This is a genomic window from Streptomyces sp. NPDC043726, from assembly GCF_056436565.1.
Genome location: NZ_JBWKCI010000005.1, coordinates 404,686 through 461,706 on the forward strand (window position 1 = coordinate 404,686; position 57,021 = coordinate 461,706).

A 57,021-nucleotide genomic window follows, 5' to 3' on the forward strand; every position below is an offset into this window, starting at 1 on the left:
CCGGGTGGTCGTGCGCTCCGCGACGGGCGAGTGTGTTCTGACGGTGCGGGCGACCATCGAAGAGGGACCACCAGGCCCGGTCATCACCCTGCGCCAACCCGAACCGGCCGTCCCGGGCCCGGCTGGCCGCCGCGGCCTCCTCGCCGCCCATGCCGTGGTGACCGCCCTGAGTGTGGGGGGCGTGCTGACCCTCGCCATCCGAACGGCCATCGTCCCGGGTGAAAGCTTCACGACCGCCGACTTTCTGATCGCCGCCGGCACCGTGCTGTATCTCGTGGCAACCGTCCTGATCTCCCTGTCCGGTACGCCGCTGGTCCGGATCTCCCGCAGGGGCCGCCTGCTGCACGGCACGGCCGCCCTGTCGACCGTGGGCGCGGTCGTCGCGGCGTCACTGTTCGGGCGGCCCGCGGACGGTGCCGTGGGTCGTTGGGACCGGCCCCGCGGAGACATCCTGGTCGCCGGCGAGCCCGTCACCGGGTCCAAGGACGCCGGCGGCAAGCAGCGCTACCTGCGCACCTACTCGGAAGGCCCGCTCTACGCGGCGGTCACGGGCCACGCCTCGCACACCCACAACACCTCTCTCCTCGAACAGACCGAGGACGACGTCCTGACTGCTACCCGCTCCAGTCAGGAGAAGGGCGGCGCCGTCGCCACCACCATCGATCCGGCCGCGCAGAAAGCGGCCTTCGTCGCGCTGGGCAACCGACGGGGAGCCGTGGTCGCCCTCGATCCGCGTACGGGAGCCGTCTTGGCGCTGGTCTCGACACCGTCGTACGACCCCTCGACCATTGCCGGCACCGCGCAGGACCACGTTGATGCCTGGAAGAAGCTGGAGGCGGACGAGAATGCCCCCATGCTCAACCGGGCGCTGCGGGAGACCTATCCGCCGGGCTCCACGTTCAAGGTGGTCGCCGCGGCGGCGGCGCTGGAGAACGACCTGTACACGTCCATCGACGACCCGACCGACACCCCGTCACCGTGGACCCTGCCGGAGACCACCACCCGGTTGAGTGACGGGGCAGACGCCCCGTGCGAGAACGCGGCCCTGAAGGCGGCACTCCAGTACTCCTGCAACACGGTGTTCGCCAAGATCGGCTCCGACCTCGGCAGCGACAAGATGCTCGCGCAGGCGACGGAGTTCGGCTTCAACACCGAACAGCTGATACCGGTCCGCGCGAACGCGTCCCTCTATCCCGAGCAGACGAACCCCTCGCAGAACGCCTTGAGTGCGATCGGGCAGTACAACACGAGAGCCACACCGCTCCAGATGGCGATGGTGGCGGCCGCCGTCGCGAACGAAGGCACGTTGATGCGGCCTTACCTGGTGCGGGCGGCCCCCGCAGGAAGCGAGGCGACCAAGCCCGAGGCGCTGGGGCATCCGATCTCTGAGGCGACCGCGCGCAAGCTGCAGCAGATGATGCGGGCGGTGGTCGACAACGGCACGGGCACCGACGCGGCGATCAACGGTGTCGAGGTCGGCGGAAAGCCCGGCACTGCTCAGACTGGCACCGACAACAGCGAAAGCCCGTACTCCTGGTTCATCTCCTATGCCAAGGCGGACGCCGACACGGACGCCTCCGTCGCGGTCGCCGCGGTCGTGCAGGACGCCGAGCCCGAGCACGCGGCGGCGCCCATCGCGCGGAAGGTGATGGAAGCGGTCCTCGACGAGTAGAGCGTGGTGAGCTACCCAACTGCGCCCGGAACCACTCCTCGGCCATGGTGTCGTTGCCCGCGGCCAGCGCGGTCGCCGTCGACTCCTGGATGCGGCGCACCTCCAGCAGCTCCTCCAGACCCGGGCCCCGGGACAGGTCGGCGACCACGCCGAAGGTTTCCAGGAGGTCGCCGGCCTCTAGTTGGGTGACGTAGATGCCCGAGCCGTGATGGGCCTCCAGTACGCCCATCACCGTGAGCGCGCGGCAACAGGATCGCCGTACGGCTGCGGCCGTTCGAGCTGATGACGCTGCGGTTCAGGAGGGCATGAGGGCACAATCGCCGGTGTGACGATCACCGCGCGGGAACTCAACCGGGCCACCCTCGCCCGCCAACTGCTGCTGCGCCGGGAACCGCTGGGAGCCGCCGAGGCCGTACGGCGGATCCTGGCGCTCCAGGCGCAGCAGCCGGCGTCGCCGTACCTCGCGCTGTGGAACCGGCTCGACGGCTTCGCGCCGGCGGATGTGGACGCCGCCTTCGCCGACGGCACGCTCCTGAAGGCGACCCTGCTGCGGATCACCCTGCACGCCGTGCACGCCGAGGACTACCCGACGGTCCGGGAGGCGATGCGCCCGACGCTGTACGCCTCCCGGCTCGGGTACCGCTTCGCCGCCGCCGGACTGACCCCGGCGGACGCCGCCGAACTGGAGCCGGGGCTGCTGGAGTTCGCGGGGGAGCCGCGTTCCAACGGCGCCATGACGGAGTGGCTCGCGGAGCGGGTCGGCGAGGAGCGGAAGGACGGGGCCTGGTGGGGGCTGCGCGCCTGCACCCCGCTGGTGCACTCGGTGACCGGCGGATCGTGGTCGTTCGGCACCTCGCCCGCGTACGTCGCCGGACCCGAGGACCGGTTCCTGGGCGGGCCGGACGAGGCGTTGCGGGCGCTCGTCCTGCGCTACCTGGCGGCGTTCGGGCCCGCCTCGGTGGCCGACGTGGCCCAGTTCGCCACCGTGCAGCGGGGCCGGGTCCGTACCGCGGTGCGCTCGCTCGCCGACTCCCTGGAGGAACTGAAGGGACCCGAGGGCACGGTCCTGTACGACGTCCCGGGCGCCCCGCGCCCGCCCGGGGACACCCCGGCTCCGCCCCGGCTGATGGCGATGTGGGACAGCGTGCTGCTCGCGTACGCCGACCGCGCCCGGCTGATCCCGCCGGACTACCGGCCGCTCGTGACCCGCGTCAACGGCGATGTGCTGCCGACCCTCCTGGTCGACGGCCAGGTCGCGGGCGTGTGGCGGCCGGCCGAGAGCGGCGGCATCGAGGCGACGGCCTTCCACGAGCTCACGGACGCGGTGTGGGAGGGGCTCGCCGAGGAGGCGGCCGCGTTGGTGGAGCTGCTGGCGGACCGCGAACCGCGGGTGTACGGCCGGTACGGCCACTGGTGGAAGAAGCTGCCCGGCGCTCAGGTGCGGGTCTTGGCGGGCTGAGAGTGAACAGGTGCGGGTCTCGGCGGGCTGCGAGTCCTGGCGGGCTGAGAGCGAACAGGTGCGGGTCTTGGCGAGCTGAGAGCGCACGGGTGCGGTTCCTGGCCGGCTCATGGGGGTTCAGCCCGAAAGTCGCGCCCGCAACCACTCCTCCACTTCCCCCACATGCGCCGCCGCGGCGGCCCGTGCCGCCTCCGGGTCGCGGGCGGCCAGGGCCCGGTGGATCGCGGCGTGTTCGCGGCGGGTGCGGGTGAAGGCGCCCTCCTCCTGGTAGCCGCGCCAGACCCGGGCGCGGAAGGTGCGGGAGGACAGGCCCTCCAGGATCGCGGCCATGGTGTCGTTGCCCGCGGCCATCGCGATCTCGCGGTGGAAGGCCAGGTCGTGGGCGAGGATCTCCTCCGGGTCGTCGGTGGCGTTCATCGCCTTCAAGTGCCGTTCCACTTCCGCCAGTCGCTCGGGGGTGATGCGCGCCGCGGCCAGCGCGGTCGCCGTCGACTCCAGGACGCGGCGCACCTCCAGCAGCTCCACCAGACCCGGGCCCCGGGACAGGTCGGCGACCACGCCGAAGGTCTCCAGGAGGTCGCCGGCCTCCAGTTGGGTGACGTAGATGCCCGAGCCGTGCCGGGCCTCCAGTACGCCCATCACCGTGAGCGCGCGGATGGCCTCGCGCATCGAACTGCGGGAGATGCCGAGTTGAGCCGCGAGGTCCCGTTCGGTCGGCAGCCGCTGGCCCGGCTCCAGGCGCCCCTCGGCGATCAGCGCCTTGATCCGCTCGATGGCGCGCTGGGTCACCGTGCCCTTCTGCGGGGCCGTCTCCTCGTCCACGCGCTACCTCCACTCCCCGGATGTCCAGCGAAGTGTAGCCAGCGGAGTGGTCCGACCAAAGTCGCGTCGGGCCCAGCATGAACCCAGGTAAATCGCTGCCGAAGGGTGTTCCTCCGTGAGAGTGGTCTGATAAGTATGCCGACATCTGCTCGTTCGGTGAAAGGCATTCCGTGTCCCGAATCACGGCGGTGGACACCTACGACATCCGCTTCCCCACCTCGCGCGAGCTCGACGGCTCCGACGCGATGAATCCGGACCCCGACTACTCCGCCGCCTATGTCGTACTGCGCACCGACGCTCCCGACGGCCACGAGGGCCACGGATTCACCTTCACCATCGGGCGGGGCAACGAGGTCCAGGTCGCCGCGATCGAGGCGCTGCGCGGACATGTGGTCGGACGGTCGGTCGAGGAACTGTGCGCGGATCCGGGGACGTTGAACCGCGACCTGATCGGCGACAGCCAACTGCGGTGGCTGGGACCGGAGAAGGGCGTGATGCACATGGCGATCGGGGCCGTCGTCAACGCCGTATGGGATCTGACCGCCAAACGCGCCGACAAGCCGCTGTGGCTGCTCCTGGCCGAGGCGGACCCGGAGTGGGTCGTACGCCAGATCGACTTCCGGTACCTCACGGACGCGCTCACACCCGAGGAGGCGCTGGAGATGCTCCGGCGGGGGCGGGAGGGCGCGCGGGAGCGGGCCGCGCGGCTCCGGCAGTGCGGCTACCCCGCCTACACCACCTCCGCCGGCTGGCTCGGCTACGACGACGACAAGCTCATCCGCCTCGCAGCCCAGGCGGTCGCCGACGGCTTCCGCCAGATCAAACTGAAGGTCGGCGCGGATCTCGACGACGACATACGGCGCTGCCGCGTCGCCCGTCAGGTCGTCGGCCCGGGCATCCGCCTCGCGATCGACGCCAACCAGCGCTGGGACGTCGCCGAGGCGATCCGCTGGACCCGGGCGCTGGCCGAGTTCGACCCGTACTGGATCGAGGAGCCCACCAGCCCCGACGACATCCTCGGACACGCGGCGATCCGCGCGGCGGTGGCCCCCGTGCGGGTCGCCACCGGCGAGCACGTGCACAACCGGGTCGTCTTCAAGCAGTTGCTCCAGGCGGGCGCCCTCGACATCGTCCAGATCGACGCGGCCCGCGTCGGCGGCGTCAACGAGAACCTCGCCATCCTCCTGCTCGCCGCCAAGTTCGGGGTGCCGGTCTGCCCGCACGCCGGCGGGGTCGGCCTGTGCGAACTCGTCCAGCACCTGTCCATGTTCGACTACGTGGCCGTCACCGGCACCACCGAGAACCGGGTCATCGAGTACGTCGACCATCTGCACGACCACTTCCTCGACCCCGTGGCCGTCCACCAGGGTCACTACACGGCACCCACCGCGCCGGGCTTCTCGGCGGCCATGCGGCCCGAGTCGATCGCCCGGTACACGTTCCCGGACGGCGCCTTCTGGGCCGCCGACCTCGAAGAGAAGAAGGGGCACGCGGCATGAGCGACTTCGCGGGACTCAAGGCGCTGGTGACGGGGGGCGCCTCCGGCATCGGCCGGGCCACGGCCGAACTCCTCGCCGCACGCGGCGCCCAGGTCGCCGTCCTCGACCTCGACCCCTCCTCCGTGGACAAGCCCCTGCTCGCGTACCGCGCCGACGTCACTGACGACACCTCGGTGCGCGCGGCCGTGACCGCCGCCGTCGCGGAGCTGGGCGGACTCGACGTCCTGGTGAACAACGCGGGCATCGGTGCCCAGGGCACCGTCGAGGACAACGACGACGCCGAGTGGCACCACGTGCTGGACGTGAACGTCGTCGGCATGGTCCGCGTCGCCCGCGCCGCCCTCCCGCATCTGCGCCGCTCGGCACACGCGGCCATCGTCAACACCTGCTCCATCGCCGCCACCGCGGGCCTGCCGCAACGGGCGCTGTACAGCGCGACCAAGGGTGCCGTGTACTCGCTCACCCTCGCCATGGCCGCCGACCACGTCCGCGAGGGCATCCGCGTGAACTGCGTCAACCCCGGTACGGCGGACACCCCGTGGATCGGCCGGCTGCTCGCGAAGGCCGCGGACCCGGCGGCCGAACGCGCCGCCCTGGAAGCCCGCCAGCCCGCCGGACGGCTGGTCTCCGCCGCCGAAGTCGCGGGCGCGGTCGCCTACTTGGCCAGCCCGCTGTCCGGCGCCACCACCGGCACCGCCCTCGCCGTCGACGGCGGCATGCAGGGCCTGCGCCTGCGACCGGTGACCCCGTGACCCGGCTCGGCCCGCGGCCTGCGACCGGTGACCCCCTGACCCGGCTCGGCCTCGGCGCCGCCGCCCTCGGCAACCTCTACACCGAGGTAACCGACGAGCAGGCGTACGAGGCGGTCACCGCCGCCTGGGAGCACGGCATCCGCTGCTTCGACACCGCGCCGCACTACGGCCTCGGCCTCTCCGAGCGGCGCCTGGGCGCGGCCCTGCGTGAGCGGCCGCGTGAGGAGTACACCGTCTCGACGAAGGTGGGCCGGCGACTGGAGCCGTCGGAGGAAGGCGGCGACGACCTGGCCCACGGCTTCGCCGTCCCCGCCACCCATCGCCGCGTGTGGGACTTCACCGCCGACGGCATACGACGGACTCTGGACGCGAGCCTGGAGCGGCTCGGTCTGGACCGGGTGGACGTCGTGTACCTCCACGACCCCGACGACCACGCCGAAGCGGCCTTCCGCGAAGGCTATCCGGCCCTGGAGAAGCTCCGTTCCGAGGGCGTGGTGGGCGCGATCGGCGCCGGGATGAACCAGGCGGAGATGCTGACCCGCTTCGTCCGGGACACCGACGTCGACGTGGTCCTCTGCGCCGGCCGCCACACCCTGCTCGACCAGAGCGCGCTCGCCGAACTCCTGCCCGCCGCCGAGGAGCGGGGCGTGTCGGTGGTGATCGGCGGGCCGTTCAACTCCGGCCTGCTGGCGGACCCGAGTCCGGAGTCGACGTACAACTATGCTCGGGCTCCACGGGAATTGGTGAACCGGGCCCTGCGCATGAAGGAGATCGCCGAGCGTCACGGCATCACCCTGCGCGCCGCCGCCCTCGCCTTCTGCGCGGCCCCTCCGGCGGTCACGACGGTCCTCACGGGCGCCCGCTCGGCGGCCGAGGTCCACGACTGCGCCGAGCAGTTCGCGACCCCGGTTCCCGAGGCCTTCTGGCGGGAGCTGCGGGACGCGGGCCTGCTGACGGAGCCGTCATGAGGGTCGCCCTGCACACCAGGGTCCGCGCGGACCGCATCGCGGCCTACGAGGCCGCCCACCGTCTCCTCGCGGAGCTGGAGCTGCCATGAGCCGTCCCGTTCCCGCCGTGGACGCGCATGTGCACGTGTGGGACCTGTCCGTGCGGGACCAGGACTGGATCGGCCCGGACAGCCCGCTCCGGCGGGACTTCACGATCGCCGACCTCGCGCCCGAGGCCGAAGCGGCGGGAATCGGCCGCGCGGTCCTCGTCCAGACCGTCACCGTGGCCGAGGAGACCCCGGAGTTCCTGGCCCTGGCCGACCGGCACGAGCTGATCGGCGCGGTGGTGGGCTGGACCGACCTGACCGCACCCGGCGTCGCGGACGAACTCGCCCGCCTGCGCGAACTCCCGGGCGGACACCGCTTGAAGGGGATCCGCCACCAGGTCCAGGGCGAACCGGATCCACGGTGGCTGCTACGGGCCGACGTACGCCGGGGCCTGGACGCCGTGGCGCGGGCCGGGCTGGTGTACGACCTCGTGGTCCTGCCCCACCAGCTCCCCGCCTGCGTCGAGGCGGCCGCCACCCTGCCCGAACTCACCTTCGTGCTGGACCATTTGGGCAAGCCTTCGATCGCCTCCGGCGCCCTGGAACCCTGGGCGACGGACCTGCGCGCCCTCGCCGCGCTGCCCAACACCGTCTGCAAGCTCTCCGGCCTGGTCACCGAGGCGGACCGCGCCTCCTGGACGGTCGCGGACCTGCGCCCGTACGCCGACACCGCACTCGACGCCTTCGGCCCGGACCGCCTGATGTTCGGCTCGGACTGGCCGGTGTGCACGGAGACCGCCTCCTACCCTCAAGTCGTCGACACGGCGGCGGAGTTGTCGGAAGGCGAACAGGCGGCCGTCTTCTCCGGCACCGCGACACGGGTGTACGACCTCTAGGCCTTGACCTCAGGGCAACTTGAGGTTCTACGTTGATCGCGTCCTGTTGATCGCACGAAGGAGGCGGAACGCGTGTGCGATCCGGGCCCAGCCGGCGGTCGGCGTCGTGTTCGACGGTCTCGTCGCCCGTGGCTGGCTCACGGAGGACGCGGGGGCCATGACGCTGACCGAGGCCGGGGAGGCCGGACGGCTGCGGGCCAGGGAGCGCAATCTGCGTGTGCACCAGCAGGTCCACGCAGGCCGACGCGTCGTTGCGCGCGAAGCAGTACTCCTCGCGTATCTCGTCCCAGGCGCGGGCGAGTTCGGCGAGCGGCACGTCGTCGGTGATCTCGCATGTGAGCGTAGGGCATTGTCCCGGCGGTCCTCAGGACGGGACCTGACGCCCGGGGCGCGCCGCCAGGCGCGTCGGTGGCAGGTACTCCCGCACATACGTCCGCTCCCAGCACGCGCCCGTCTCCCGCAGCTCCCGCCAGGTCGTGAAGCGGTAGCGGAACAGACGCGCGCGGATGTAGCGGGGCGGCGCGTCCGGCGGGAAGGGGGAGCGGCGCAGGAGCTTCAGCGTGGCCCGGTCGTTCTCCAGCAGGCGCTCCACGAACGTGCCGAACCAGGAACCGGCGTACGCGGGTGAGAGCGCGGCGAACCACATCAGCCAGTCGAGCCGGAGGTGGTACGGCGCGAACTGCCGGGGCCAGTGCCGGGGATCGCCGGGCTTGCCCTTGAACTCGTACTCCCGCCAGTCCGAGTCCTCACGCGGTACGGCCTCGTCGGTGCCCTCGACCACCACCTCGTAGCGGACGCGGCTGACGCTGCCGAACGCGCCGTAGGTGTTGACCAGATGCAGCGGGTCGAAGGAGCGGTTCATCACCTGGCGGCGGGAGATCATGTTGCGGACCGGGCGGTAGCTGAGGGCGAGGAGAAGGGCCGAGACCGCCAGGACGACGGCCATGTACCACGCGGGCGCGTCCGGCACCGTGGGTGAGGTGTCCGTGAGCCGGAGCGCCGACAGGGCCAGCACGATGGTGATCCAGTTCAGCCAGGAGAAGTTGCCGGAGAGCACCAGCCACAGCTGGGTGAGGATCATCAGGGCGGCGGCGGCCGTGGCGATCGGCTGCGGGGTGAACAGCAGGAACGGCACGACGAGTTGGGTGACGTGGTTGGCGGCCGCCTCGACCCGGTGCAGCGGCCGGGGGAGATGGTGGAAGAACCAGCTCAGCGGGCCCGGCATCGGCTGGGTCTCGTGGTGGTGGTAGAGGCAGGTCAGCTTTCGCCAGCACTCGTCGCCCCGCATCTTGATCAGCCCCGCGCCGAACTCGACGCGGAACAGGATCCAGCGCAGCAGGAAGAGCACCACGATGGGCGGGGCCACCTCGTCGTTGCCGAGGAGTACGGCGAGGAAGCCCACCTCCAGCAGCAGGGACTCCCAGCCGAACGAGTACCAGGTCTGGCCGACGTTGACGATCGACAGGTACAGCGCCCAGGGCACCAGCCACAGCAGCATGGCACCCCACAGCGGCAGCAGCCCGTCGAGCCCTGCGAGCAGCGCCGCCGACACCGCGCAGCCCGACCAGGCGCACACCGCGAAGAAGCGGTCCGAGTAGTGCAGCTGGAACAGGCTCGGCGCCGCCTTGAACGGCAGCCGTGCCACATGGCGCGGCACGGGCAGCATGCCCCGCTCGCCGATCAGCGCCCGGAACTGGAGTGCGGCCGTGAGGAAGGCGACCAGGTACACCCCGGCCAGAGCCCGCTGGAAGACGAGCCGGCTCAGCCAGTACTCGGGTGCGGTGAACCACTCCACGACCTGTGCTCCTTCGTCCATTGTCCCGCCGGCGGGATCCGTGCCCAGCCGACAGCTTCCGCCCTCCGTTCACTCCGCGTGCTCGGCCCCTCCGGTTGCGTAACCCATGTGGGTGAAGCAGACAATAAGGGCGAATTGCCCCCTGAGGAGGCGGGAGAACGTGGTGCGAACCCCCACCCGGACACCCACCGGGATCCTGGTCACGGCCTGCGCGCTCGCTACGGCGCTCCTCGTCGCCGGCTGCGGTGACGTCGGCGGCGACAAGAGCGCGGCGGCGAGCGGCGAGGTGTTCCTCCAGCCGGTCGCCGCCCAGGGGCCCGATCCCTTCACGGACTCCACGGCCACCTCCACGGCTACCCCGCCGCCCGTCACCCGAACGCCGCAGTCCGCGTCCACCGGGGGCGGCGGCGCGGCGCGCTCCTACTCCGGCTCCACGCCCGGCCTCTACGCCGGCACCGAACGCGTCGGCAGCTGCGACGTGGACCGGCAGATCGGCCATCTGACCGCCGACCAGAACCGGGCCCGCGCCTTCGCCGGGGCCGCGGGCATCTCCAGCGCCGGGATCCCGGACTATCTGAGGGGCCTCGCCCCGGTCGAGCTGCGCGCCGACACCCGGGTCACCAACCACGGCTACCGGGACGGACGGGTGACCACCTACCAGTCCGTCCTCCAGGCCGGCACCGCCGTCCTCGTCGACAACCGGGGCGTGCCGCGCGTGCGCTGCGCCTGCGGCAACCCGCTGACCCCGCCCGTGGCGACCGAGGGCAGCCCGGCCATCAGTGGCCGCGCCTGGTCCGGCTACCGGCCGACCCAAGTGGTCGTGGTGGCTCCGGCGCCCCAGGTGATCACCAACATCACGATCATCAACGTCGTCAGCAACACCTGGATCGAACGGCGGATCGGACACGACTGCCGCCACGACCGGCCCGTACCCCGGCCGGAACCCCTGCGGCCCACGGCTCCGCACACGCGGGTCCCGGACGCCAGTCTGTCCCCGGCCGACGAGAGCACCGAGCCCTCCGGCCGGACCACCGAGCCGTTCGGCGAGCTCACGGACTCCACCACGCCCGAGGGCACGCCGGCCGACTGCGTGACCCCCACGGTCACCGTCACCCCCGGCGCCACCGAGGACGCAGCGACCCGGGTGCCGACCGGACCGACCGACTGCCCCGCGGCCACCGTCACGGCCACCCCGCCGACGACCGAGCCGCAGAGCCCGCGCGTGCCCACGGACGAGGACACCGTCACCGACGAGGACGCCGGCACCGAGCCCTCGCTGCCCGATTTCGGCGGCACCGTGCCCGACGAGGTCGGTCCCGAGTCCGTGCCGGAGACCCCCGACCTGCCCGACGGGGGCGGGCTGATCCCCGACGACCCCGAGGGCCGGTCCACCTCGGGCAGCATCTTCGGCAGCCCGACGGACGTCTTCACCGATTGACCGCGCGTCGCCCCGGCTCGGCCGGAGAGCCCCGGCGGGTCTCCCGCGGTCTCCCCGGTCAAGCCTCCCCAGTCGAAGAATCGGACAAATGCTGGCAAGGTGGGCCCATGGTTGATCGGGGAGCGAGCGCCCTGTCACTCCCGGACGACTGGCCCGCCCACCCGGATCCGATTCTGGCGCTCAACCGCATGGGCAGCTTCGACTGGGACCTGGACAGCGGCCTGTTCCACATGGACGCCCAGGCCCACGAGGTCTTCGACCTGCGCCCCGACGAGTACGACGGCCGCCCCGAGAGCCTCGCGGTGCGCGTCCCGCGAGCCGAGGGCTACCGGCTGGACGCCATGGTCGCCCAGGCGATGAAGGACGGCAGCGAGAACTACGGCGCCTACTTCCGCATCCGCCGCCGCGACGGCTCCCTGCGCTGGACCCACACCCAGGGCTACATCCGGCGCGACGAGACGGGCCGTCCGCGCCGCATCATCGGCATCGTCCGGGACGCCACCCAGGAGCTGAGCGAGAGCGCGGCGCGCCGCGACCAGGCCGCCGCCGACGAACTGCGCCGCCGGCAGACGAACGTCGTCGAGCTGACCACCGCCGCGCTCGCGCACGCCCGTACCGTCCAGGACGTCATCGACGTACTGAAGGACACCCACGGCGTCACCCATCTGGGCGCCACCAGCCTGGTCATGGGACTGGTCGAGGCCGGCCGGATCCGGCTGATCGCCGAGGGCCCCGCCGGCAGCTTCGTCCCCGGCACCCGGGTCACCGGCATCGAGGAGCCGTACCCGATGAGCGAGGTGGTGCGCACGCTCACCCCGCGCTTCATCGAGTCGCCGGAGGAGTTCGCCAACGGCTATCCCGTCCTGTGGCCGCACATCACCGACCTGGACATCACCTCGGCCGCCTACCTGCCGCTGATCGCCCAGGCCCGCCCGATCGGCGCCATGGGCCTGCTCTACAGCGACCGGCGCGGCTTCTCGCCCGAGGATCGCAACGTGCTCGTCGCCCTCGGCAGCAGCATCGCGCAGAGCCTGCAGCGGGCCATGTTCTACGAGCAGGAGAAGGATCTCGCCACCGGTCTGCAACAGGCCATGCTGCCGCGCACCATCCCGAGCGTCCCCGGCGCCGACGTCGCCGTCCGCTACCGGGCCGGAACCGCCGCGGGCACCCTCGGCCGGGACATCGGGGGCGACTGGTACGACCTGATCCCGCTGCCCGGCGGCCGGGTCGGCGCGGTCATCGGCGACGTCCAGGGCCACGACACGCACGCCGCCGCCGTCATGGGCCAGCTCCGGATCGTCCTGCGCGCCTACGCGGCCGAGGGGCACACCCCGGCCACCGTGATGGCGCGTGCCTCCGTCTTCCTCCACGAACTGGACACCGACCGCTTCGCGACCTGCCTGTACGCCGAGGCCGACCTGTCCACCGGAGTGGTGCAGATGGTGCGCGCCGGCCATATCGATCCGCTGGTGCGCACGCCCGACGGCAGCTGCCGGCGCGTCGCCGTGGAGGGCGGTCTGCCGCTCGGTCTGTCCGCGGAGTTCGGGCGTCTGGAGTACCCGGTGCGCACGCTGGAGCTCGACCCCGGCCACACCCTGCTGCTGTGCACCGACGGACTGGTGGAGCAGCCCGGCTTCGACCTCGACGAAGGCACCAGCACCCTGACGGCCCTGGTCGCCGACGGTCCGGACGACGTGCGCAAACTCGCCGACCGGCTGATAGACGTGGCCGAGGAGCGCGGCGGTGACGACGACGTGGCCCTGCTCCTGCTGCGGCGCCGGGGCGTGGACTCCCCGCAGACCGCCGGCCGGCTCCGGCAGCACGTGGCCCCGGGCGACCCGGAGGCCCTCACCCATGCCCGGCACATGATCCGGGCCGCCGTGCGCACCTGGAGCTCCGGCGACCGCGCCGACGAGATCGAACTGGTCGCCGACGAGCTGATCACCAACGCCCTGATGCACACGGAGGGTTCGGCGATCGTGACCCTGCGGGTCCTCACCGGTGCCGAGCGGCGGCTGCGGGTGGAGGTGGAGGACTCCTCCAGCGCGCTGCCCCGCCGCCGGGAGGCGGGCGACGACGGGGTCTCCGGGCGGGGGCTGCTCCTGGTCGAGCTGCTCGCCGACGTGTGGGGGGTGGAGGCCCGCGGCGGCGGCAAGGTGGTGTGGTGCGAGTTCACCGCTCCGGGACGGAACTGACCGGCCCCGGGTGGCACTCTGGACGTATGCCGGAACTCCCCGAGGTCGAAGCGCTCAAGGACTTCCTCACCGACCATCTCGTCGGCAAGGAGATCGTCCGCGTGCTGCCGGTGGCGATCAGCGTCCTGAAGACGTACGACCCTCCCCTCACCGCCGTCGAGGGCCACGAGGTCACGGCGGTGCGCCGGCACGGCAAGTTCCTGGATCTGGAGACGGCGGACGGACCCCGCCTGATCACCCACCTGGCCCGCGCGGGCTGGCTGCACTGGAAGGACCGCCTCCCCGACGGCCCGCCCAAACCCGGCAAGGGCCCGCTGGCGCTGCGGGTCGCCCTGGAGACCGGCGAGGGCTTCGACCTGACCGAGGCCGGCACGCAGAAGCGCCTCGCGGTGTACGTCGTCCAGGACCCCCAGCAGGTCCCCGGCATCGCCCGCCTGGGCCCCGACCCGCTGGCCGACGACTTCGACGAGGCCCGCCTCGCCGCCCTCCTGAAGGACGAACGCCGCCAGATCAAGGGGGCGTTGCGCGACCAGAGCCTGATCGCCGGGGTCGGCAACGCCTACAGCGACGAGATCCTGCACGCGGCGAAGATGTCCCCCTTCAAGCTCGCGGCCAAGCTCACCCCGGACGAGACCGCCACCCTCTACCAGGCCCTGCGCACCACGCTCACCGAAGCGGTGGACCGGTCCCGGGGTCTGGCGGCCGGCCGTCTGAAGGCGGAGAAGAAGAGCGGCCTGCGCGTCCACGGCCGCACCGGCGAACCCTGCCCGGTCTGCGGCGACACCATCCGCGAGGTCTCCTTCAGCGACTCCTCGCTGCAGTACTGCCCCACCTGCCAGACCGGCGGCAAGCCGCTGGCCGACCGCAGGCTGTCCCGGCTGCTGAAGTGAGCCCGGCTCAGCCGGACGGCGGCCACCACTCGATCATCAGGATCGTCGCGTCGTCACGGAGCCGGCCCGGCTGGGCGTCGAGGATGCGGTGGATGAGCCGGCGCAGGGTCTCGGGGGCCAGTTCGCCCGCGGCGGTCGCGCGGATGACCTCGTCCGCGAACCGCTCCAGACCGAACTCCTCGCCGTCCCGGGTACGTGCCTCGGTCACCCCGTCCGTGTACAGCAGCACCCGGTCGCCGGGTTGCAGATCCGTCTCGTGGATCAGCCGCTCCCGGCCGGACAGCAGCGAGGGCAGCCCCATCGGCGGATCCGCCTCCCGCTCCAGCGCGTCGACCTGCAGCCGCTGGTCGCGGATGAGCAGCGGCGCCGGATGCCCGCAGTTGCTCCAGCGCAGGGCTCCGCTGCGCAGGTCCAGCTGGGTGAGCACACCGGTGCAGAACTGGTCCGGCAGCCAGTGCGACAGCGCCTCGTCGACCGACCGCACCAGCTCCGGCAGCTCGGCCCCGGTCCGGCGGGCGTTGCGGCACGCGGCCAGCGAGACGGCGGTGGTCAGCCCGGAGGCGAGGTTGTGGCCCATCGCGTCCAGGACGGAGGCGTGCAGCGTGGTCTCGGTGAGCGAGTGGTCGAACGCGTCACCGCCGATCTCGTACGCCGGTTCCAGCACCGCCGTCGACACCACGTGCGCGGTGCCGATGGTGCGCGGCGGCAGGAAGGCGCGCAGCATCTCCGCCGGCAGCCGCATCGGCTCGGTCCTGGTCCGTCGTACGAAGGTGTCCTTGTAGGCCCTTTTGGAGGTGACCATGACCGCCAGCAGGGTGGCGAGGGTGCGGCTGCGGCGCAGGGAGAGCGGGGTGAGGGCGGGCTGGTGCACCGCCAGCACCCCCAGTCGCTCGGCGCCGTCCACGAGCGGCAGCCACGCCGTCATGCCGCCGGTCTCGGACTCCTCCACCCGCAGTGACTGGGTGCGGTAGGTCCAGCCGGCCAGCGAGTCGTCGATGGGCAGCGCGGAGGCGACATCGGTGAGGGGCACGAGCCGGCGCTGCTGGAGGTCGGCGAGGTAGACCACCGAGTGCTGCAGGCCGAGCGCCCTGGAGCAGCGGGCCACCGCGGTGGACAGGTCCAGCGACGGGGTCGCCGGGTCGGCGAGGAACTCCTCCAGCAGACCGTCACCGTTCTCCGACGGCGCCACCGTCTCTCCCCTCGTCAAGACCGCGGGCACGGTCGGGGCGTGTTCCTCAGCAGTCTCACACCGGGCGCCTCGGCCCGCCCGGTGGCCGTGGCGACGGGACGGACGACACGGCCGTACGGGTGAGAGGTCCCGGACAGGGAGGGATGGAAGTCCTGAATCCGGAGTGGGATCAGGGCGCCGCGAGCACGACCAGGCGCTCCCCGGCCGTCGTGCGCACCTCGTAGTGCGCGATCTCGTCGGGGTGGAAGGCGGCGGCGCCCATCATGGTGCTCTCGCGGGCGTCATGGCGGGCCACCGTCCAACTGGTGACCATCTGCTCCGAGCCGTCGCGGCCCACGGCGATCAGCCGGCAGGCGCGGGGGCCGGCACCGTCCTTCACCTTCAGCTCGACCTGGGTGCCCCACTCCTCGTTCTCGGCCGTGACCTGGGCCCACACGCCCGAGTGCTGGTCGGTGGCCTCGACCCGGCGCGCCGGAGTGTCGCCGTCCGCCGCCACCAGCGCGATCCCCGGCGCGCCGAGCGCCACGACCGCCGAGGCGGCCAGGCCGTACAGCAGGCTCCGGCGGCGCAACCGGTTGCGTCCGGCCACCTCGCCCAGCAGCCGGTCCAGCAGCCGCGGTCCCGGCTTGCTCATCGGGTGCACCGAGCGCGGAGTGGCCCGACGGTACAGCATCAACTGCCGGGTGGCGGGGCCGAATTCCGTCACGTGTGCCGCACAGCTGGGGCACTCCATGAGGTGATCCTCGAAGCGGAAGGCGTCCGCCTCGTCCAGCACGCCGAGCGCGTACGCGGCGACGTCGCGATGCCTCTCCAGGGACCTCATGCGGAATCCTCGTGCCGTTGGGTGCGGGGTGGGTTACTCCTTGCTCCCACCCGTACGCACCGGACCGCCGAATCACTCAAGGCACACACAGAATCGCAACCAAGGGATTCGGAGCGGCCGTTGCGGCGGATTGGTCCCGTGCCGGAGATTTTTCCGGCCGGGCGCGGAACGGGCGGGACCTAGAAGAGGTGGATCGCCAGATGCCCGAGCGGCAGCCCCAGCTGCCAGGCGGGCGTCCACACCTTCGGACCCTCGTCCTCGGTGCCGAGCGCGCCGCCGCCCGGCACCGCGTTCAGGTCCGGGGCGAGCAGCTCGGTCTCCTCCAGCCAGCGCCAGGCCGCCTCGGCCAGGTCCAGATCGGGCGTGGGCCCCCCGGACTCCATCGCCTCGGCGGCGAGCTTGGCCATGCGCTCGCGCACCCAGTCCTGCCAGGGCTGGTCGTACGCGGTGAGTGACAGCCAGGTGTCGAGCTGGGAGACGACCCGGATGCCGGGGAGCTCACCGCCGGTGTCGGACAGGAAGATCGTGAGCGCCAGCGCGTCGCGCCCGGCGCGGAACTCGAAGGACGTCGGCGGCATCAGATCACCGGTCCGCAGCAGCTCGTCGGCGATGTACTCGGCGTACAACCACGCCATGGGGACGGTGAGTTCACCGCCGCCGGTGCCCTCCGTGCTCTCGTGGCCTCTGTGCAGCATCCCTTCCTGCCTTCCTCCGGTGCATGCGCGTCGCCCGATCCCGGGCTCCCAGTGCGGAACACGGATGAAGACAGCCGATTACTCAACCATGGTCCTCAGCAAGGCGCTTTACGGAGGTTTGACTCAGCCATTGGTTTCACCGCAGGTCGGCCGCGTAACCCGGAAGCACCCTGCGCAGGGCGCGCAGCGCGTAGTACGCGCGGGACTTCACGGTACCGGGCGGGATGCCGAGGGCCTGCGCCGCTTCCGCCACACTGGCCCCCTGGAAGTACACGAGCACCAGGACTTCACGGTGCTCCGGAGTGAGTGTCTTCACAGCCTCGCGCACATCGAGCATCGCCGCCGCCCGTTCGGCGTGGTCGGCGCAGACCCGGGCGTTCTCCAGGATCGCGTCGCCGACCTCGGCGGGCCGCGCCTGCCGGGCCCGCCGCGCGTCGATCGCGAGCCGTCGGCCGACGGTGAGCAGCCAGGGCCGTACGGAGTCGAAGGCGTCGGCGCGCAGGGCCTCGGGATGCTGCCAGGCCCGGACGAGGGTCTCCTGCACCAGATCCTCGGCGCGCTGCCGGTCTCCGTCGCAGAGCCTGAGCAGCAGCGCGAAGAGAGGCCGGCCGTGCTCGCGCTGCAGCGCGGCGAGCTCGTGCTCGGCGGTCGTCCCGTTCACAAGAGTGGTTCCGGCCGTCATGGCCGTATGGCATCGCAGGGCGCGGTCCGAGGACAGGCCGCGCACACGGGTCTGCGACGGACGGTCGATCGCGTCGACGAACGGTTCGACGAACGGTCCCGGCCGCCGTTCGCGCGGGGCCGGACGGGCTAATCGGCGTGTCGGAACCACCTGTCGATGTGTCGCGATTCTTACCTATTGATGTGTAAATACGACTACATCGGGGTGAGTGATGATCGCACGCAGTCGACAGGTGGCCCTGGCCCTGACGGCCCTCCTCGCCGCGGGCGCGGCCTGCCAGGCCGACCGGCATGAGTCCCCCGGGCGTCCCGCCCCTTCCGCCACGGGCGCCCGCGGCTTCACCCTCGTCGCCTCCGGCGACGTCCTCCCGCACAGCTCGATCATCGACCGCGCCCGCTTCGACGCGGGCGGCACGGGCCACGACTTCCGCCCCATGTTCGCCGGGGCGAAACCCGTCGTCGACCGCGCCGACCTGGCCCTGTGCCACATGGAGACCGTCTACGGCGCCAACGGCGACTACACCGGCTACCCCGCCTTCAAGTCCCCGCCCGAGGTCGCCGCGGGCCTCGCCGCCACCGGGTACGACGGCTGCTCCACCGCCTCCAACCACAGCCTCGACGACGGCGCCGAGGGCATCCGCCGCACCCTGGACGCCCTCGACCGGGCCGGCGTACGGCACGCCGGATCCGCCCGCACCGAGGCGGAGGCCCGCACGGTCACCGTGCTGCGCGCGGGCGAGGCCCAGGTCGCCCACCTCGCCTACACCTACGACACCAACGGCTACCCGCTCCCGCCCGGACAGCCCTGGGCCGTCAACCTCATCGACGAGGGCCGTATCCTCGCCGAGGCCCGGGCCGCCCGGCGGGCCGGCGCCGACGTGGTCGTCGTGTCGCTGCACTGGGGCACCGAATGGCAGGACGAGCCCGACGAGCGGCAGCTGACCCTCGCCCGTTCCCTCACCGCCGCCCGTACCGGCGACCGCCCCGACATCGACCTGATTCTCGGCACCCACGCCCATGTCCCGCAGGCCTACGAGAAGGTCAACGGGACGTGGGTCATCTACGGCATGGGCGACCAGATCGCGGGCCAGATGTACAACCACGGCGGCAGCCCCGACCCGCGCGGGAACCAGTCCACGATCGGCCGCTTCACCTTCGCCCCGCCCGCGAAGCCGGGCGGACGCTGGAACGTGACCAAGGCCGAATTCCTCCCGCAGCTGTTCGACATCGACGCCGGCCAGGTGGTGAACCTCAACCAGGCGATCAAGCAGGGCGCCGACGTCATGGGCGTCCGGGACCGGATCCGGGACGTGGTGTTCAGCCGGGGCGCGGAGCAGGACGGGCTGGTGATGGGGGAGTAGCCCCGGCGTTCAGCGCTGGTCGAGCGGCGGCTCAGTCCATGTCGACGTGGTCGAAGGTCTTGAGCATCTCCTTCAGCACCCGCTTGCACGCCCGCAGTTCGGCGTCGGTCAGGTCGCCGCCGACCTGCCGGTTCAGGGCGTGCTCGCGGGCGAGGATCGCGTCGATCGTCGCCTCGCCCGCGGCCGTGATCCGGATCAGCGAGGACCGCTGGTGGGCGGGGTTGGGTGTGACCTCCGCCCAGCCCTCGGCCACCGCCTCGTTGACCATGCGCTGCACGAACTGCCGGGACAGCGCCATGATCCCGCCCATCCGGGGCACCGTCATGGGCCCGAACCGGCGCAGCAGCACCAGGACGGAGCGCACACCGACGGAGACCCCCTCGACCTGTTCGCCCTGCTCGATCTTACGCAGGCCGCGCCGGTAGAGCGCGCCGATCAGGTCGAACACCTCGGAGACCTGGTGGCCGAGTTCGTCGGCGGGCAGCGGTGCGTCGTTGTCGTTCACCGGAACATCATGCATCGACCCATCATGACAACTGGGTTGTCAAACCGCTCTGAAGATGACACCTTGGTTGTCATGACTACTGCCGCAGACCTTCGCTTCTTCCCGTCCCGCGACGGCGACCTCGCCTACCTCGACACCGGCTCCGGGGACCCCGTGGTCCTGCTCCACTGCGGCTTCGTCGACCACCGCTTCTGGGCCGACCAGATACCGGTGCTCGCCGCCGAGTACCGGGTGATCGTGCCGGACGTACGCGGCCACGGCTTCTCGGCCAACGCCACCGAGCCGTTCCGCTGGGCCGACGACCTCGCCGACCTGCTGCGCCACCTCGACACCGGGCCCGCGGCGCTCGTCGGGGTGTCGATGGGCGGCGTGATCGCCACGGACACGGTGCTGGAGCACCCGGACCTCGTCCGTGCCGTGGTCACCTGCGGCGCCGCGACGGGCGACTACCAGTACCAGGACCCCTGGACCCAGGGGATCCAGGCCGAGTACGCCCGCACCCTGGGCGCGGGCGACGTCGAGGGCTGGCTGACCGCGTTCCTGAAGGTGGTGCCCGGCGAGCACCGGACCGCCGCGGACGTGGACCCCGGCATCCTCGCCCGGCTGAGGGAGATGGCCCTGCACACGATCATGAAGCACACGCCGGGCGAGAAGGACTGGCACGTACGCCTGACCGGCTCCTGGCCCCGGCTCCCGAAGATCGACGTCCCCGTCCTCGCCCTCAACGGCACCCTCGAACCCGCCGACATGCTCGACGCGGCCGACCGCCTCGTCCACGAGGTCCCGAACGGCCGCGCGGAACTGATCGACGGAGTGGGCCACTACCTGAACCTGGAGAAGCCGGACGACTTCAACCGGATCGTGCTCGATTTCCTGCGCGCTCTGTAGAGGCGTTCCCTGCGCGCTCTGTGAAGGCCTGGGGCCGTGCCCCCACGGGGGAGGGGCACGGCCTGAGCGCGGCTTCCGCCGCTACGGCACCACCGTCACCGGCCAGCGTCCCGCCTTCACCAGGCGGATCGCGACCGAACCGACGATCCGGTGGCCCGCCTGTTCCGAGGCGCCGACCACCACGGCGTCCGCCTTGAGGTCGTCCGCCGCCTTCACCAGACCGTTGTAGGGATCGCCGCGGAAGGTGTGGAACTCCCAGCGCACGTCGAATATCCCCTTCGTGCGCTCCGTCGCGTCCCGGATCTGCGCCACCAGATCCTCGGCGATCTCGTCGGTCACCTCGGCGACCGGCGCGCCGAGCGCCGCCCCCGCCGACATCACCGGCTGGACGTACACCACGGCGAGCAGTGCGTGCTGCCGCCGGGCGAGACCACCGGCGTAGGCCGCCGCCCGCAGTGAGGAGTCGGAGCCGTCCACCCCGACCACGATGACCTTCGGCCCGTCCGTACCGCGCTCGAATCGGTGAGCGTGCTGTTCCGTCACGGCGCCGAGGCTATCGGAAGCCCCGGTCCCCCGGCCGAGGGAGGCGGCGTCGCCGTCGCAGCCGAAGCGGGACCGGATCGCCGAGGGATGCGTCTCCGTGCCGTCGCCGCGCAAGTTCCGGGGAATAGGGGCACCCGTGGGGCGGCCCGCGCTGTCGGCGCTCCGTCTCGACGGAGGGGACGCGAAGGGGAGCGGCCGCGTGCCGAAGGCACACTCAGTCCTCTACGCCCTGAAGCAGGCCGGGCCTGACGATCCCTGAGACCCTGCAGCTCCCGTCGGTCCGCCACCGCTGACGGCCCGTCATGGGCCGGGCGGGTGGAAACGTGCCGCCGGACCGGTGCCGTCGTGGTGCGTCGGTGGCCGGGCGGGCGACTGATGAGTCATGCAGAAGGATCAGTTGCTCTCCCGGCTGCTCACCCGCCGCCGGGCTCTCCTCGCCGGCGCCGCCGCCGTCGGCGCGGCCGGCACCGCCGGACTGTTCGCGCTGGGCGGGGACGCCGAGCCGGTCAGGCCCGCCGCACCGGCCGCCGGCCCCCCGGCGCGCCGCGCCCTGAAGCCCTCCGCCTACCGACTCCAGCCCCTGACCGGCTACGGCGCCCCACGGGCCGCGCCCCGCCGCACCCTGGTCCGGAGCACTCCGCTGCTGCGCATGAACGGCCGCGGCCGGTCCATGGTGCTGACCTTCGACGACGGCCCCGACCCCCGCTACACGCCGGACATCCTGGACACCCTCGCCGAGTACGAGGTGCGGGCCATGTTCTTCGTCTGCGGGGAGATGGCGGCCGCCCGCCCCGACCTGCTGGAACGGATGGCCGAGGAAGGCCATGTCGTGGGCAACCACACCTGGTCCCACCCGCTGCTGACCCGGCTGACCCGCGGTCAGATCCGTTCCCAGATGGAACGTACCTGCGACATCGTCGAGGAGGCGTACGGCGAGCGCCCCGAGTGGTTCCGCGCGCCCTACGGCGCCTGGAACCGCGCCGCCTTCCAGCTCGGCGCCGAGCTGGGCATGGAGCCGCTGGCCTGGACGGTCGACACCCTCGACTGGACCACCCCCGGCACCCGGACCATCGCGAACCGGGTGGAGAACGGCGCCGCCCCCGGTGTCGTGGTGCTCTCGCACGACGCCGGGGGCGACCGCTCCCAGAGCGTCCACGCGTTGCGGGACTACCTGCCCGACCTGCTGGACGCCGGCTACCACATCACCGTCCCCCGACGGCAGTACTCCTGACGGGCCGCCGCCCGCCCGGCCGGGGTACGGTCAGCGAACCTCGACCAGGCGGGCGAAGGCCACGACGTTGCCGTCGTAGCCGTTCTGCTCGGAGAAGCCGCCGCCGCAGGTGATGACCCGCAGTTCCGCGGTCCCCTTGGAGCGGTAGACCCGGTCGCCGGGGAAGTTGTTCTTCTCGAACACCTCGATACCGTAGATCTCGAACACGGCCGTCTTCCCGTCCTTGCGCGCGATCTCGACGCGATTGCCCTTCTTCAGGGCCCCGAGTCCGTAGAAGACGGCGGGGCCCTGCTGGTTGTCGACGTGGCCGACCACGACCGCGGTGCCCTTCTCGCCGGGGGAGACGGCGCCGGAGAACCAGCCCGCGAGGTTCGGGTCCTCCGGCGGCGGTGCGCCGACCCAGCCCTGGGCGTCCAGTCCGACGGCCATCATCGGCGCGTCGACCTGGATCGCGGGAATCCGCACCCGGTCCGGCACGGCGTACGGCAGCGGGGCCGCGGCGCCCGCGAAGGTGCCGCTCTGCACCCGGCTGTCGGCCGCGGCGGCCGACGCGGGCTGCGGAGGCCCCACGTCGAACTCCCCCGAACCATTGCGAATGAGCGCGAGGCCGGTCAGCAGAACAAGCGCTATCACGCCCCAAGGAGCGCGCTTCTTCCGCTGCTCCTCCTCTTCGGCCAGCTCGGACGCAGACATTCGATTCCCCTCTCGACGCGGCCGTCGCCACGTCATTCGCGCATACGAGAACGCTAAATGCCGGGCGGGAAACCGGCGACGGATGCGGAGGCGAACGGGTGGCCCGGACTCCTTTCGGGAGGCCGAGGTGCGCCATCCGAGTTGCCGTGACCAGGAAATTTCTGACGGTCCGTGACCTGCGGCAATATCCGATTGTGCGCTTTTCCTTCGGCGTGTCCTCTCACCAGGACGGACCATTCTCGAAATGCGGCTCTGTGCACCGCATCTGAGGGTCTTATCGGGAGGCGCTTTCTCGCCGATCGACCGGGGACGGTTCCCGGGGCGTCTTCCGCGGAGGATCAGATGCGTAACTCTCGTGCCCTGGCGGTGTCAGCGGCGGCCGTCGCCGCCCTCGGGCTCGCCGCCCCTGCGGCCGTGGCCTGGGACACCCCGAGCAATATCGTCGCCCTGCCCAGTGTCATCGCCCGCGGCGGGCAGCTGACCATCACCGTCGACGGCTGCCGGAACGGCGGCACGGCGACCTCCAACGCGTTCCCCACGACCAGGCTGACGCCCATCCACGGCGCCAACGAGACCTCGAAGGGCACGGCGACGGTCAACTCCAACGCCCGCCCGGGCACGCACGACATCACCGTCAACTGCGACGGCAGGACGCTGACCCGTCCCGCCGCCTTCACCGTCATCGGCGGTGTGCAGGGCGGTATCGGCGGCAGCTCCACATCCGGGGCCACCCCCACCGACATCGCCATCGGCGGCGGGCTCGTGGCCGCGGCCGTTGTCGGCGGCGGGCTGTTCTGGATGCGCCGCCGGTCCGAGAAGCGGATCTGATCCGGCGTACGTCGGGTCCGTCCCGGATCTTTTCGGGGATCGCACGTCACGGGAACAGGCCTTCGCCCCGGCCCCCTTCGCGGGGGAACCGGGGCGAAGGCCTGTGCGCGCGGTGGCGGTCAGCCGCCGTCCTCCGAGGTGCGCTTGCGGGAGAGGCGGTACGCGGCCCCGATGGAGCCGGCGATGAGCGCGGCGCCGAGGCCGATCTCCTTGAGGTCGAACCCGCCGAAGGTGCCGCCCTCGCCCGCGTGCACGCCGTGCGGCGGGACCACCGGCAGGGGGACGGGATGGTGGGTCGGCCGGCCGCCGACGATGGTCAGGTCCGTCGTGCCGCTGACGTCGTCGCAGATGAACGTCACCTTGTACACGGCCCCCGGCTTGGCGTCCCAGTCCACGTCGGCCGTCGCCTGGGAGTGGTGCGGCAGGATGGTGACGGAGTCGAAGACCGCGGAGGTGACCGTCGCCGGTCCCTTGCAGCCGCCGCCGCTCCGGTCGATCCGCAGGGTGACCTGTCCGCCCGCCGCGATCGAGGAGGGCAGGACGCTGAAGCCGAACGGCGTGATGTTGTCGTCGCCCTTCGCCAGGGCGGCCGGTGCGGTGAGGGTCAGGGCGGTCAGCCCCAGCAGTGCGGCCGAAGCGACGCGTATCGCGCGCATGGTGTTTCCTCCGGGTCCCCGAGGAGCAGCTGCGGACCTTTTCCGCTTGCGCCTGAAATGCACCTCGATGATCGAAACGCTAGGAAGGTGCGCACACCTGCGCGAACGCTGTCGTGCGAATGGGGCAAGCGTGTGGGCCGCTCAGGGGACGGCCGTTCCCGCGTCCGGGGGACGGCGGCGGCGTGGCGCCCCGCCTCCCGGCCTGAAGCGGGAGTGAGCCCCCCTCAGCCCTTGGCGTCCGGGAAGAGGTCCAGGAAGGGGTCCGCGGACGCCGTGATGCCACGGCTGTAGGGCGCGTCGAAGTCCCAGATGAGGAAGAGCAGGAAGGCGATCAGCGCGGAGAACAGCACGGCGAGGATCAGCTCGCGCGGGGTCCGCCGGATCTGCAGGGCGAGGATCATCCCGATGGTGACGATGGCCCCGGCGATCAGCCCGAACCACACCACCCCCGGCATGGTCTCCCCGGTGGAGCTGGCCCGGGCGTTGCGGGCCTGGTCCGCGGCGGCGACCTGGTCGACGAGCGGCTGGTAGGCCTGCGCCTGGAAGTCGTCGCGCGGTTCGTAGTCGGTGACGTCCGCCCGGACGCGCTGGAGCAGCTCGGCGCCGCGCTCGGTGACCTCGCCCTTGTCGGCCATCGCCTTCCACTCGGTGGTCACGACGTGTCCGACATAGGCGTTGACATCCTCCCGAATGCGGTCACGGATCTCCGGCGGATACACCCGGACCCGTTCGGAGATCTCGTGCAGCGCGATCGCCTCCGCCTGGACGTGGTCCTGCGCGGCGCTGCGGCCCTCCCACACGCCCGCGATGGCCAGGCCCAGGACGATGGCGTAGACCACGCCGATCCACATCGTCATGTACTCGATGACGTCCGGGGTGTCGGAGGGGTCCTCGTCGTCCGCCGCCGTGCGATGGCGGACGAACGTGATGGCGACCACCACGACGCAGGCGGCCAGCATCGCGAGGGTGAGAACAAGCCATTCCGGCAAGGGGTGCCTCCAGGGATCAGCGCGGGCGCAGCGCGGCGACGGCGACGATCGCGGGCGCGGCGATGAGCAGGACGAAGGTGAGGGGCTTGGTGGCACCGCGGGACGGCGGCCGCTTGGCCGTGGTGCGGTGGCGCGGGTAGTGCACCGGGGCCGCGGCGGGGCGCGGTGTGGGCTTGGCCGACGGCGTCGGCGTCGGAGTCGGCTTCGGGGCCGGTGCGGGAGGCGGGGGTGGCGGGAGAGGGGGCGGGGTGGGCTGCGGGCGGGGGGCCGCGGGCGCGGGGGCCGGCGGCGGGGGTTTCGGCGTCGGAGTGGGGGTCGGCGTCGGCTCGGGGGGCTTCGGGGTGGGTTTGGGCGGTGGTTCGGGGGTGGGTGTGGGCTTGGGCGGCGTCGGGGTGGGGGTCGGGGTCGGGCACGGCGTGGGGGGAGGAGGCGGGGGTGGCGGGGTCGGTGTGGGGCACGAAGGGGGAGTCGGCCAGGTGCCGCTCCCGGCGACCGCCACCGCCTGCGTGCCGCCCGGCCCGGTCGAGGCGTACGCGCAGGCGTCGGCCGCCGCCGGGGCGGCCGGTGCCCCGACCATCAGCCAGCTCAGCGCCAGCAGCGCCAACACCCGTGCAGCGAGCGCGGATTGGGTCGAATCGGGTCCATGCACGCCCAAGATCTTGGGCCCTGGAAGGTCCGCCGGACCCCCACTGCCCTGGGGATTGCCCCGAAGGAGGGACGGGCGTGTCGGGCGGTGAGCCGGACGGCCCGCTCGCGTGTCCGTCGATTCGTTCGGCCGTGCGAGTGCCGCCGGAAGTGCTGAGCGGTCCGGTCTCGCGGTCGGTGTCACAGGATTCGGCAAGAAATCTTGCCCGCGGTTGAACACGACCATGGTCGGCGCGCGTACCCAATGTCGTGCGGCGGCGCAGCAGGGCGCTGCAACACCCTTGTGATTATGGGGAGTTGACAATGAAGACCTCGTGGCGGAGCGCCTCGCTCGTGGTGAGCGCCGTGGCGGTGCTGGCGCTGACGACGGCGTGCGGTTCGGAGAGCACCCCGCCGGCGAGCCAGAACGTCGGCGCGACGGCAGCGGCCGGAGACTACGGAACCGCGGGCACGGGCCTGGGCACCGGAGCCGAGTCCGGCACCGCCGGGGCCGGCGCGGCGGGTGCGGCGACCCAGACCACCCCGGCGGGTGAGCTCTCCGTGTCCACCAACGCCGAACTCGGTCAGGTACTGACCGACAGCGCCGGACTCACCCTGTACCGATTCGACAAGGACACCGCGGAACCGCCGAAGACCGCTTGCGAGGGCGACTGCGCCACCGCCTGGCCGCCGGTCCCCGCGGACGACGCGAGCGCCGGTGCCGGTGTCGACAAGTCGCAGCTCGGCGAGGTCACCCGGGCCGACGGCACCAAGCAGCTGACGATCGGCGGCTGGCCGGCGTACCGCTATGCCAAGGACGTCAACGCGGGCGACACCAAGGGCCAGGGCGTGGGCGGCACGTGGTACGCGCTGGCGCCCGACGGCAAGAAGGCCAAGGCGGCGGCGGACCAGCCCGGCCTGTCCACCCGTGAGGATCCCGAACTCGGTGAGATCGTCGTCGACAAGAACGGCATGACGGTCTACCGCTTCATGAAGGACGAGGCCTGGCCGAAGCCGGTCTCCAACTGCACCGACGCCTGCCTGGAGAAGTGGCCGGCCGTGGCGCCCGTTGAGTTCGGCGACACCAAGGGCATCCAGAAGAAGGGCTACATGACCTTCGCCCGGCAGGACGGCAAGGGTGAACAGCAGACCATCAACTGCTGGCCCATCTACACCTTCGCCGGTGACAAGGCTCCCGGTGACACCAACGGTCAGGGCGTCGGCGGCACCTGGTACGCCGTGGCCCCCGACGGAAAGCCGGTCGGCGCGCCGGAAAAGGAGTAGGAGGCGAGAGCTCAGCGAGTGCCGGACGAACGGTCAGCGCGCTCGACCCGGGTCCACCCCCTTCGCACCGCACGGAGGGGGTGGACCTGTGTGCGGTGGCGGTCCAACCCCTCGTCCCGTTCCGCATGATTCGGAACTCTGTGGAATGCTTCGACTGCATTTCGTAGCGGAATCACGACCGCCGAATTCGGCACGTGCCGCAGGCAGTGACCGGGAACGGATGGTCAATTTCCGTTTCGGCTCGCTCCTTTGGCAGGCGATCAGTAGCCTCAGCTCGAACACTGGATCGCCTGAGCCTTGGAGAGGTAGATGGAGCGTCCCGCCTGGGCCCCCCGGAGCATCGACATCACGGTGCCGAGCGTCTCGCGAATCTACGACTACTACCTGGGCGGTTCGCACAACTTCGAGGTCGACCGGGAAGCCGCGCGCAGGGCCATGGAGTTCATGCCGGGACTTCCCAAGATCATGCAGGCGAACCGGGCGTTCATGCGCCGCGCGGTGCGCTACGCGGCCGCCGAGGGGATCACCCAGTTCCTCGACATCGGCTCGGGCATCCCGACCTTCGGCAACGTCCACGAGGTGGTCCGGGCGGCGGCACCCGGCGCGCACGTGGTCTACGTCGACCACGACCCGGTCGCCGTCGCGCACAGCCAGGCGGTGCTGGACGGCGAGGAGCACACCGACGTCGTCGCGGCCGATCTGCGCAAGCCGCGGGAGATCCTGTCGAGCCCTCAGGTCGAGCGGCTCATCGACCTGAACCGTCCGGTGGCCCTGCTGCTCGTTGCCATACTGCACTTCGTGGAAGACGCGGACGACCCGTACGGGGCGGCGGCCGAACTGCGCGACGCGCTCGCGCCCGGCAGCCTGCTGATCCTGACGCATGCCTCGTACGAGGGAATCCCGCTTTCCGCGGAGCGGGCCGAGGGCACGGTGGGCGTATACAAGGACATTCGCAACCCGCTGATCATGCGCTCGCGCGAGGAGATCGCGCGGTTCTTCGAGGGGTACGACATGGTGGAACCCGGACTGGTGTCGATGCCGCGGTGGCGGCCGGACACCGCACCGGAGGAGGAGGATCCGTGGACCTTCTCCGGTTATGCGGGCGTGGGGCGTACGGCGTGAGCGCGGAGCCGGACGGGCCGGAGGACAGACTGCGCCGGTTCGCGACGATCTGGAGCCGGGCCGTGTTCCCGGTGACCTCCACGTCGTCGACCCGGCCCGAGTTCGAGGAGCAACTGCTGCCGCTCGCGCGGCGGTTGAGCCAGGCGCTGCTCGCCAGGGCCTTCGACGCCGACGCGGGCCGCGCGGTGGGCGCCGCCCTCGTGACCGCGCACTGCACCGACCCGGAGGCGCTCAGCCGCAGCCTCGACTGCGTCGACGCCTACCTCGTGCTGTACTGCGGCGACGGCGGCCCCCAGGAGGATCTGCGGGCCCGCAGCGCCCGGCTCCAGCACGCCATGGCCGCCGGGTACGCGCAGGCGCTGCGCGAGCGGACGCTGGCCGAGCAGGAGGCGATCTCCGTGGCGGCCCTGCAGGCGCAGGGCGTGGTGGCGCAGGCGCTGCACGCCAGCGAGGCCCGCTTCCGCGCGGTCTTCGAGGGCGCCGCCATAGGAATCGGCATCGCCGACCTCGCGGGCAACATACTGCAGGTCAACGGCGCCCTGGTGCGCATGTTCGGCGGTGCCGAGCAACTGGTGCGCGGCCGCAACGTCATGGAGTGGACGCACCCCGAGGACGCGCCGCAGGTCTGGAAGCTCTACGAGGAGCTGGTGCGCGGCGAGCGCGAGCACTACCACGTGGAGAAGGCGTTCTACCGCCCCGACGGAACGGTCCTGTGGACCAATCTGACGGTCTCCCTGCTGCGGGACGCCGACGGCAACCCCGAGTACCAGCTCGCCCTGATGGAGGACACCACCGAGCGGCGGCTGCTCAACCTCCGGCTGCGCTACGAGGCCACGCACGACGCGCTCACCGGGCTGCCCAACCGCACGCTGTTCTTCGAGCGCCTGGAGAAGGCGCTGTGCGCCGGCGAGGGCCAGCGGTTCGGGCTGTGCTACCTCGACCTGGACGGCTTCAAGACCATCAACGACAGCCTCGGGCACGCGGCCGGCGACCGGCTGCTGGTGGAGGTCGCCGACCGGCTCCAGGCCTGCGCGACCGCGCCCGGCGAGATGGTCGCCCGGCTCGGCGGCGACGAGTTCGTGGCGCTGACCACCGGACCGGACACCGAGCACGAGGTCGACGAGCTGGCCGCGCGCATCATGCACGCGCTGGTCGCCCCGATCAGTGTCGACGGCCGGCAGCTGACCGTGCGCGGCAGCATCGGCATCGTCGAGGGCCCGGCGGGCGAGCGCAGCCCGGCGGAGGTGCTGCGCAGCGCCGACATCACGATGTACCGGGCCAAGTCGGCGGGCGGCAACCGCTTCGAGCTGGCCGACCCGGAGGCGGACGCGCGCGCGATCACCCGGCACGGGCTGACGACGGCGCTGCCGACCGCCCTGGACCGGGGCGAGTTCTTCATCGAGTACCAGCCGCTGGTCCACCTCGGCGACGGCAGCGTCCGCGGCGCGGAGGCCCTGGTGCGGTGGCTGCACCCGCAGCACGGCGTCCTCGGGCCCGACCGGTTCATCCCGCTCGCCGAGCACACGGGACTGATCGTTCCGCTCGGCCGCTGGGTGCTGGAGCAGTCGGTGCGCCAGGCCCGGGACTGGCGGGACCGGCACGCGGACGCGGGCCCGCTGCGGATCAACGTCAACCTCTCCCCGTGCCAGCTCACGCACCCCGGTCTGGTGCAGGACACGGTCGACATCCTGGAGCGCGAGGGCGTGGACCCCGACGCGCTCTGCCTGGAGGTGACGGAGTCGGCGCTGATCGGCGCGGACGACGATCTGCTGAAGCCGCTGCGCCGCCTCGCCGAGATGGGCGTGGACATCGCCCTGGACGACTTCGGCACCGGCTACTCCAACCTCGCCAACCTGCGCCGCCTGCCGGTGAGCGTCCTCAAGCTGGACCGCTCCTTCACCCAGAGCATGCAGCAGTTCCCGGCGGACCCCGTCGACCTCAAGATCGTCGAGGGGATCGTTTCCCTCGCCCACAGCCTGAACCTCGCGGTGACCGTGGAGGGCGTCGAAACGGGAGCCCAGGCCGAACAGCTCCGCATACTCGGCTGCGACACGGCCCAGGGCTGGTACTACGCCCGCCCGGGCCCACCGGAACGCCTGCACGAACTGGCCCTGGTGGACGCGACGGGCTGAGGTCCACGGCCGTAGGGGATCTCAACTCCCCTACGGCGTAGGGACGTCAAGACGCCCGGTGGTCCCGTGCCGTCTCGGCGGCGGCCGTGGCGGCGCGGACCAGGGCTGCCACGGCCGTCGAGCGGGAGTGCTGCGGCCACGCGACGGCCAGGACCGCGGGCGGCGCGTCGTCGACCGTGCGGTAGACGACGCCGGGCCGGGGATAGCGGGTCGCGACCGAGGCGGGCAGCAGCGGGACGGCTTCTCCCAGGCTCACCAGGGCGAGGAGCTGGGCGAGGTCACGGCTGCGGGCGCGGGTTTCCTCGATGTGCCGGTGCAGGTCACCGGGGCGCAGGCCGAGGCAGGCGAGGGTCAGCCGGTCGCGGTCGGCGAGCGGGTGGCCGGCGGCGAGGGCGGCGACCCGCGGTTCGGTGATCAGTGTCTCGGCGTCCAGACCGGTGTGGTCGAACGGCTCGTGGACCAGGGCCACGTCGGCATCCCCCTGCCGCAGCAGCCGCGGCTGCTCGTGCCAGCCGCACAGCCGGACGGTGACCGGGTGGGCCGCCGGTTCGCGGGCGTAGCGGGCCAGGATCGTCTCCAGCAGGCCCGCGTCGCCGTCGGCCTTCACCGCCAGCACCAGCTTCGGGGCGACGGCGGCCGTGCGCTGCGTCCGTCGTCCGGCGGCCTGGAGTGCGTCCAGGGCGATCCGCGCCTCGGTGAGGAGAACGGCGCCGGCCTGGGTCAGCGCCACATGGTGGGTGGTGCGCTCGAGCAGCGTGACCCCGAGGTCGGCCTCCAACTGCCGGACAGCGCGCGACAGGGGTGGCGCGGAGATCCCCAGCCGCTCGGCGGCGCGGGTGAAGTTGAGCTCCTCGGCCACGGCCACGAAGTAGCGCAGTGAGCGGGACTCCACGGCACCCCCTCCGGTCGGTATTGCCGTGAGGGTAACAAGCGCGAGCGGATCGGTCCTTCAGTTCGGGCGCGTGCGGCAGCAGGCTCGACGGCGTCAAAGTGATGATTCCTTCGGGGAGTTGACTCATGATCGTCGTTACCACTCCGACCGGCCAGATCGGCCGGGAGGTCCTCGACCGCCTTCTCGCCGCCGGCGCTTCGGACGTCCGCGTGATCGTTCGCGATCCCGCCCGCCTCGCGTCGCACGCCCGCGAACGCGTCGAGGTGGTCCAGGGGTCGCACGCCGACCCCGCCGTCCTGAAGGAGGCGTGCGCGGGCGCCGATCGCGTGTTCTGGCTGGTGCCGCCGACGCCCGTGGCCGACAGCGTGGCGGGCCTCTTCCGCACGTTCACCGAGCCGCTGTGCGAGGTCATCGGCCGGCAGGACATCGATCGGGTCGTCGCCGTCTCCACGCTGGGGCGCGGTGTGGCGCGCGACGCCGGACAGATCTCGGCGTCGCTGGCCATGGACGAGACCATCGCGGCCACCGGCGTCCACTACCGGGCGCTGTGCCCGCCGTTCCTGATGGAGAACCTGCTGCGCCAGACGGAGGAGATCCGGGACCCGGGCGTTCTCACCACGGCCCTTACCCCGGACCGGGTACTGCGTCTGTGCGCCGTGCGCGACATCGCCGCCGAGGCCGTCCGGCTGCTGCTCGACGGCGCCTGGACCGGGCAGGAGGACGTGCCCGTGGTCGCGCCGGACACCCTCACACCTTCGGGCATGACACGCGTCCTGTCCGAGGTGCTGGACCGGCCGGTGCGGCTGCGGCCGTCGAGCACCGCGGACCGGGCGGCGGCACTCAGGAGCTTCGGGATGAGTTCCGCCTGGGCCCAGGGACTGGCGGACATGGAGAACGCCCTGAACGAGCAGGGCTTCTACGGCGAAGCGGTACCGACCACCCCCGACGTCGCCCCCACCGGCTTCCGCCAGTGGTGCGAGGAGGTGCTCAGGCCGGCCGTACGGGGATGAGGGCTCAGCGTTCCAGCAGCATCCGCTGAAGCTCCCGTGCCGCCCGTGGTGGGGCCACGTCGCTGCGGTGGGCCAGGGCGATCGTGCGGTGGAGGCCGGGGCGGGTCAGGGGGGTGACGCGCAGGCCCCGGCCCGCGCGGGCCGCCACCATGCGGGGGACCACCGCCACGCCCAGGCCCGCCCGGGCGAAGCCCAGGACCGCGTCCATCTCGCCGCCCTCGACCGCGAAGTCCGGCTCGAAACCCTCCGCCCTGCACGCGGCGACCGTCAGTTCGCGCAGGTCGTAGCCGTGGCGGAACATCACCAGGCGTTCGCCCTCCAGATCCGCGATGCGGACCGAGCGGCCGCCCCGGCCCGGCCTCGGCGCGTCGGGGGAGGAGACCACCACCAGGTCCTCGCGGAGCAGCTCCACCGTCGCCAGGGCCGGGGACGGGGTGGGGAGCGGGAGGACCACCAGGGCCAGGTCCAGGGCGCCTCGGGCCAGCTCTCGTACCAGGTCGTGCGAGCCGCCCTCCTCGATCAGCAGGCGGATGCCGGGGTAGCGGTCGTGGAAGGCGCGCAGGACGTCGGGGAGCAGGCCCGTGCAGAGGCTGGGAGTCGCGCCGAGGCGGACCCGACCGCTGCGCAACTGGACCAGCTCCTGGACCTCGAGCCGCGCTGTATCCGCGTCGGCCAGGATGCGCCGGGCCAGCGGCAGCAGGGCCTCGCCCGCGTCGGTGAGCGTGATGTTGCCGCGGGCCCGCAGGAACAGGTCCGCACCGAGCTCCCGCTCGAGGGCCTTGATCTGCTGGGACAGGGACGGCTGCGCCACGTGGACCAGGTCGGCGGCCCGGGTGAAGTGCCGGGTCTCGGCGACCGCCACGAAGTACTGGAGCTGCTGGAACTGCATGAGACCCACGATAGACGTTGGCTATGGAAACGAGCCGGAGGATGTCTTGGACCGATCGGTCACCCGCCCCGTAACTTCTGAAGACATGGCTCTGGCAACGCGGACGGACCGACGACCGTCCATGGCACGCACGGTGTGGGACAGCTCCGTCGGCAAGAAGACCGTGATGGCGGTCAGCGGGCTGATCATGCTGTCGTATCTCGTCGTCCACATGATGGGAAACCTGAAGATCTTCTTCGGGGCCGGTGAGTTCAACGAGTACGCGCACTGGCTGCGCACGGTCGGCGAGCCCTTCATGCACTACGAGTGGACGCTCTGGCTGGTCCGGATCGTGCTCGTGGTCGCGGTGATCGCGCACGGCGTCTCCGCGTACCAGCTCAGCCGTCGCGACATCAAGGCGCGGCCCACCCAGTACGTGCACAAGAAGCCGCGGGCGAGCTACGCCACCCGCACGATGCGCTGGGGCGGGATCATCCTCGCCCTGTTCATCGTCTGGCACATCCTCGACCTGACGACCGGCACCGTGCACTCGGGCGGCTTCGAGGAGGGACGCCCGTACCAGAACGTGATCGACACCTTCTCCACCTGGTACGGCAACGTCATCTACATCGTCGCGGTGCTCGCCGTCGGCATGCACATCCGGCACGGCTTCTGGAGCGCCGCCCAGACCCTGGGCGCCGGCAGCCGCACCCGCGACCGCGCCCTGAAGACCGTCGCCAACGTTCTCGCGCTTGTGCTCACGTGCGGCTTCCTCGCCGTCCCCGTGGGCGTCATGACCGGAGTGGTGAGCTGAGATGACCTACACCGACTACCTAACCGGCGAGCCGGTCGCCGACGCCAAGGCGCCCAAGGGCCCGGTCAACGAGCGCTGGGACAAGCGCCGTTTCGAGGCCAAGCTGGTCAACCCCGCCAACCGGCGCAAGCACACGGTGATCGTCGTGGGCACCGGCCTGGCCGGCGGCTCGGCCGGCGCCACCCTCGCCGAACAGGGCTACCACGTCGTCCAGTTCTGCTACCAGGACTCCCCGCGCCGCGCCCACTCCATCGCCGCGCAGGGCGGCATCAACGCCGCCAAGAACTACCGCAACGACGGCGACTCCGTGCACCGCCTGTTCTACGACACCGTCAAGGGCGGCGACTTCCGGGCGCGGGAGTCGAACGTCCACCGGCTGGCGCAGATATCGGTCGAGATCATCGACCAGTGCGTCGCGCAGGGCGTGCCGTTCGCGCGGGAGTACGGCGGTCTCCTCGACACCCGCTCCTTCGGCGGCGTACAGGTGTCCAGGACCTTCTACGCCCGCGGCCAGACGGGTCAGCAACTGCTGCTCGGCGCCTACCAAGCGCTCAGCCGGCAGATCGCCGCTGGGAACGTCGAGATGCACCCCCGTACCGAGATGCTCGACCTGATCGTCGTCGACGGGCGGGCCCGCGGGATCGTCGCCCGGGATCTCATCACCGGCAAGATCGACACCTACTTCGCCGACGCGGTCGTCCTGGCCAGCGGCGGTTACGGCAACGTCTTCTACCTGTCGACGAACGCCATGAACTCCAACGCCACCGCCGTGTGGCGGGCCCACCGGCGCGGTGCCTATTTCGCCAACCCCTGCTTCACGCAGATCCACCCCACGTGCATCCCGCGCACCGGCGACCACCAGTCCAAGCTGACGCTGATGAGCGAGTCGCTGCGCAACGACGGCCGGATCTGGGTGCCGAAGGCCAAGGGCGACGACCGGCCCGCGAACAAGATCCCCGAGGACGAGCGCGACTACTACCTGGAGCGCATCTACCCGTCCTTCGGCAACCTCGTACCCCGCGACATCGCCTCCCGGGCCGCGAAGAACGTCTGCGACGAGGGCAGGGGAGTCGGGCCCGGCGGTCAGGGCGTCTACCTCGACTTCGCCGACGCCATCAAGCGGATGGGGCGCAAGGCCGTCGAGGCCAAGTACGGCAACCTCTTCGACATGTACCAGCGGATCACCGACGAGGATCCGTACCAGGTGCCCATGCGGATCTACCCCGCCGTGCACTACACGATGGGCGGACTGTGGGTCGACTACGACCTCCAGACCACGATCCCGGGCCTGTTCGCGGTCGGCGAGGCCAACTTCTCCGACCACGGCGCCAACCGGCTCGGCGCCTCCGCGCTGATGCAGGGCCTGGCCGACGGCTACTTCGTCCTGCCGGCCACCATCAACGACTACCTCGCCAGGAACCCGCACCAGGACGCGGTGACCGACGAACACCCCGCGGTCCAGGAGGTGCTGGCCGAGACCGAGGACCGGATCAACCTGCTGCTCTCCGTCGACGGCGACCGCACACCCGACTCCTTCCACCGCGAAGTCGGCGAGCTGATGTGGGAGTTCTGCGGCATGGCCCGCAGCGACGCCGGGCTGCGCAAGGCGCTGGAGCGCATTCCGCAGATCCGCGAGGAGTTCTGGCGGCGGATCAAGGTGCCCGGCACCGGCGAGGAGTTCAACCAGTCGCTGGAGAAGGCCAACCGCGTCGTCGACTACCTGGAGCTCGCCGAGCTGATGTGCCTCGACGCGCTGCACCGCGAGGAGTCCTGCGGCGGTCACTTCCGCGAGGAGTCCCAGACCCCCGACGGCGAGGCCGCCCGCAAGGACGAAGAGTTCTCCTACGCGGCCGCCTGGGAGTTCACCGGGACCGGCGAGGCCCCGACCCTGCACAAGGAAGACCTGGTCTTCGAGTACGTCCACCCCACTCAGCGGAGCTACGCATGAAGCTCACCCTGCGCGTCTGGCGGCAGAAGAACGCCGACGCCGACGGCGCCATGTCCACGTACGAGGTGGACGGCATCTCCTCCGACATGTCGTTCCTGGAGATGCTCGACACCCTCAACGAGGAGCTCATCCTCAAGGGCGAGGACCCGGTCGCGTTCGACCACGACTGCCGTGAGGGCATCTGCGGCGCGTGCTCGCTCGTGATCAACGGCGACGCGCACGGTCCTGAGCGGACGACCACGTGCCAACTGCACATGCGGTCCTTCAAGGACGGCGACACGATCGACATCGAGCCGTGGCGGGCGTCGGCGTTCCCGGTGATCAAGGACCTGGTGGTGGACCGGTCGGCGTTCGACCGGATCATCCAGGCCGGCGGGTACATCACCGCGCCCACCGGGGCCGCGCCGGAGGCGCACGCCACGCCGGTGCCGAAGCCGGACGCCGACTTCGCCTTCGAGCACGCCGAGTGCATCGGGTGCGGGGCCTGCGTGGCGGCGTGCCCGAACGGCGCCGCGATGTTGTTCACCTCCGCCAAGGTCAACCACCTGAACGTGCTGCCGCAGGGTGCTCCCGAGCGGGAGACGCGGGTGCTGGACATGGTGGCGCAGATGGACGACGAGGGCTTCGGCGGGTGCACGCTCACGGGCGAGTGCGCCACGGCCTGCCCCAAGGGCATCCCCCTCGTCTCCATCACGAGCATGAACAAGGAGTGGCTGCGGGCCACCCGGAAGGCCGGGAAGCGGTAGCCGTACCGCACCAGTGAACGTTCGCCGACACCGTGCGGACGAGCGGGGCCGGGAGGGTGCTCCCCGGCCCCGCTTCGCTTGTCCGGGCTCGGTAGGCTGCGCACATGATCTTCGCAAGTCAGCGTCAGGAGCGGTTCGTTGACGCCGTCGGCCGGTTCGAGGCCGCCGTGCGCGAGCAGGAACCGGACCGGGCGGAACAGGCCTTCCACGCGATGTACCGCGGCTTCCAGGACGCGGGACCGCAGGAGGTCGCCCAGGCCGCTCCGCGCCTGGCCGCGCTGCTGCCCGAGGTGCCCCCGGGACCTCGCGGCACCGTGGCCGTGATCGTCGGCGCCTGCGTGGAGCGCGGTGCCGACCCGGGGCCCTGCGCGCCGTACATCTTCGCGGAGCTGGCCGAGAACCTCGCCGACGCGGGGGAGTTCTGCGAACGCTGGGCCGAGACCGGCGGCGGGGACTTCCCCGACCCGGAGCCCGGCGAGGTGGACCCGGCGCTCTTCGAACGGGTCGGACCGGAGGCGGCCCTGGCCTGGCTGTCGATGCCCCAGTGGGAGATGGCGTCCCTCGCGATGCTCAGCCACCCGGCCGTGCGTACGGCGCTGGACGGCTCGCTGCGCGCCCGGCTGCTGCGGGCGGTGCGGGCCGTTGCGGAGGCGTCGGGCCACGAGTTCAAGTGTCTGACGTACGCCCTGCTCGTGCTCGACGACGAGCCGCTCGTCGTGCTGCACCGGCCCACCGGCACCGGCTACCGGATGCGGATGAGCGGGATCGGCGACAATTTCCAGCTGCACACCCTGCTCGCGGACGTCCTCGTCGGCGGCGGCCATGTGCCCGGCCGGGCCCCGTCCCCGCAGGAGGCGGCGGTGTGCCGGGACGCCCCGGGGCAGGTGCCCACCGTGGGGTCGTTCAACCTGGTCACGCCCGGCGGGGAGTGGGTGTGGAACGAGGGCACCCCCACCGACATACCGGTCGTCGACGGCGTACGTGTGCTCGTCCTCGACCCGCCGCCCTACGAGCGTGGCTGGCCCTCGGGCCGGTTCTTCCCCCACATGACCGGAGACCTCGTCCTGGAGCGGGTTCTGGACGCCGCGGAGACGCGCTACTGGCTGGAGGGTTGCGAGCCGCCCAAGTGACGGTGTCCTGACCGTTCCGTTCAACAAGCTCACATCCGCGCTCCCGGCGATGGTCACGCGGACGACGCCCGGCGTCGGAAGAACTGTTCCGGCCGCTCAATCGTCCCCGGCCCGTGACCAGGAGAGAGCCATGAACGGCGTTTCCACGCTCGACCGCCCCCCGCAGCCGGCGGCCCCCACCCGCTACACCGTCAGCGTCGCCCGCACCGAGGACGACGTACGGGCCGCGCAGCGGCTGCGCCACGACGTCTTCGCCGGGGAGATGGGCGCCCTCCTGTCCACCCCGCAGCCGGGGCACGACATCGACGCCTTCGACGCGTACTGCGACCACCTGCTGGTCCGTGACACGGTCACCGACCAGGTCGTCGGCACCTACCGGCTGCTGCCCCCGGACCGCGCCGCGGTCGCCGGGCGGCTCTACTCCGAGGGCGAGTTCGATCTCGCCCCGCTCGACCCGATCCGCCCGGGCCTGGTCGAGGTCGGCCGCTCCTGCGTCCACCCCGACCACCGGGACGGCGCCGTGATCGGCCTGATCTGGGCCGGGATCGCGCGGTACATGGTCGACAACGGCCACGAGTGGCTGGCCGGCTGCTGCTCCATCCCGCTCGCGGACGGCGGCGCCCTCGCGGCCGGCACCTGGGACCGGGTGCGGGAGAAGCACCTGGCGCCCGAGGAGTACCGGGTCCGTCCGCTGCTGCCCTGGAACGCGGACGGCGTGGCCCGTCCCGAGGGGCGCACGGAACTGCCCCCGCTGCTGCGCGGCTACCTCCGCCTCGGCGCCTGGGTGTGCGCGGAGCCGGCCCACGACCCGGACTTCGGGGTCGCCGACCTGTACGTGCTGCTGTCGATGCGCCGGGTCAACGCGCGCTATCTCAAGCACTTCCTCTCGCTCGTCCCGGCCTGATGAGCCTGCTGCGCACGGTGCCCGTGGGCGGGCGGGCCCTGACCCAGCGGCGCGCCCGCCGGGCGGCGGCGGCCGCGGTGCCCCGCCCGGTGATCCCGACGAGCGCCTGGCTGCCCACGGCGCCCTGCTCCCCGCAGGTGTGTGTCGCCTCGGTCCGCGTCTGGACGGACGTGCCGCGGGCGGTGCTGCGTCTGACGGCACTGCTGCTGACGCTGCTCGTGGGCGTGGCCCTGCTGCCGGTGTTCGGCATCGTCCCCGCGTCCCGGCGCGACACGCTGATCCGCGGCTGGAGCAGGGCCGTGGTCCGGGCGTCCGGGGTCCGGGTCCGGATCACCGGCGCCGCCCCCTCCACCGGCGGTCTGCTCCTGGTCGCCAACCACATCTCCTGGCTGGACATCCCGCTGCTCGCGGCGGTGCGCCCGGCCAGGATGCTGGCCAAGGCGGAGATCCGGCGGTGGCCGGTGGCGGGCGGCCTCACGGCACGCAGCGGCGCCTTCTTCATCGAACGCGACCGCCTGCGAGCCCTGCCCCTGACGGTCGCCCGGATCGCCGAGGCGCTGCGCTCCGGCGCCGCGGTGGTCGCCTTCCCGGAAGGCAGCACCTGGTGCGGCAGGGCCCAGGGCCGCTTCCGCCGCGCGGTGTTCCAGGCGGCCCTGGACGCCGGGGTACCGGTCCAGCCGGTCCGCCTGCACTACCGCTTCGCGGACGGCCCCGCGACGACCACCCCGGCCTTCGTGGGCGAGGACTCCCTGCTCTCCTCCCTGTGGCGGGTGGTCACCTCCCGTCACCTGGTGGCTGAAGTGGACGTCCGCCCGACCATCGCCCCCGACACCCACCCGGACCGCCGCACCCTGGCCCACGCGTCCCAGCCGTGCCCCACGGGAGGCGAACCGGCCTGGGCGCACGCCACGCCGTCGAGTGAACGGACCACGAGGGCGGTCGTGCTGCACGGCTGAGCCACGGGATCGAGCCCTCCCGCGGTGGTTTGCCCGAGCCGCCGACCGATCGACCACGGTGTTCGACAACGCGGCTTCCGCACGCTCCGCCGGAGCCGCGATCGACGGTGGTGCCCCGTTCAACCATGCCTCCGCCAGGACAAGTCCTCCGTCGCTGCCGAGAATGGGAGGTGGGCATAGGCCAACCTGCGAGGTGAGGGCGCCATGCTCGGAGGAGGCGAACGAGACGCGTCGGCTGGGCTCCTGCGCAACCGCGTCGTCTCGCTGATCGGCCGGATCAAGACGGGCGTGACCAGCGCCGAGGCGATCGGGCCCGAGCTCGGCGGGCGCGTGGGAACACGCTTGACCAACGCGCTCCACCTGCGGGAGATCGAAGCCCGTACTCTGCTCACCGCGCTCGACACGGGTGAGACGTCCGTGGATCCTTGGCCGGAGCTGTATCGCATCCAGCTCGAGTGCGACGAACTCTTCGAGGAGACGTTGTCTCTCGTGGAAGGTGCGACACTGCGCGCCGCACGCCTGGATGACGGATACTGCGGGCTCGCCGACGCGTTGCTCGACGAGATCGGCGAGACGCTGCCCGTCTCGTGGGACTCGTTCACCGTGCTCGGTACGGAGGAGATCTACGCGCGGTCCACCCGGGTGATCAGGGTCCGCTTCCCGGGCCGCTCGTTCTGGGACCTGCCGGTGGTCGCGCATGAATTCGGGCACTTCGTCGGGCCTGCCGTCACGGTCGACGGGGGAGTCCGAACCGTTCATCCCCTGGAAGACCGGCTCGAACGGAAGCGAGCGATGTGGCCCGAGGCGTCGTGGGCCTGGCTGCACGAGGTGTTCGCCGACGCATTCGCGAGTTACGTTCTCGGCCCGGCGTACGGCCTGGCGTGCGCGCTCGACCGGTTCGACCCGGCCGTGGCCCGGGACGGCACCGAAACCCACCCCGCCCCCAACATGCGCATCGCTGCGATCGAGGCCGCTCTGGACCTCCTGAACCAGGACCACCGTTATGATCACGCGCTCCACGTGATGCGCGCGGCGTGGCGTTCGGGGACCGCCGAGGCGGGTACCGCGGACGAGCAGGGGCTTCCGGAGCCGTACCGGGCCTGGGTGGACGACTGCATGACGTTCCTGGCCGCCCATCTCGCGGGAGCTCGCTACGGCGGTTGGTGGACAGCCCAGGAACTGGCGGACCAGTTCGGCGGCGACGAGACGAACGAGTGGTCGCGCCGAGGAACAGGCCCCGTGGCCACCTACCGGATGCGGGACATCGTCAACGCGAGCTGGCTGGCGCGCATCCATACGACCGACGACGGTGCCTGGCGGAGCATTGCGAAACAGGCCAGAGGTCTGGCGGAGTCCAACTTCTCGCGGGAGGCCCCCTGATGCGCCAGTCCATTCTGCAAGAACGCATCGCCTCCCTACGGCGCAACCTGCAGCGCGCGAACGCCGCCTCCGAGAAGAAACTGGACTTCGCGTACATCACGGTGGAGGACGAGCCGTGGATCAGGGCGTTCAACGAGATCCGCAGCAACTCGACGAACGACCTGGAGATGCTGGAGGTCCTCAACTCCCAGGTGGCGAACGGGGATCTGGATCCGAGTCAGGCCTGGCAGGAGTACCGCAAGATCGAAGGCCTCAGCGAGGAGGTGTTCCGGGAATGCCTCGAGGTGCTCGGCGGGCTCGTCTTTCGCGACATGAGGCTGGACGAGCAGATGTGTCTGTTCGCCGATGAACTGATCAAGGAGTGCGCCAAGAGCGTCGGCAAGATGCCCACGATCGTCATCCCCTCGCCCGACCGTGTGCCTCCCGTCGACATGCGACGTGTCGCCCACATCAGGTTCCCGGAGTGGGATGTGTGGACCCTGCCGCTGGTCGCGCACGAGTACGGGCGAGTGGCGATCGTGGAAACGGAGCAGGCGAACGCGTTCGCCACCGACCTTTCGTGCCGGGAACACGCTGCCCTCGCGGCTGACGCCGCCATCCCGCCGACAGCCGTCGAACAACGGGTCCGCATGCTGCTGGCGGACGCGTTCGCCACCTTCACGAACGGTCCGGCCTATGCGTGTGCGCTCCTGCTGCTGCGGCTCGACATGGTCGGCACCTCCCTGGCCGAGCGCGAACTGGTGCGCCAGCGCGCGAGCATGGTGACCGGCATCGTCGACGCGCTCGACGCCCACAGCCTGATCGAGACCCACCTCCACCGCGAACTGACGAACTGCTGGGAGCAGGCCGTCGGATCGCTGCCCCCCGCCGACGGGGAAGAGGCCGATCCACTGGCCTCGCTCGCCCTGGACCCGGCGGCCGTCCACTCCGCCCTGAAGAAGGCCTTCTACCCGAGTGCGGCGTACACCCCGGCGAACTGGAAGACGGCGATGAGGTGGGGTTCGGAGTGGATCGAGCAACTGGACAACGGAGACGATCTGTCCGTCCCCGGCGAGCTGCTGCCCACTCATCGGCTGCGGGACGCCCTCAACGCGTCCTGGTACGTGCGGATCCGGCGTCCGGACTGGGAGACGAAGGGGTCGGTGGTGACCCGGGGCCTGTGCCAGGAGATCATCGACGGGCGGGGGGTCGGCGGCGGATGGGCAGGCGTGCCGGGCACGTCCCGTCCGCCGGGGGGTGGCTGAGGTGACCACGGCCGTAAGTCCCTGGGGCTTCAAGGGCACCCTCATCGGCCAGCTGTCGTCGGAACTGGCGGCGGCGAGGGATGCGCTCAAGTGCGGTAGGACCAGCGACTGCGCGAGAGTCCTCGAGCGCCTCTTGGCGGAGGTCGCCGCTGCGCGGGCGGCGACAGCGGGCGGTGAGGACCAGCAGCGTCTCCAGTTGATCCACGCGTCGGCTCTGACCACCCTCGGGCGGGTCGAGCGGAGGGTGTCCCCGCCGTGCGGGGCGGCTCGGTTCGAGGAGGCTGTGGGGATCTTCGGCCGGGCGTCGCGGGCCGGTGTCGAGCTGCGACGCGATGAACTCGCCGACTACGGCACGGCGCTGGGCGGTCTGGGGAGACTGGACGAGGCGCGGCATTTCGTCACCCTGGCCCTGGAACGAGACACGCCCGTACCCGCGGAAGTGGTCCTGGGAATCGCCGATCTGCTCAGGCGACGGTCGCGGGAGGCGGAGGCGGACCGACTCCTGAACCTCGCTCTCGACGCCGGGGCCGAGGACCCCGCGATCGCCGAGCGGCTCGCCCGCAGCCTCGAAGAAGCCGCGCAGCCGGACAAGGCGGCGGACGCGTACAGCCAGGCCGGCATGTGGTACGGAGCCGGGGGCACGCCCGGCGAGGCGCTCAGGTGCTTCTCCCTGACCCTCCGCCTGGTGCCCGACCACCTGGGCGCCATGATCGGCCGGAGTTACGCCCTGCACGACCTCGGGCGGCGCGAGGACGCGCTTGCCGCGGTCGAGCAGGCGCTGGAACGGCATCCGGAATCTGTCGAGGCGCACGCGTACACGGCGCAGCTGCTCGGGTCACTGGACCGGATCGAGGAGGCGTTCCGTCTCCTCGATGACGGATTCGCACGCTCCGGTCAGGTGCCCGAACTGCGTGCCGCACAGGCTCGCGTGCTGCTGTGGGCGGGGAACGAGCGAGAAGCACTCACGGTGGTGGAGAAGCTCCTCACCGAGTTGCCCGCCGATGTCGAACTGCGCCGGCTCAAGGCCGGGATTCTGCGCCGACTGGACCGGCCCGAGGCAGCCATCGAGATCCTCAGCGGGCTCCTGGCCGAGAGCGCAGCCCTGCCTCAGGACCGGCTGGACATGATCGACTCCGTGATGGGCATGGGCGAGTACGAGCGCGCCCTGAACGAAACGGACCACGCCCTGCTCTTCGTACCGGAGAACCCTGCGCTGCTCGGGCGCCGCGCGCTGCTCCTCGCCCTCCTCGAACGCTTCGAGGAAGCCCTCGACGCGGCTCGGCACGCGACTGTTCTGGACAGCTCGGACCTGATGGCCCTGCGCGCCGAGGGAGTGGCCCTGGTCCATCTGGGGCGGGCCGAGGACGCCCTGCGGCCACTGCGACGGCTCCTGAGCCTCAGACCGGACTTCTTGGACGCCAGGCGAAAGCTGACCGAACTGCTGATCAGCCGGGATCGGCTCGACGAGGCGGACGACGTCGTCGCCTCGGGGCTGCGCATTCATGGTGAGGATCCAAGGCTGCTGACGGCCCAGGGACACATCGCCGTGCTCCGCCGGGACTACGAAGCCGCACTGACGCCCTTGGAGACGGCGGCCCGCCGACTCGAGGAGACGGCCGAACCAGAGGCCGACGAGAAGGTCGTCGCGGATGTGTGCCTCTGGCTGGGCGAGGCCCTGCGTGGGCTGGGCCGCCAGACGGAAGCACGAGCCCGCCTGGAGAGCGGCCTCGCGATCCGTCCGGACAACGGCTGGCTGCACGGCACATTGGGCCAGGTGCTGCGCGCCTTGGGCAGCAGCAAGGCCGAGGAGAGCCTGCGCAGGGCCGTCGAGAGCGACGACAGCCCCAGCTTCGCCTACGCGGAACTGGGGGACCTGCTCCAGGAGCAGGGCAGGTTCGCCGACTCGCGGGAGGTGCTCGTGGCGGGCACCGAGCGGTGGCCCGGGGACGCGTGGGTCTGGGGAATCCTCAGCGCCACGGAGTACCGGCTCAAGGACTACGACAGCGCGCTCGCGTCGTGCGACAGGGCTCTGGCGCTCAACAGCGCGTACGCCTGGGCCTACGCGCTCAAGGGAGCCGTTCTCCTGGACACCGACGAGATCCAGCGGGCCGTCGAGGCCTTCGACGCGGCCCTGGAACTGGAACCCGTCAACGGCTGGGCGTGGATGGTCCGCGGCTGGGCCCTGGAGCTGCTGGGACGGCGTGAGGACGCACGTCTGAGCTTCCAGAACGCGGTGGACCACCGAACCGGCGCCGGCCGCCGGGAGAGCACGTGGGCGTGGATCGGACTGGCGGACCTGATGCTTCAGGACGGAGACAGCGAGGGGGCACGAGACCACTTCGAGCGGACCCTGGGCGTGCTTCGCGGGGTCGGCGCCGTGGAGCTGTCCCAGATCGGCTGGTGCCACCTTCGGCTGGACGAGTGCGAGCAGGCCGCGCGCGAATTCGGCGAAGCCCTGCTCATCGAGGAGTCCGGCAGTCCCGTCCAGTTCGACCTGGCCCTTGCGCTGCTCGGCCTGGAGCCGGTTGAGCGCGCGGTCGACGCGTACGCCGAGGCTGTCGTGACCATGCGTGGCGTCGCGCACCCTGGCCGCCGACGATTTCTGCTGCATGTGGCCGAGCACGACCTGGACGTCGTGCTGGCCCAGCCCAGCTTCCGCGAGGTCGCCCCCGAGTACGTGGAGCTGATCCGCTGGATGCTGGCGCGCGACGGACCGGCCACTCACGAGTGGAGGGAAGCCGTGGAAGGCAAGCTGAGGCCTGAGCAGTATCACTGCACCTTGCACGGAACGGATCTGACGGACCAGGTCGTCGACCGCCTGGCCAACGATCCGGTGCAGGTGGCGAACTTCGGCTTCTCCGTCCGAAGGGGCAGGGGGCGGCGCAATGACAAGCCCTTCACCGTGGTGGTCGTGTGCCCCGGTACAGGCTCGGGCGAGGACGCGCACGACCACGAGTTCAAAGGGGTCGTCGCGTCATGAACGATCCGGTTCGCCGGACAGCGCAGGCGTCGCGGGAGACGGTGTCGCCCGAGACCCGGCGCTGGCAGCGGGCCGCCGCCGCGCTCGAACCCGAGCACACGCTCAACAGGATCGCCGCCAACGCCAAATACGTGTTGACGTCCATTTCCCTGCTGGGTACCGCCCTTTCCGTCGCCGGTCTGTTCTCGATCAGCGAGCTCACTCAGCGACCGGAACTGCTGGCGTTCGCGGCCCTGGCCTTCGTTCTCACGCTGGCCGCCGTGCTGCTGGCGCTGCGGACGCTCGTCCTGCGCAGTCGTCAGGTCAACCTCGATGACCTCGACGACGTGAAGGCCTGGTACGAGAGCGAGTTCCGCCACGCGGGAAAAGTGGCTGCGGCGGGCTGGCTCCTGTGTGCGGGCCTGCTCGTGGCCGGGCTCACGGCCCTGATCGCGTCCGTGGTGGCGCATCCGTCGTACCAGGTCGCCCTCGAGGGCGCCTGGTCCGATGCGCAGCACAGTCTCTCCGCGAGCGGGAGCGCGACCGACGTCGACCGGGGCGCGACGCTGACCATGACGGTCACGGGCACCGACGCGTCCGGCGCCGAGACGGTGCTGATGCGCAGCAGCGGTACCCCCGACGCCGACGGCGGCGCCGAGCTCAAGGCCTCCGTCGACACCGAAAGGGCCTATGCCTCGTACACGGTCGTTCTGACCGACGACGGCGAGCAGGAGGCCGCCTTGACGGTCCCCGCCCCCTGACTACACCCCGAACAACCGGGCCCCGTTCTCGTGACACACCTTCCGCAGCCACTCCTCGCCCAGTCCCAGGCGTTCGAGGGACTCCAGTTGGTGGAGGTACGGGTACGGGATGTTGGGGAAGTCCGTGCCGAGGAGGATGCGGTCGGCCAGGGCCTTCAGGCGGGGGAGTTCGGCTTCGGGGAAGGGGTTGAGACGTTCGCTGAAGTCGGTGAAGGCCATCGTCGTGTCCAGGCGGACCTCGTCGTACCGCTCGGCCAGGTCCAGGAAGTCCGTGTACTCCGGCATGCCCATGTGCGCCACGATCAGGGGCAGGCGGGGATGGCGGGCCAGTAGGCGGGCCACCGGTTCCGGACCGGTGTGCTTGCCGGGGGCGGGGCCCGAGCCGCAGTGCATGACCACGGGGATGCCCGCATCGGCCAGCATGCCCCACACGGGGTCAAGCAGTTCGTGGGCCGGGTCGTACGCGCCCACCTGTACATGGGACTTGAAGACCCTGGCCCCGGCCTCGACCGCCGAGCGGACGTAGTCCTCGACGCCGTCCTCCGGGAACAGCGTGGCCGTGTGCAGGCAGTCGGGTGTGCGGGTCGCGAAGTCGGCGGCCCATTCGTTCAGCCAGGCCGCCATGCCCGCCTTGTGCGGGTACAGCATCGCGGTGAAGGCACGCACCCCGAAGCGGCGCAGCAGCGCCACTCGTTCGTCCTCCTCGTGGCGGTAGGTGATGGCCCACTCGACACCCGTCATCGGGCCGACCGCGTCGAAGTAGTCCCACACCTTGCGCAGCACCCGCTCCGGCATGAAGTGCGTGTGGACGTCGACGAACCCGGGCACCCCGATACGCCGCCGGAATCCTTCCAGAGCCTCGGCCTCGTCCACCGGGTCGCCTTCGCTGCGCGCAGTCATGCCCCGACTGTCACGCAGGCGTACCCGTCACCACAACCCCATTGATCAGTTCCCGTCCATCGTCCGGGCCAGGTACTCCGCCGTGGCGCTGCCCTCCGCCCGCGCGACCTCCGCCGGCGGACCCGCCGCCACGATCCGGCCGCCCGCCTCGCCGCCGCCCGGGCCGAGGTCGATCACCCAGTCCGCGCCCGCCACCACCGCCATGTCGTGCTCGACGACGACCACGGTGTGCCCGGCGTCGACCAGGCCGTGCAGCTGACGCATCAGGACCTCCACGTCGGCCGGGTGGAGGCCGGTCGTCGGCTCGTCCAGCACGTACACCGTGTGGCTCGGGCGGCCCCGCTGCAGCTCGCTCGCCAGCTTGATGCGCTGGGCCTCACCGCCGGACAGCTCGGTCGCGGGCTGTCCCAGGCGCAGATAGCCGAGGCCGACGTCCAGCAGCGTGCCGAGGCTGCGGGCCACCGCCGGGGTGTCCGCGAAGAAGCCGGTCGCCGCCTCGACCGTGAGGTCCAGCACCTGGGCGATGTTCCGTCCCCGGTACGTCACTTCGAGCGTCTCGGGGTTGTAGCGCGCGCCCCCGCAGTCCGGGCACGCCGCGTACGTGCTCGGCAGGAACAGCAGCTCGACGCTGACGAACCCCTCGCCCTGGCAGGTCTCGCAGCGCCCTCCGGCCACGTTGAAGGAGAAGCGGCCGACCCCGAATCCCCGCTCCCGCGCCTCGTCCGTGGCCGCGAACGCCTTCCGGACGACGTCGAACAGGCCTGTGTAGGTGGCGAGGTTGGAGCGCGGAGTGCGGCCGATCGGCTTCTGGTCGACGCTCACCAGCCGGCCGACGCCGGGCAGCTCCTCGGTGATCTCCCCGATCAGCGTGGACTTCCCCGAGCCCGAGACACCGGTGACCGCGGTGAACACCCCGAGCGGGAACTCGGCGGTCACCGCTCGCAGGTTGTGCCGGGTGACCGGGCCGAGCTTCAACTGGCCCGAGGGCGAGCGGACTTCGCGCGGGGGAGTGGGGGAGCCGTCGAACAGGAAACGGGCCGTCGCCGACTCCGTCACCGTGGCGAGGCCGGAGGGCGGTCCGCTGTACAGCACCCGCCCGCCGTGCTCGCCCGCCCTCGGGCCCACGTCCACCAGCCAGTCGGCGCCGCGGACCACGTCCAGATGGTGTTCCACCACGAACACCGAGTTCCCCGCGGCCTTCAGCCGCGCCAGCACCGTCAGCAGCGCCTCCGTGTCCGCAGGGTGCAGTCCGGCGGACGGCTCGTCGAGGACGTAGACGACGCCGAAGAGCCCGGAGCGCAGCTGGGTGGCGAGGCGGAGGCGTTGCAGCTCGCCCGCCGAGAGGGTGGGGGTCGCCCGGTCGAGGCTCAGATAGTCGAGGCCCAGCTCGACGACCGGGGCGATCCGGGACCTCAGATCCTCGGTGAGGACCCGGGCCGTCTCCGAGGTGCCGTGCAGCACCCCGGCCAGCTCGGCCAGCGGTAGCGCCGCCAGCTCGGCGATCGTACGGCCCGCGAAGGTCACCGCCAGCGCCTCGGGGCGCAGCCTGCTGCCGTCACACGCGGGGCAGGGCGCACTGGCCAGGAACCGCTCCGCCCTGGCGCGCAGGGTCGCGCTCTTGGAGTCGGAGAACGTCTTCATGACGTACCGCCGGGCGCTCATGTACGTGCCCTGGTACGGCCGTTGGATCCGGTCCGCGTCCCGCACCGGATGGACCGTGACGACCGGCTGCTCGTCGGTGAAGAGGATCCACTCCCGCTGCTCGGCGGGCAGTTCGCGCCAGGGCCGGTCCACGTCGTAACCGAGCGCGTCGAGGATGTCCCGCAGGTTCTTGCCCTGCCAGGCGCCGGGCCACGCGGCGACCGCGCCGTCCCGGATCGACAGCGTCGGATCGGGGACCAGCAACTCCTCCGTCGTACGGTGGACTTGGCCCAGGCCGTGGCAGGACGGGCAGGCTCCGGCGGCCGTGTTGGGGGAGAAGGCGTCGGAGTCGAGCCGTTCGGCGCCGGGCGGGTGGTCGCCCGCGCGGGAGTACAGCATGCGCAGGGAGTTGGAGAGGTTGGTGACCGTGCCGACCGACGAGCGTGCGGTCGGCGCCGAGCGCCGCTGCTGGAGCGAGACCGCCGGTGGCAGTCCGGTGATCTCCCCGACCTTCGGCGCGCCCACCTGGTGGATCAGCCTGCGGGCGTACGGCGCCACCGACTCGAAGTAGCGGCGCTGCGCCTCGGCGTAGATCGTGCCGAAGGCGAGTGAGGACTTGCCCGATCCGGAGACGCCGGTGAACACGGCCAGCACGTCCCGGGGAATGTCGACGTCCACGCCCTGGAGGTTGTGCTCGCGGGCGCCTCGGACGCGGACGTACGGATCGTGGGGGTCGTGCATGACGGATCTCCACACCAGGGAAGCGGGGAAGCGGAACAGGGAAGCAGGGCAGGGGGACAAACCACGCGATCCTATGCGACCGGGGCGGACCGGGCCAGACCGGGCCGGTCAGGGCCCGAACGTCCACACGTTCCCCACCGGTCGGCCGTCCCGCCGCAGCACCGTGCCGAGCAGCCGGGTGAGCTCCTCCTCGACCTCGGCGACCAGGTCGGTGCCCCACACGCACAGGGACTCCTCCACGAAGTTGCCGTAGGTGCCCGTGCGCAGGTCCTCGCTGACCTGGATGACGTTCTCGTCGGTCAGGTAGGAGTAGCCCGGCCACGGGGGCTGACCCGGACCGCCGGCCCGGGTCGGGTCCCAGACGGAGCCGCTGATGTACCACTTGAGCCGGTAGAGTCGCTCGCCGCGGCGCCCGCAGGCCCTGAGGCCCCGGGCGATGACCGCCTCCACCTCCCTGAGCAGCGGGTCGCGCCAGTCGTCGACGGCCGCCATGTGCCAGGTGACCGAGCCCGGCGGTTCGGCGAAGCCGTCGTAGGCGGTCTCGTACGTGACCTCGAACCGCTCCTCGAAGCGGCGCCAGATCTCGTCGTGCTCGGGTTCGGAGAACAGCATCCTCGCCGGGCGCTCGCGGGCGGGCTCCCCGGGCGGCGCCCAGCGGTAGGTGGTGACCTCGGCGACCGGGTGGAAGCCGGCCGACAGATGGACCGGGAGGAGGTCGCCGCCGGCCTCGGCCACCACGTAACGGGACCTGGGTCGCGACCACACCTGCCGGTTCGCCCACGCGGCCGCGGCATGCAGCAGCTCGGGGCGTGGCCCGCTGATTCCGCCGACGGAGGAGAAGTCCGTGCCGTCGGCCTTCTCCAGCCAGACCAGGTCCACGGGGCGGCCGTGGCGCCAGAGGGACAGGATGTCCATGCCGTGCTCCAGCTCGGACACCGGCCGGCGCTGCTCGGGTGCCGCGGCGGCGAGGTCGAGCAGCTTCTCGCGGTCGCTCCGCGCCATGCCGAGCCAGTACGTGCGCGTCTCCGTGTCCGTCGTCGGCACGTCGGCGACGTCGGCGATCAGCAGGGAACGCGGGGGCCCCGGAGTGAACCCCGCATCGAGCAGTGCCCGGGCGAGCGACGGCCCGTCGTGCGAGTACACCTTCCACGTGACCGGCTCGACGCGCTCGGCGAAGATCTCCTGCGTCCGCCGCACCAGGCCGGCCAGGTCGTCGACCCCGGAGAGGTCCCGGTGGTCCACGACGCCATGGGTGCCGTAGTGGACGCGGACCAGTGGCCCGTCCCGTTCGGCGACCACGCCCCACACCTCGGGCAGACGGCCCCGCATCCGACTGTCGTACGCCGACCACAACGCCGAGGCGTCATCGGTCACTCACGGCCCCCATGGTTCACTTCACGATCGTCGCCAGCCGCCGGTACGAGTCCAGCAGCGCCCCGCGGTCGTACGAGCTGGTGGTGACGAGGATCTCCTGGGCGCCGGTGTCCTTCAACAGGATTTCCAGCTCGTCCGCGACCTGTTCCTCGGTGCCGGCGAGATGCCCGGCGAGGCCCTGCTCGTAGTAGCCGCGCTCCTTCGCGGTCATGGTGAGCGCCGCCACGCGCTCGGCGGGCGGCAGCGGCGGGAAGGTGCCGTGCGTGCGCGCGTACGCCATCGACCAGGCCTCCGGGACCAGCAGCCGCCGGGCCTCCTCGGGGGTGGCGGCCACGGCGACGGTGCCGGAGACGACGACGTACGGCTCCGCGGCCCAGGGGGAGGGGCGGAAGTTCGCGCGGTAGTGGTCGATCCCGCGTTGCATCTTCGGCCGGTTGCGGAGGTCGCCGATGACCAGGGGCAGGCCCGCGCGGGCCGCGATGCCGGCGCCCTCGCCCATGGCGAGCACGAACGGCGGCACGGTCAGCCCCTCGGCCGGGCGCGCGTGCACCCCCGTCGGCGAGGTCCCGCGGAACCAGCCCAGCAACTCGTCGAGCTGCCCGGCGAAGTCCTCGGCGTCGTCCTTGTCCCGGCCGAGTGCCTTGCGCACCCCGCCGGTGAATCCGACCGAACGCCCGAGCCCCATGTCGATCCGGCCCGGGAAGAGCGACTCCAGCACCCCGAACTGCTCGGCGACGACGAGGGGTTGGTGGTTGGGCAGCATGACCCCGCCGGTGCCCACCCGGATCGTCCGGGTGGCGGCGGCGACGGCGGCGGCCAGCACGGTGGGCGCGGACCCGGCGACTCCGGGCACGCCGTGATGCTCCGACACCCAGATCCGGTGGTAGCCGAGTCCCTCCACCTCCCGGGCCAGGGTGACGGTGTCCCGCAGCGCCTCGCCGTTCGTGTGCCCCTCGCGGGTGCGGGAACGGTCGAGGACGGAGAAGCGGGCCTGCGCGAGAACGGAACTCATGTCTGGTTCAACACGCGGCGGCCCGCAGGATTCCTCACGGCATGCCCCGGGGCCCGGAAACCCGGCCGGAGTCAGGCGTCGTGGCCGGCCCGGCCGGCCGGTCAGTGACCGGCAGCCAGGGCCGCGAGGACGGCGCGGGTGAGGCGGGCGGCGTAGGCGTCGTTCGTGGGGCCGCCCACCGCGAGCATCCTGAAGTACAGCGGGGCGCCGAACAGGTCGACGGCCAGGCCCAGGTCGGTCTCGGCGGGCAGTTCGCCCCGGTCCACCGCCTGGCGGACCAGCGTCGCCACCGCCGCGCGCCGGGGGGCGAGGACCGCCTCGTGGAGCGCGTCACGCAGGGACGGGTTGCGGGCCGACTCGGCCACCAGGTCCGGGATGATCCGGCCGACGAGCGGGTGGTGCAGGTCGGTCATGGTGTCCCGCACGAAACGCTCGACGTCGTCGTGGAGGGAGCCGGAGCCGGCCGTCGCCGGCAGATGCGCGGCGGCGGCCTCGGAGACCAGTTCCACCACCATCGCCTCCTTGGCGGGCCAGCGGCGGTACAGGGCCGCCTTGCCCACGCCGGCCCGGCGGGTGACGGCCTCCATCGACATCCGGGCGTACCCGGTCTCGGCCAGCTCCTCGAACACGGCGCGCCTGATCGTCTCGGTCACGGACTCCCGCAGCACCGCCGAGCCCGTGGGCCCGCGGTCGAGTGCGCTCCGGCTGGTCGACTCCACGGCGGGAGATTAACACCGGACGGAACGGTTGCGTTCCGTCCGGGCCGGGAGTACGTTCCGCCGAGACGGAACGGACCTGTTCCGTTCCGTAGGGGAGAGGGGGCCGCATGACCCTGGAGGCCGAGACCCAGCAGGGGGAGGCGGGCGGTACCCGCCGCCGGGCCCGCACCGTGCTGGCCGTGCTGGCGCTCTTCATCGTGATCAACGCCGCCGACAAGGCCGTACTCGGCCTGACCGCGGGCCCCATCAAAGACGAACTCGGGCTGACCGCGACCGAGTTCGGGACCATCGCCAGCAGCTTCTATCTGCTGTTCAGCCTCTCCGCCGTCTCGGTCGGCTTCCTCGGCGACCGCATCCGCCCCCGGCCCCTGCTCGCGGTGCTCGCCTTGGTCTGGGCGGCGGCGCAACTGCCGATCCTCCTCCCCGCCGCCGGGTTCGGCGCGCTGGTCGCGACCCGGGTCATGCTGGGCGCGGGAGAGGGGCCGGGCTATCCGCTGGCCAACTACACCGCCTTCACCTGGTACCCGGAGAAGCGGCGCGCGCTGCCCTCCGCCGTCGTGGTCGCGGGCGGCGCGGGCGGCACCGTCCTGGCCGCCCCACTGGTCGTCCTGGTCAGCGAAACCCTCGGCTGGCGGGCCGCGTTCGGCCTGCTCGGCGCCGTGGGCCTGCTCTGGACCGTGCTGTGGCTGCGGGTAGGCGGTGGCGGGCCCTACACCGCCCGGCTCGGGCCCGGGGACAGCCCGTCGCAGGCGGCCACCGGCACCGTGCCCTTCCACCGCGTCGTCACCACCGGTACCTGGCTGGGCGCCACTCTCTCCACCTTCGCGGTCATGTGGACGCTCGCCCTCGGCTTCGCCTGGCTGCCGCTCTACTTGGAGGAACAGGCGGGCTTCAGCACCGCGCAGGTCAGCGCTGTCGTCGGCCTGCCCGCCCTGTCCATGGCCGCGCTGGTGCTCACCGCGGGCGCGCTCGCGCACCGGCTCCTGCGGCGCGGGGCGACCGCACGGCTCGCCCAGGGACTGGTGGGCGCGCTGCTGCCCCTGCTCGCCGGCGGGTGCCTGCTCCTGATGACCCGGGCACCGTCCGCCGCCCTGCTGCCCCTTCTGGTGCTGGCGTTCTCCGCGGGCAACGGCCAGACCCCGCTGACCAACGCGGCGATCGCGGACATCTGCCCGCCGGGCCGACGCAGCGCCGCCCTCGGACTGTCGTACGCCCTCGCCGCCCTCTCCAGCCTCATCGCCCCCTACGTCACCGGACGGATCATCGACGCGGCGCCGACCGAAGCCGTCGGCTACGACCGGGCCTTCGACCTGACCGCCTGGCTGCTGATCGCCGGGGCGGTGCTCTCGATGCTCCTCGTCCGCCCCGACCGTGACGCCCGGAACCTGCTCGGCCACACCGCCCCGCGGCCCGCGTCCGCCACCGACGCGCAGCCCTCAGTGAAGGAGTGATCCCCGATGCCCGTGGACATCGCCGTCGTCCAGGGGGCCCGGACGCCGATCGGCCGCTACCGAGGCGCGCTGAGCTCCGTCCCCGCCCACCGGCTCGCCGCACTGGTGATCCAGGATGCCGTCGCCCGCGCCGGGACCGAACCCGCCGCCGTGGACGAGGTCGTCCTCGGCTGCGTCGGCCAGGTGGGCCCCGACGCCTTCAACGCCCGGCGGGCGGCCCTGGCCGCCGGGCTGCCGGTGCGCACCACCGCGTACAACGTCAACCGCCTGTGCGGATCGGGCCTCCAGGCCGTCTGGTCGGCCGCGCAGAGCCTGACGGTCGGCGCGGTGGACCGCGTCGTGGCCGGCGGCAACGAGTCGATGACCCGTCAGCCCACCCTGGACTACGGCGAGCGCGCCCCCGACGAGATACCCGGGGCTTCCACCGTCGACGGCACTCTCTCCCTGCTCACCGACCCCTTCGGGCACTACCCGATGGGCATGACCGGCGAGGTCGTGGCCGACCGGTACGGCGTCTCGCGGCTGCGCCAGGACCGGTGGGCCGCCGAGAGCCAGCGCCGGGCCGCCGTCGCCGTCGACGAAGGACGGTTCTGGGACCAGATCGTCCCGGTCGACACCCCGGCCGGGCTGGTCGCGCGGGACGAGCACCCCAGGCCCGGCACGACGGTGGAGAAGCTGTCCGGCCTGCCGCCCGTGTTCGCGCAGAACGGCACCGTCACCGCCGGCAACTCCGCCGGCGTCAACGACGGCGCCGCCGCCGTCCTGCTGATGCGCACGGCCGACCTCGCCCCCGGCACCACACCGCTGTGCCGGCTGCGGGACACCGTGGTCAGCGCCGTGGAACCGGAGATCATGGGCATCGCCCCCACGCAGGCGATCCGCGCCCTGCTGCACCGCGCCGACCTCACCCTCGACGACATCGACGTGATCGAGCTCAACGAGGCGTTCGCCGCCCAGGTCCTCGCCGTCATGGACGGCCTCAAACTCGACCCGGACCGGGTCAACCCCAACGGCGGCGCGATCGCCCTCGGCCATCCCATCGGCGCCACCGGAACCGTGCTCCTGCTCAAGGCCGCGCACGAACTGCGCCGCATCGGCGGCCGGTTCGCCGTGATCGCCCTGTGCGTCGGCGGCGGCCAGGGCATCGCCGCACTGATCGAGAACCCGGGTGCGGTGCGATGAGCGCCTACGCATGGCACCCGTCCCGCGAGCACACCGAGCGGAGCAACATCGCCGCCTTCTGCCGCGAGCACGGCGTCGATGGCGGCTACCGCGCGCTGCAGGCCCGGTCCGTCGACGACCCCGAATGGTTCTGGGAGCGGGCCGTCCGCGACATCGGCATCGCCTGGCACGTGCCCCCGCGGCGGGTCCGCGACGACACCAGGGGCATCGCCCACACCCGCTGGTTCCCCGGCGGGCGCACCAACCTCGTGGACTCCTGCCTGGCGCCCCGGACACCGCGGGGCCGCGGAGGGGCGCCCGCGCTGCGCTGGGAACGAGAGGACGGGACACGCGGCAGCCTCACCTACGACGAGACGGCCGCCCTCAGCGCCCGGGTGGCGGGAGGCCTGCGCGGACTGGGGGTCACGGTCGGGGACCGGGTGGCCGCGTACCTGCCCCCGGGCCCCGAGGCCTTCGTCTTGCTCTTCGCCTGCGCCCGCCTCGGCGCCGTCCTGGTCCCGCTGTTCTCCGGGTTCGGCGCCGACGCGATCGCGGTCCGGCTCGCCGACGCCGAGGCCCGGGTCCTGGTGACCGCGACGGTCTCGGTGCGGCACGGACGCCGCCACGACATGGAGGCGGCCGCCCGCACGGCGACGCAACGGGTCCCCTGCGTCCGGCACCTCGTCGTCGTCCAGGAGGGCTCGGGCTCCGGACCGGCCGACACGAACTGGGACGCTCTCGCCGCCGCCGACCCCGCCGAGACCGTCTCGCTCCCCGCCGACACTCCCTTTCTCCTGCTGCACACCTCCGGCACCACCGGCCGGCCCAAGGGCGCCCTGCACACGCACGGCGGCTTCGCCGCGCAGGTGGGCAGCGAGACGCGGTACAACCTCGACCTGCGGCCGGACGACGTCGTGTGGTGGGTGACCGACCCCGGCTGGATCATGTTCCCGCTGATCGCCGTCGGCGCCACCCTCGCCGGTGCCTGCGTCCTCGCCTACGAGGGCGCGATAGACCAGCCCGACCCCACCCGTCTGTGGCGGCTGCTCGACGACCACGAGGTCACCGTGTTCGGCGGCTCGCCCAGTCTGGCCCGCACCCTGATGGGGCGCGGCCCGGCGAACGCCGCGGCACCCGCCCGGCTGCGCGTCCTCGGGTCCACCGGGGAACCGTGGACCGAGGAGGCCTGGCACTGGTACTTCGCCGAGTTCGGCGGCAAACGCTGCCCGGTGATCAACATCTGCGGCGGCACCGAGGTCGGCGGCTCCCTGCTCGCCTCGGCGCCCACCCTGCCCCAGTCGCCCTGCGGTTTCGCCGGGCCCTGTCTGGGCATCGACGCGGCCGTCGAGGACGCCTCCGGTGCCGAGCCGCCGGCGGGACAGGCCGGCGAACTGGTCGTACGACAGCCCTGGCCCGGCATGACCCGGGGCCTGTGGCGGGCACAGGAACGTTTCCTGGAGGCCTACTTCGAACGACGGCCGGGCCGCTGGTCGCACGGCGACCTGGTCTCCCGCACCGGCGAGGAATGGTTCGTGCACGGGCGGCTCGACGACGTCATCAAGGTGGCCGGCAAACGCCTGGGTCCCACCGAGGTCGAGGAGGCGGTCCTCGGCGACCCGGCCGTCGGCGAGGCCGCCGCGGTCGGCGTACCGCATCCCGTCAAGGGCGAGACGTTGTGGTGCCTCGCCGTCCCGGCGGCCGGCCGGTCCCTCGGCCCGCCGGAGTGCCGGCGGATCCGCGCACGGGTCGCCGAC

Annotated in this window: 49 protein-coding genes and 1 pseudogene (2 of these 50 cut by a window edge); 30 read left to right on the forward strand and 20 right to left on the reverse strand. The window is 71.9% G+C overall.

Annotated features, from left to right (window positions below; genetic code table 11):
- Positions 1–1,672, forward strand: the 3' portion of a protein-coding gene (locus AC068Z_RS17420; protein ID WP_478556041.1) for a caspase, EACC1-associated type. It extends 1,223 nt beyond the left edge of the window; only the last 1,672 of its 2,895 coding nucleotides appear in the window; its start codon lies off the left edge, out of view; it ends in the stop codon at positions 1,670–1,672.
- A gap of 46 nt (positions 1,673–1,718) precedes the next feature.
- On the opposite strand, the pseudogene AC068Z_RS17425 reads toward AC068Z_RS17420, so the two are convergent.
- Positions 1,719–1,928 (reverse strand): annotated as a pseudogene (locus AC068Z_RS17425) (GntR family transcriptional regulator); the annotation flags it as partial.
- A 69-nt stretch (positions 1,929–1,997) separates the two neighbouring features.
- On the opposite strand from AC068Z_RS17425, the gene AC068Z_RS17430 reads away from it, so the two are divergent.
- A complete protein-coding gene (locus AC068Z_RS17430; RefSeq protein ID WP_478556043.1) occupies positions 1,998–3,131 on the forward strand; it encodes a winged helix DNA-binding domain-containing protein in 1,134 nt (377 codons plus the stop codon).
- A 117-nt stretch (positions 3,132–3,248) separates the two neighbouring features.
- On the opposite strand, the gene AC068Z_RS17435 is transcribed toward AC068Z_RS17430, so the two are convergent.
- Positions 3,249–3,953 (reverse strand): FadR/GntR family transcriptional regulator, encoded by a 705-nt coding sequence (locus tag AC068Z_RS17435; RefSeq protein WP_478556045.1) that lies wholly within the window; start codon positions 3,951–3,953, stop codon positions 3,249–3,251.
- Between the two features lie 170 nt (positions 3,954–4,123).
- Here AC068Z_RS17435 and AC068Z_RS17440 point away from each other — a divergent pair, with 170 nt between their 5' ends.
- The 4 genes from AC068Z_RS17440 (at position 4,124) to AC068Z_RS17455 (ending at position 8,094) form a co-directional block, all read left to right on the forward strand.
- Positions 4,124–5,452, forward strand: a complete 1,329-nt coding sequence (locus AC068Z_RS17440) for an L-fuconate dehydratase (RefSeq protein WP_478556047.1) — start codon at positions 4,124–4,126, stop codon at positions 5,450–5,452.
- Positions 5,449–6,204, forward strand: coding sequence for an SDR family NAD(P)-dependent oxidoreductase (locus tag AC068Z_RS17445; RefSeq protein ID WP_478556049.1), 756 nt, complete (start codon positions 5,449–5,451; stop codon positions 6,202–6,204). The genes AC068Z_RS17440 and AC068Z_RS17445 overlap by 4 nt, the downstream gene beginning before the upstream one ends.
- Positions 6,201–7,172, forward strand: coding sequence for an aldo/keto reductase (locus tag AC068Z_RS17450; protein ID WP_478556051.1), 972 nt, complete (start codon positions 6,201–6,203; stop codon positions 7,170–7,172). Before AC068Z_RS17445 ends, AC068Z_RS17450 begins: the two co-directional genes overlap by 4 nt.
- Positions 7,173–7,257: 85 nt before the next feature.
- Entirely contained in the window at positions 7,258–8,094 is an 837-nt protein-coding gene (locus AC068Z_RS17455) for an amidohydrolase family protein (RefSeq protein WP_478556053.1), read from the forward strand.
- A 364-nt stretch (positions 8,095–8,458) separates the two neighbouring features.
- Here the strand turns inward: AC068Z_RS17455 and AC068Z_RS17460 are convergent, their stop codons facing one another.
- Positions 8,459–9,889, reverse strand: a complete 1,431-nt coding sequence (locus AC068Z_RS17460; protein WP_478556055.1) for a lipase maturation factor family protein — start codon at positions 9,887–9,889, stop codon at positions 8,459–8,461.
- 160 nt (positions 9,890–10,049) lie between these two features.
- Between AC068Z_RS17460 and AC068Z_RS17465 the strand changes: the two genes are divergently transcribed.
- The 3 genes from AC068Z_RS17465 (at position 10,050) to AC068Z_RS17475 (ending at position 14,412) form a co-directional block, all read left to right on the forward strand.
- Positions 10,050–11,327, forward strand: coding sequence for a DUF6777 domain-containing protein (locus AC068Z_RS17465; RefSeq protein ID WP_478556057.1), 1,278 nt, complete (start codon positions 10,050–10,052; stop codon positions 11,325–11,327).
- A gap of 107 nt (positions 11,328–11,434) precedes the next feature.
- Entirely contained in the window at positions 11,435–13,522 is a 2,088-nt protein-coding gene (locus AC068Z_RS17470; protein ID WP_478556059.1) for a SpoIIE family protein phosphatase, read from the forward strand.
- 26 nt (positions 13,523–13,548) lie between these two features.
- A complete protein-coding gene (locus AC068Z_RS17475) occupies positions 13,549–14,412 on the forward strand; it encodes an Fpg/Nei family DNA glycosylase (protein ID WP_478556061.1) in 864 nt (287 codons plus the stop codon).
- A 7-nt stretch (positions 14,413–14,419) separates the two neighbouring features.
- Here AC068Z_RS17475 and AC068Z_RS17480 read toward each other — a convergent pair whose 3' ends face one another.
- The 4 genes from AC068Z_RS17480 to AC068Z_RS17495 all read right to left on the reverse strand — a co-directional run bounded on the left by AC068Z_RS17480 (position 14,420) and on the right by AC068Z_RS17495 (position 17,801).
- On the reverse strand, positions 14,420–15,601 hold the full coding sequence (locus AC068Z_RS17480) for a PP2C family protein-serine/threonine phosphatase (RefSeq protein ID WP_478556063.1): 1,182 nt from the start codon (positions 15,599–15,601) through the stop codon (positions 14,420–14,422).
- A gap of 169 nt (positions 15,602–15,770) precedes the next feature.
- Positions 15,771–16,424, reverse strand: a complete 654-nt coding sequence (locus AC068Z_RS17485) for a zf-HC2 domain-containing protein (RefSeq protein ID WP_478556065.1) — start codon at positions 16,422–16,424, stop codon at positions 15,771–15,773.
- A 179-nt stretch (positions 16,425–16,603) separates the two neighbouring features.
- The gene (locus AC068Z_RS17490) at positions 16,604–17,119 is read right to left on the reverse strand and encodes a hypothetical protein (RefSeq protein WP_478556067.1); all 516 of its coding nucleotides are present in this window, start codon (positions 17,117–17,119) and stop codon (positions 16,604–16,606) included.
- Positions 17,120–17,255: 136 nt separating this feature from the next.
- Positions 17,256–17,801, reverse strand: coding sequence for a sigma-70 family RNA polymerase sigma factor (locus tag AC068Z_RS17495; protein ID WP_478556069.1), 546 nt, complete (start codon positions 17,799–17,801; stop codon positions 17,256–17,258).
- Positions 17,802–18,012: 211 nt separating this feature from the next.
- On the opposite strand from AC068Z_RS17495, the gene AC068Z_RS17500 reads away from it, so the two are divergent.
- Complete coding sequence (locus tag AC068Z_RS17500) at positions 18,013–19,161, forward strand: CapA family protein (RefSeq protein WP_478556071.1); 1,149 nt, start codon at positions 18,013–18,015, stop codon at positions 19,159–19,161.
- Between the two features lie 31 nt (positions 19,162–19,192).
- On the opposite strand, the gene AC068Z_RS17505 is transcribed toward AC068Z_RS17500, so the two are convergent.
- The gene (locus AC068Z_RS17505) at positions 19,193–19,666 is read right to left on the reverse strand and encodes a MarR family winged helix-turn-helix transcriptional regulator (protein ID WP_478556073.1); all 474 of its coding nucleotides are present in this window, start codon (positions 19,664–19,666) and stop codon (positions 19,193–19,195) included.
- Positions 19,667–19,738: 72 nt separating this feature from the next.
- Between AC068Z_RS17505 and AC068Z_RS17510 the strand changes: the two genes are divergently transcribed.
- Positions 19,739–20,554: an alpha/beta fold hydrolase gene (locus tag AC068Z_RS17510; protein ID WP_478556075.1), complete on the forward strand. Its 816-nt coding sequence runs from the start codon at positions 19,739–19,741 to the stop codon at positions 20,552–20,554.
- 81 nt (positions 20,555–20,635) lie between these two features.
- Here AC068Z_RS17510 and AC068Z_RS17515 read toward each other — a convergent pair whose 3' ends face one another.
- Positions 20,636–21,097: a universal stress protein gene (locus AC068Z_RS17515; RefSeq protein WP_478556077.1), complete on the reverse strand. Its 462-nt coding sequence runs from the start codon at positions 21,095–21,097 to the stop codon at positions 20,636–20,638.
- A 382-nt stretch (positions 21,098–21,479) separates the two neighbouring features.
- Between AC068Z_RS17515 and AC068Z_RS17520 the strand changes: the two genes are divergently transcribed.
- The gene (locus AC068Z_RS17520; RefSeq protein ID WP_478556079.1) at positions 21,480–22,328 is read left to right on the forward strand and encodes a polysaccharide deacetylase family protein; all 849 of its coding nucleotides are present in this window, start codon (positions 21,480–21,482) and stop codon (positions 22,326–22,328) included.
- 30 nt (positions 22,329–22,358) lie between these two features.
- On the opposite strand, the gene AC068Z_RS17525 is transcribed toward AC068Z_RS17520, so the two are convergent.
- Positions 22,359–23,021: a class F sortase gene (locus AC068Z_RS17525; RefSeq protein ID WP_478556081.1), complete on the reverse strand. Its 663-nt coding sequence runs from the start codon at positions 23,019–23,021 to the stop codon at positions 22,359–22,361.
- A 342-nt stretch (positions 23,022–23,363) separates the two neighbouring features.
- On the opposite strand from AC068Z_RS17525, the gene AC068Z_RS17530 reads away from it, so the two are divergent.
- Positions 23,364–23,849 (forward strand): hypothetical protein, encoded by a 486-nt coding sequence (locus AC068Z_RS17530; RefSeq protein ID WP_478556083.1) that lies wholly within the window; start codon positions 23,364–23,366, stop codon positions 23,847–23,849.
- A 119-nt stretch (positions 23,850–23,968) separates the two neighbouring features.
- Here AC068Z_RS17530 and AC068Z_RS17535 read toward each other — a convergent pair whose 3' ends face one another.
- The 3 genes from AC068Z_RS17535 to AC068Z_RS17545 all read right to left on the reverse strand — a co-directional run bounded on the left by AC068Z_RS17535 (position 23,969) and on the right by AC068Z_RS17545 (position 25,639).
- Positions 23,969–24,505, reverse strand: coding sequence for a hypothetical protein (locus AC068Z_RS17535; protein ID WP_478556085.1), 537 nt, complete (start codon positions 24,503–24,505; stop codon positions 23,969–23,971).
- A 224-nt stretch (positions 24,506–24,729) separates the two neighbouring features.
- Positions 24,730–25,494 (reverse strand): bestrophin-like domain, encoded by a 765-nt coding sequence (locus tag AC068Z_RS17540; RefSeq protein WP_478556086.1) that lies wholly within the window; start codon positions 25,492–25,494, stop codon positions 24,730–24,732.
- Positions 25,495–25,510: 16 nt separating this feature from the next.
- Positions 25,511–25,639: a hypothetical protein gene (locus AC068Z_RS17545; RefSeq protein WP_451727560.1), complete on the reverse strand. Its 129-nt coding sequence runs from the start codon at positions 25,637–25,639 to the stop codon at positions 25,511–25,513.
- 803 nt (positions 25,640–26,442) lie between these two features.
- Between AC068Z_RS17545 and AC068Z_RS17550 the strand changes: the two genes are divergently transcribed.
- From AC068Z_RS17550 to AC068Z_RS17560, 3 genes are all read left to right on the forward strand, one after another.
- Entirely contained in the window at positions 26,443–27,402 is a 960-nt protein-coding gene (locus tag AC068Z_RS17550; RefSeq protein WP_478556089.1) for an SCO0930 family lipoprotein, read from the forward strand.
- 309 nt (positions 27,403–27,711) lie between these two features.
- The gene (locus AC068Z_RS17555) at positions 27,712–28,524 is read left to right on the forward strand and encodes an SAM-dependent methyltransferase (RefSeq protein WP_478556091.1); all 813 of its coding nucleotides are present in this window, start codon (positions 27,712–27,714) and stop codon (positions 28,522–28,524) included.
- Entirely contained in the window at positions 28,521–30,656 is a 2,136-nt protein-coding gene (locus tag AC068Z_RS17560; RefSeq protein WP_478556093.1) for a putative bifunctional diguanylate cyclase/phosphodiesterase, read from the forward strand. Before AC068Z_RS17555 ends, AC068Z_RS17560 begins: the two co-directional genes overlap by 4 nt.
- Before the next feature lie 46 nt (positions 30,657–30,702).
- Here the strand turns inward: AC068Z_RS17560 and AC068Z_RS17565 are convergent, their stop codons facing one another.
- Complete coding sequence (locus AC068Z_RS17565) at positions 30,703–31,548, reverse strand: LysR family transcriptional regulator (RefSeq protein WP_478556095.1); 846 nt, start codon at positions 31,546–31,548, stop codon at positions 30,703–30,705.
- Positions 31,549–31,673: 125 nt separating this feature from the next.
- On the opposite strand from AC068Z_RS17565, the gene AC068Z_RS17570 reads away from it, so the two are divergent.
- Entirely contained in the window at positions 31,674–32,558 is an 885-nt protein-coding gene (locus AC068Z_RS17570; RefSeq protein WP_478556097.1) for an NAD(P)H-binding protein, read from the forward strand.
- 4 nt (positions 32,559–32,562) lie between these two features.
- Here AC068Z_RS17570 and AC068Z_RS17575 read toward each other — a convergent pair whose 3' ends face one another.
- Complete coding sequence (locus AC068Z_RS17575; protein ID WP_478556099.1) at positions 32,563–33,447, reverse strand: LysR family transcriptional regulator; 885 nt, start codon at positions 33,445–33,447, stop codon at positions 32,563–32,565.
- 121 nt (positions 33,448–33,568) lie between these two features.
- On the opposite strand from AC068Z_RS17575, the gene AC068Z_RS17580 reads away from it, so the two are divergent.
- From AC068Z_RS17580 to AC068Z_RS17625, 10 genes are all read left to right on the forward strand, one after another.
- A complete protein-coding gene (locus AC068Z_RS17580; RefSeq protein ID WP_478556101.1) occupies positions 33,569–34,240 on the forward strand; it encodes a succinate dehydrogenase in 672 nt (223 codons plus the stop codon).
- Position 34,241: 1 nt separating this feature from the next.
- Complete coding sequence (locus AC068Z_RS17585; protein ID WP_478556103.1) at positions 34,242–36,188, forward strand: fumarate reductase/succinate dehydrogenase flavoprotein subunit; 1,947 nt, start codon at positions 34,242–34,244, stop codon at positions 36,186–36,188.
- The gene (locus AC068Z_RS17590) at positions 36,185–36,934 is read left to right on the forward strand and encodes a succinate dehydrogenase/fumarate reductase iron-sulfur subunit (RefSeq protein WP_451727539.1); all 750 of its coding nucleotides are present in this window, start codon (positions 36,185–36,187) and stop codon (positions 36,932–36,934) included. Before AC068Z_RS17585 ends, AC068Z_RS17590 begins: the two co-directional genes overlap by 4 nt.
- Before the next feature lie 104 nt (positions 36,935–37,038).
- A complete protein-coding gene (locus AC068Z_RS17595) occupies positions 37,039–38,064 on the forward strand; it encodes a hypothetical protein (protein ID WP_478556105.1) in 1,026 nt (341 codons plus the stop codon).
- Positions 38,065–38,194: 130 nt separating this feature from the next.
- Entirely contained in the window at positions 38,195–38,968 is a 774-nt protein-coding gene (locus AC068Z_RS17600; RefSeq protein ID WP_478556107.1) for a GNAT family N-acetyltransferase, read from the forward strand.
- The gene (locus tag AC068Z_RS17605) at positions 38,968–39,924 is read left to right on the forward strand and encodes a lysophospholipid acyltransferase family protein (RefSeq protein WP_478556109.1); all 957 of its coding nucleotides are present in this window, start codon (positions 38,968–38,970) and stop codon (positions 39,922–39,924) included. Before AC068Z_RS17600 ends, AC068Z_RS17605 begins: the two co-directional genes overlap by 1 nt.
- Before the next feature lie 288 nt (positions 39,925–40,212).
- On the forward strand, positions 40,213–41,304 hold the full coding sequence (locus AC068Z_RS17610) for a M48 family metalloprotease (protein ID WP_478556111.1): 1,092 nt from the start codon (positions 40,213–40,215) through the stop codon (positions 41,302–41,304).
- Positions 41,304–42,548: a hypothetical protein gene (locus AC068Z_RS17615; RefSeq protein ID WP_478556113.1), complete on the forward strand. Its 1,245-nt coding sequence runs from the start codon at positions 41,304–41,306 to the stop codon at positions 42,546–42,548. Before AC068Z_RS17610 ends, AC068Z_RS17615 begins: the two co-directional genes overlap by 1 nt.
- A 1-nt stretch (position 42,549) precedes the next feature.
- Positions 42,550–45,528: a tetratricopeptide repeat protein gene (locus tag AC068Z_RS17620; protein WP_478556115.1), complete on the forward strand. Its 2,979-nt coding sequence runs from the start codon at positions 42,550–42,552 to the stop codon at positions 45,526–45,528.
- Positions 45,525–46,268 (forward strand): hypothetical protein, encoded by a 744-nt coding sequence (locus AC068Z_RS17625; protein ID WP_478556117.1) that lies wholly within the window; start codon positions 45,525–45,527, stop codon positions 46,266–46,268. The genes AC068Z_RS17620 and AC068Z_RS17625 overlap by 4 nt, the downstream gene beginning before the upstream one ends.
- On the opposite strand, the gene AC068Z_RS17630 is transcribed toward AC068Z_RS17625, so the two are convergent.
- From AC068Z_RS17630 to AC068Z_RS17650, 5 genes are all read right to left on the reverse strand, one after another.
- Entirely contained in the window at positions 46,269–47,168 is a 900-nt protein-coding gene (locus tag AC068Z_RS17630; protein WP_478556119.1) for an amidohydrolase family protein, read from the reverse strand.
- 45 nt (positions 47,169–47,213) lie between these two features.
- Entirely contained in the window at positions 47,214–49,550 is a 2,337-nt protein-coding gene (locus tag AC068Z_RS17635) for an ATP-binding cassette domain-containing protein (protein WP_478556121.1), read from the reverse strand.
- 108 nt (positions 49,551–49,658) lie between these two features.
- The gene (locus AC068Z_RS17640) at positions 49,659–50,924 is read right to left on the reverse strand and encodes a DUF2716 domain-containing protein (protein WP_478556123.1); all 1,266 of its coding nucleotides are present in this window, start codon (positions 50,922–50,924) and stop codon (positions 49,659–49,661) included.
- A 16-nt stretch (positions 50,925–50,940) separates the two neighbouring features.
- The gene (locus AC068Z_RS17645; protein WP_478556125.1) at positions 50,941–51,936 is read right to left on the reverse strand and encodes an LLM class flavin-dependent oxidoreductase; all 996 of its coding nucleotides are present in this window, start codon (positions 51,934–51,936) and stop codon (positions 50,941–50,943) included.
- A gap of 101 nt (positions 51,937–52,037) precedes the next feature.
- A complete protein-coding gene (locus AC068Z_RS17650; RefSeq protein ID WP_478556127.1) occupies positions 52,038–52,655 on the reverse strand; it encodes a TetR/AcrR family transcriptional regulator in 618 nt (205 codons plus the stop codon).
- A 107-nt stretch (positions 52,656–52,762) separates the two neighbouring features.
- Between AC068Z_RS17650 and AC068Z_RS17655 the strand changes: the two genes are divergently transcribed.
- The 3 genes in view from AC068Z_RS17655 to AC068Z_RS17665 are tightly spaced (at most 6 nt apart) and all read left to right on the forward strand, a layout consistent with a single transcriptional unit that may run on beyond the window.
- Positions 52,763–54,106, forward strand: coding sequence for an MFS transporter (locus tag AC068Z_RS17655; RefSeq protein ID WP_478556129.1), 1,344 nt, complete (start codon positions 52,763–52,765; stop codon positions 54,104–54,106).
- A 6-nt stretch (positions 54,107–54,112) separates the two neighbouring features.
- Positions 54,113–55,288, forward strand: coding sequence for a thiolase family protein (locus AC068Z_RS17660; RefSeq protein WP_478556131.1), 1,176 nt, complete (start codon positions 54,113–54,115; stop codon positions 55,286–55,288).
- A protein-coding gene (locus tag AC068Z_RS17665; protein WP_478556133.1) for an AMP-binding protein crosses the window boundary here: on the forward strand, positions 55,285–57,021 show its 5' portion. It continues 192 nt past the right edge of the window; only the first 1,737 of its 1,929 coding nucleotides appear in the window; it begins with the start codon at positions 55,285–55,287; its stop codon lies beyond the right edge, outside the window. Before AC068Z_RS17660 ends, AC068Z_RS17665 begins: the two co-directional genes overlap by 4 nt.

Bases quoted from the DNA above. Each gene is read 5' to 3' on its own strand.
- AC068Z_RS17570 (WP_478556097.1), top strand. From the start codon at position 31,674: ATGATCGTCGTTACCACTCCGACCGGCCAGATCGGCCGGGAGGTCCTC.
- AC068Z_RS17530 (WP_478556083.1), top strand. From the start codon at position 23,364: ATGCGTAACTCTCGTGCCCTGGCGGTGTCAGCGGCGGCCGTCGCCGCC.
- AC068Z_RS17655 (WP_478556129.1), top strand. From the start codon at position 52,763: ATGACCCTGGAGGCCGAGACCCAGCAGGGGGAGGCGGGCGGTACCCGC.
- AC068Z_RS17520 (WP_478556079.1), top strand. From the start codon at position 21,480: ATGCAGAAGGATCAGTTGCTCTCCCGGCTGCTCACCCGCCGCCGGGCT.
- AC068Z_RS17495 (WP_478556069.1), bottom strand. From the start codon at position 17,801: ATGACGGCCGGAACCACTCTTGTGAACGGGACGACCGCCGAGCACGAG.
- AC068Z_RS17635 (WP_478556121.1), bottom strand. From the start codon at position 49,550: ATGCACGACCCCCACGATCCGTACGTCCGCGTCCGAGGCGCCCGCGAG.
- AC068Z_RS17585 (WP_478556103.1), top strand. From the start codon at position 34,242: ATGACCTACACCGACTACCTAACCGGCGAGCCGGTCGCCGACGCCAAG.
- AC068Z_RS17595 (WP_478556105.1), top strand. From the start codon at position 37,039: ATGATCTTCGCAAGTCAGCGTCAGGAGCGGTTCGTTGACGCCGTCGGC.
- AC068Z_RS17600 (WP_478556107.1), top strand. From the start codon at position 38,195: ATGAACGGCGTTTCCACGCTCGACCGCCCCCCGCAGCCGGCGGCCCCC.
- AC068Z_RS17605 (WP_478556109.1), top strand. From the start codon at position 38,968: ATGAGCCTGCTGCGCACGGTGCCCGTGGGCGGGCGGGCCCTGACCCAG.
- AC068Z_RS17645 (WP_478556125.1), bottom strand. From the start codon at position 51,936: ATGAGTTCCGTTCTCGCGCAGGCCCGCTTCTCCGTCCTCGACCGTTCC.
- AC068Z_RS17555 (WP_478556091.1), top strand. From the start codon at position 27,712: ATGGAGCGTCCCGCCTGGGCCCCCCGGAGCATCGACATCACGGTGCCG.
- AC068Z_RS17535 (WP_478556085.1), bottom strand. From the start codon at position 24,505: ATGCGCGCGATACGCGTCGCTTCGGCCGCACTGCTGGGGCTGACCGCC.
- AC068Z_RS17525 (WP_478556081.1), bottom strand. From the start codon at position 23,021: ATGTCTGCGTCCGAGCTGGCCGAAGAGGAGGAGCAGCGGAAGAAGCGC.
- AC068Z_RS17630 (WP_478556119.1), bottom strand. From the start codon at position 47,168: ATGACTGCGCGCAGCGAAGGCGACCCGGTGGACGAGGCCGAGGCTCTG.
- AC068Z_RS17445 (WP_478556049.1), top strand. From the start codon at position 5,449: ATGAGCGACTTCGCGGGACTCAAGGCGCTGGTGACGGGGGGCGCCTCC.
- AC068Z_RS17660 (WP_478556131.1), top strand. From the start codon at position 54,113: ATGCCCGTGGACATCGCCGTCGTCCAGGGGGCCCGGACGCCGATCGGC.
- AC068Z_RS17470 (WP_478556059.1), top strand. From the start codon at position 11,435: ATGGTTGATCGGGGAGCGAGCGCCCTGTCACTCCCGGACGACTGGCCC.
- AC068Z_RS17490 (WP_478556067.1), bottom strand. From the start codon at position 17,119: ATGCTGCACAGAGGCCACGAGAGCACGGAGGGCACCGGCGGCGGTGAA.
- AC068Z_RS17485 (WP_478556065.1), bottom strand. From the start codon at position 16,424: ATGAGGTCCCTGGAGAGGCATCGCGACGTCGCCGCGTACGCGCTCGGC.
- AC068Z_RS17510 (WP_478556075.1), top strand. From the start codon at position 19,739: ATGACTACTGCCGCAGACCTTCGCTTCTTCCCGTCCCGCGACGGCGAC.
- AC068Z_RS17500 (WP_478556071.1), top strand. From the start codon at position 18,013: ATGATCGCACGCAGTCGACAGGTGGCCCTGGCCCTGACGGCCCTCCTC.
- AC068Z_RS17615 (WP_478556113.1), top strand. From the start codon at position 41,304: ATGCGCCAGTCCATTCTGCAAGAACGCATCGCCTCCCTACGGCGCAAC.
- AC068Z_RS17625 (WP_478556117.1), top strand. From the start codon at position 45,525: ATGAACGATCCGGTTCGCCGGACAGCGCAGGCGTCGCGGGAGACGGTG.
- AC068Z_RS17550 (WP_478556089.1), top strand. From the start codon at position 26,443: ATGAAGACCTCGTGGCGGAGCGCCTCGCTCGTGGTGAGCGCCGTGGCG.
- AC068Z_RS17455 (WP_478556053.1), top strand. From the start codon at position 7,258: ATGAGCCGTCCCGTTCCCGCCGTGGACGCGCATGTGCACGTGTGGGAC.
- AC068Z_RS17580 (WP_478556101.1), top strand. From the start codon at position 33,569: ATGGCACGCACGGTGTGGGACAGCTCCGTCGGCAAGAAGACCGTGATG.
- AC068Z_RS17590 (WP_451727539.1), top strand. From the start codon at position 36,185: ATGAAGCTCACCCTGCGCGTCTGGCGGCAGAAGAACGCCGACGCCGAC.
- AC068Z_RS17575 (WP_478556099.1), bottom strand. From the start codon at position 33,447: ATGCAGTTCCAGCAGCTCCAGTACTTCGTGGCGGTCGCCGAGACCCGG.
- AC068Z_RS17475 (WP_478556061.1), top strand. From the start codon at position 13,549: ATGCCGGAACTCCCCGAGGTCGAAGCGCTCAAGGACTTCCTCACCGAC.